The following is a 55,116-nucleotide window of genomic DNA, read 5'->3' as shown; positions in this document are numbered from 1 at the left end:
CGTCGAGCGCGAAGGCGGCGAGCATCGCGACGCCGTGGGGCATCGCGTCCTCGTCGAAGAGCACGCGGTTGGAGTGGTTCGCCGCCGCTTCCGCGGGGTCGACGCCGGGCGGGCACGCGCCGAGGAACGCGTACGCGCCGGGGACGCGTTGCAGGACGTAGGAAAAGTCCTCGGCGCCCATCAGCGGGTCGGCGAGCAGCTCGACGTTGCCCGGACCCAGCACGGCCGCGCCGAGCTCCAGGACCTCGGCGGCGATCCGGTCGTCGTTCACCGTCACCGGGTAGCCCGGTTCGACGTCGGCGACCACGCGGCAGCCGTAAGCCGCGCCGACCTGCTCGCACACCTTGGGCAGCTCGGCGCGGACGAGCGCGCGCGTCTGCTCGGACAGCGTGCGGATCGTGCCTTCGAGCTCGGCGGTCTCGGGGATGATGTTCGTCGTCGTGCCGGCCTGGAGCCGGGTCACCGAGAGCACCGCGGGGTCGAACACGCTGACCCGGCGCGTGATCATCGTGTGCAGCGCCCCGACCATGGCCGCGGCGGCCGGCACCGGGTCGATCGTGTGCTGCGGCGCGGAGCCGTGGCCGCCCTTGCCCGTGACGCGCACGTGGAACGAGTCCGCCGACGCCATCAGCGGGCCGGGCCGCAGCTGCAGGAGTCCGCTGGGCGCGTTGGCGAGGATGTGCACGCCGAACGCGCGCTCGACCCGCGTGCCGGCCGCGTCGAGCACGCCCTCGTGGATCATGAACCGGGCGCCGTGGTGACCCTCCTCACCCGGCTGGAACATGAACACGACCGACCCGGCCAGCTGGTCCCGGCGCTCCGCGAGCAGCCGCGCCGCCGACGCCAGCATCGCGACGTGCGTGTCGTGCCCGCACGCGTGCATCGACTCCGGGTCCTCCGACGCGAAGTCGAGGCCGGTCTCCTCGGTGAGCGGCAGCGCGTCCATGTCGCCGCGCAGCAGCACCGCCGGACCGGGCCGCGCACCGCGCAGGACGGCTGTCAGCGACGTCGTGGCCTTGCCTTCGGTGATCTCGAGCGGCAGGCCGTCGAGGGCCTCCCGGATCGCCGCCTGGGTGCGCGGCAGGTGGAGGCCCTGTTCCGGGTGGCGGTGCACGGCCCGGCGGAGGGCGATCGTGCGGTCCTGCAGCGCCCGCGCGTCGTCGAGGAGCCCGGCGAACGGCGTGCCGGGCAAGGTGGGCAGGTCAGTGGGGCCGGTCATGGTCCCGATAGTGCCGCATCCGGCGCTTCGGGCGCACCGTGCGTGCGCCGGATCGACCGGCGGAATACGGTGTGCGCATGGCGGTGGAAGAGCCGGTCACGGGCTTCGCGGTGGCTGTGGTCCGGGAAGAGGGTCGGTGGCGGTGCAGTGCGCTCGACCCTGGGGCGTTGACCGAGCTGGACGCAGCGATCACTGAACTGGGCAAACTACGTTCCACCGGCGCGAGCTTCGGGCTGCTGGCGGTCGACGACGAGTTCTTCGTGATCGTCCGGCCGAGCCCGCGGGGGCCGTCGTTGCTGCTCTCGGACGCGGCGGCGGCGCTGGACTACGACATCGCGGCGGACGTCCTCGACGTCCTGCGCGTCGATCCGCCGGACGAGGAGGACGACTCCGTCTGGCCCGAGGGCGACCTGGAGATCCTGACCGATCTCGGGCTGCCCGGGCCGGAGCTGGAGGTCATCGTCGGCGAGGTCGACCTCTACCCGGACGAGCAGCTGCAGATGGTCGCCCAGCGCTGCGGGTTCGGCAGCGAGTTCGCCAAGCTCCTGGACGAGCTCTGAGACGCCCGTCCGACACCGAGGCCGTGGAGGCCGCGCTGGAAGCGGCGCGGGCCCCCGGCGCGGACGTGCCGATCGGGGCGGTCGTGTTCGGCCCCGACGGCATCCCGCTGGCCGCGGCCCGCAACGCGCGCATCGAGCTGGGCGACCCCACGGCGCACGCGGAGATCCTGGCGCTGCGCGCGGCGGCGGCCGTGGTCGGCGACGGCTGGCGCCTGGAGGGCTGCACCCTGGCGGTGACGCTGGAGCCGTGCACGATGTGCGCGGGCGCGCTGGTGCTGGCCCGCATCGCTCGGCTGGTGTTCGGGGCGTGGGAGCCCAAGACGGGCGCGGTGGGGTCGCTGTGGGACGTCGTGCGTGACCGGCGTCTCAACCACCGGCCTGAAGTGCACGGCGGCGTCCTGGTGGACGAGTGCGCCGGGCTCCTGGAGACGTACTTCACGATGCGCCGCTGAGATTTGGGTACTCCACCGATATGACGATGAAGCACCGGATCCAGCAGGCAGTGGGCAGCGCTCGCGAGAAGGCCGGCGAAGTGACCGGCAACCGCCGTCTGAAGGCGTCGGGCCGGGCCCAGCGGCGCACGGCCCAGCTGCGTTCAACGGCGTCGGACGTCGGCCGCCGAGCCCGCCGCGTAGCGCGCGAGGCGCAGGTCAGGCTGCGCGGAGAGCGGCCGGTCGACCCCAGGTGAGCAGGCCCTCGGGCCTCGGGTATTGTTCTTCGCGGTGGCGTGTCCGAGCGGCCGAAGGAGCACGACTCGAAATCGTGTGACGGCTAATCCCCGTCCGTGGGTTCAAATCCCACCGCCACCGCTCGCAACAGCGAAAACGCCGGGACTCCCTTCGTGGGAGGTCCGGCGTTTTCGCTGAGGGTCTCAGTTGACCCCCGCTCAGGCAGGCACGAGAGCGCCCTCCGGGCCGTCGTCGTCCTCGTCTTCGTCGTCCGGATCGGCCCACATGTGGGCGCCCACCTGCTCCGCCACCGACGTCACCAGCTCGGTGTTGACGTGCATGTACCGCTTCGCCACGGCCGCGTGGGACCAGCCCATCAGCTCCATCACCGCGGGCAGCGGCACCTTGAGCTCAAGCAGCACCGTGGCAGCCGTGTGCCGCGCGTCGTGGAGCCGCGCGTTGCGCACGCCTGCCAAGCGCAGCAACGCCTTCCACGCCCGGTTGTCCGGCGTCGGGTGCGTCGGCCGGCCGATCGGCGTGGCGAACACCCACTCCCCTCCCTCCCACAGGTCCGCCGCCGCCTCGCGCTCCTCCGCCTGCTGGACGCGGTGCGCCTTCGCCAATCTTGCGCCAGACCTGATACTGAAAGTCGTATGGCAAGAAGGCGACAAATATAGGGTGCTTGCCATGATTCTTCAGTTTGACGTTGGGCGCCAATGTGGCGCGCGGAGTGTTTGAGTACCGGATGAGCCGGTAGTTGGCGAGTCCGTGCCGACGCCGTTTCGCTCGTTCCACGGTGCTGATCGTGTGCTGGTCGAAGTGCTCGTCCAGCACCGACGGCGCCGCCCGCGTGAACGCTTCCGCCGCGCAAACCCAATACTTGCTGTGACTATGACGCGGCAATCAACTCCGGCAAGCGGTGATGATCGGCCTGACCTGCGCCGCGGTGATCTCGAGGAGACTTTCCGGCGTCTGTTCGACGAGCACGCTGCGGTCCTACACCGCTATCTGGTCGGGAGGATCGGTGTCGACATTGCCGGTGACCTGCTCAGCGAGACGTTCCTGATCGCATTGCAGCAGCGCGACCGCTACGACGCTGAGCGAGGAAGCGCCCGGTCCTGGCTGTTCGGTATCGCCACGAACCTACTGCGCACGGAGGTCCGCAACGAGGTCGCTGCCCAACGCAGGCAGTTGCGCCTGGCCGCGCACGAGCACAGCAGGCGGGTTGTGCACGGGCATGCCGATCGGGTAGCCGAACGGATCGACGCGCAGACCCGCGTGCAGCACCTGGCCGGGGCGTTGGCGAAACTCTCGCCGAACGATCTGGACGTGCTGCTGCTGACCAGTTGGGCGGAACTGGCGCCGACCGAGATCGGCGAGGCGCTCGGTGTTCCCGCCGGCACCGTGCGCTCCCGCTTGCACCGGATCCGGCGCTTGCTGAAGGCGTCCGCGGCATCCAGCTCCGCGCGCGACGAGGAAGGAGTACAGGCCGATGACTGAGGACAACGTCCACCGCTTGTGGACCGACGAAGAGCTGGACGAAGGGCTGATCTTGATGCTCCCCGGCGAACTCGCCAACCGGCAGCCCCTGGCCGAGGCACGAAACACACTGTTGAACGCAGTGCGCTCACTCGAAGGAAGGGACACCCTGGTGGCCGACACCGACCCAGTGACCGAGCCGACACGAAAGCCAGGGCTCCCCGCCGGACGGCGCTGGTGGCTCAGCGCGGCCGCCGCCGCGGTAGTGGTCGTTGCCGTCGGCACCACCGTGGCGATCACCGGCGGAGACCACGGTGACCCCTCGGCCCAGTCGACGTCGTCGGTGCCGGCGGTGAAATTCGCGTCGGTGCAGCAGGCCCTGGACAAAGCGGCCGACATGATCCATGTCACGGGCGAGGCGCCCATTCCCGCAGGGAAATTCCGGTACACCGAGACCCGCGGCTGGTACCTGGTCGCCAGCAAAGAGCGCCAGTTCGCTTTCCTCGCCGAAGAACTGAGGCAGACCTGGCAGCCGAGCGACTTCGACAGTGAATGGCTGCTCAAGATCAGGCAGACGGGGAACAAGCAGTGGCTGGTGGGCAACGAGCAAACCCCCACCACCGAGGGCCAGAACAAAAACGAAATCCGTCAGTCCGGTGAGTGGCGCGCGCGGGGTGGCCAGTTCCCCGAGAAAGCGTTGATCTTCGCCGGCCGGGGCGCCGGCAAATGGAGCGCACCCACCAAACAGCAGTTGGCCGACTTGCCCCGCGACCCGCAACAGCTCTACGACCTCATGCTCAAAGATCCCTATCTGGCGAACAAGCCCCGCGGCGGAGGTGTGCTGGCAGTCGCGGCCACTCTGCTGAAGACCGGTGTCGTACCCGCCGATCTCAAGGAAGCGGTGTACCGCGCGGTGGCCAAGATCCCCGGGCTGAAGATCACCGCGCAGGTGGCGAACCTCGACGGCCGCAAGGGCGTCGCCCTGGGTGTCACACCCCCGGACGGTACCTATCTCTACGAGATCATCGTCGATTGCGACACCGGCGAGTTCATCGGGGAACGGACGACCCAGTTCACGCCAGGAGGCGACGCGGGGATCGAAGGCATCAAAGCCGACACCGTGACCTCCTACAGTTCGGTCCGCACCGCCATCACCGACCAGGCGGGGACCGTTCCAGCGGGAAACTGACCGGCCCAGGAGGCCGGCCAGAGTGGGCTCGGCACTCGCTCGGGGCGGGTGCCGAGCCCACTTTCCGCTCGGTTGCGAACCGGCATCTGCGAGCCCGCACCTCCGATTAAACAGTCAAAGCTGTCGCAGTTGTCGGCGTACTGAGTTGTTGGCTCAGTCGTGTACGGATGAACGTGCTTGGCGTCCTCGTTCGAACATCGCTTGCGGGACGCCCGGTGAGCCGGACGTGGCGCCGAGCGCAGCGCCCGAGGACACACCGGACGAGGACTACCTCAAACCCGGGGCGCCGAACCTCGTCTTCATCGTCCGGATCGGCCCACATGTGCGCACCGACCTGCTCCGCCACGACGTCACCAGCTCGGTGTTGACGTGCATGTACCGCTTGGCCACGGCCGCGTTGGACCAGCCCATCACCGCGGGCAGCGGCACCCGCACTGCTGGCGGCGCGCCAGTGCGACGGGGACGACCGCCTGCGTGCACACGGGTTGCCGGCCTTGAGTTACCAGGCCGCGGCGTCGGTGCTGACGAAGATCGGCGAGGCTGACCTCGCTTGGATGGCGGCCCGACCTTCTACCTTGCGCATGGCGAAGCCGGTTCTGGCAGAGGGGTGAACCTGCTCGGTCGCCGACCACCGGCCGCCGTCACCGAGCGATACCCGTGCCCCGGCGGGGCCCAACCCAAGGATGCGACGGGGGCGGGAGCTGTGGCGCAAACTCGCTGGTCAGCCGCCCGAAGAGGTGCCCAGGCGAACCGTCATCTGGTTCGGTCTGCGGCCTGTGGATGTCTGTGCGCGGCGGTCCTGCATGAACACGGCGGCGTCCACCCTCGACGCCAGGACCACGGCAAGGCCTGGCGCATCTTCCAGTTGGAATCTACTGTCTATCTGGAAAGTTGTTGCGAACTGGGAGGTACAGGTGACGGAGCCTGAGCGGGCATTGGATCAGGTGGCGCGTCAGCGTCAGGCGATGGCAGCACGGGTCAGGCTGCCGTGGTGGCACCCGATACTGGTGGCTGCATGCTGGGCAACGCTGCTTGTGAGCCCGTTCCCGGAGCGGGACTACCAGCGACTGGAAGTGCCCGTGTTGCCGTACGGCATCATTGCCGGCATCGGTCTCGTCGCCCTTACGGTCATGTGGCACTCCCGGTCCGCTCTGAACCAGGGCCCGGGGTTGCCCACCTATCCGGGGTTGAAGCGGCGCACTCCCTTATTCTTGACCCTGGGCCTCGCCAGCATCGCCATCGAGATCGGACTGTTTCTCCTCGACCATACCTGGGGTGCGGCGCTGTGGCTGGCGTTGGCTGCAGCGGTCACATCGGGCGGTTTGATCGCCGCTTTGATGTATCTGATCAATTCTGAAATTCGTCAAAATATCACGGATGGAACAGTCGGCGATGACTGACGTCGCGGCTAAGCTGGATTCCATTATTCACCCGTTGCCCAGGCTATCTATCTGCGCAACCCTTGCTGCGGGTCCGCAGTGGGTAGATTTCAAAACCGTTGCCACGGCGACCGGATTGAGCGACTCGTCGCTGTCCAAGCACTCCCGGGCTCTTGAGGTTGCTGGCTACATCGAGGTACTCAAAGGTGCCGTGGCGAGGCGTCCGCGTACCTGGTTCCGTCTGACCCCACTGGGTCGAACGCGCTATCACGGACACGTTCGTTCGCTTCAGCAACTCGTTGGCGCATCAGCTGAACATTCATTTGATGAATCAATGGAGGGGGAGGCGTGAACTGGCTGCGCCTACCAAGAGGCGCGAGTGTTCTGCAGCTCCTCGCCTATCAGGGAGTGCAGAACACTCGCACCTTCAATTGGAAAATGATCCCAGTGAGGCCTAAATTATCGAAGACGGTTGTCGCCTATCGGCCCTGCTGCGCAATCACGCACCATAGCACGTGAGAATAGCGTTTGCGTACCAGACTGCAACTCCGACGGCGCATGCAACCGCAATGCCGGCAATTCCGCACACCGCGCTGATCGCAGCCGACACCCAGGCCGGCACGCCAGCGTCGTCGAGGCACTGCACGAAGTCGTCCCACCGGCTCATCGGCTGCATCGCGCCGGTGGGAGTCGCCGCCGACACCGGGGTGGTCGCCGTGGTCACCGAGCCGCTGCTGGTAACGGCGACATGCTGACCGAGGGCGCCGTCCAGCCATGTCGTGACCACACCAGAGGTCGGCCCCGTTTCGGCGAACTGCATTTCGCTGGCGTGAAACACGTCGTCATTGCCAATCTGCGCCACCAGGGCACTCGGGACAACCAAACCCGCACCTTCGATGGGGATCGTCAACGTCGTACCCTGCGGCCCGACAAGAGCCTTCGCTTCGCCAGCCGCCAAACGTGCACCGGTCGGCAGGTGCGTCAGCAGCTGATTGCCGGCAATCCGGTCCTTGACCAGTGTCAGCGCACCACTCTTTGCACTGTCGGACGCGGGCGAGTAGTCCTTGAGGACCTGCCGCGCATTGCCTACGACCTTCAGAAGTTGCTCAGGCTTGGCTGTCGATGTGGCCGAGGCCGCATCGGCGGGAGCAGTCTGAGCGTTGGCCACGGCACCACCCTGAAGACAGACCAGAACCGCTGCGGTCGTCACGGCAATGGTCGAAGCTGCGCGCACAAGCTGATTATTACGCATAGTCGATTACCCTTTCGCAATGAAGCAACATGAATGATCGCCGAAATGCAGATCAGGAATTCGGCGCGCAGAAAGTACCCTTCACGTCGTGCTTGACGCGAACATAAAGATGTCACCCGCAATCTGCCCCCTAAAGCCCTCCCCGCGCAAATAACCTTAATCGGGATGGTCAACGAAGCAAAGCGGCCATCTGCCAAAAAGGTGACGCGGATCACAACGCTAAATCTAGGTCAACCCTTCGCGAACTCTGTGCCGGCTCCGAAATTCGCCGACCGTCGCGGCCGGGGCGATCAAGTTCGCATCGGCTCGGTAGGTCAACCGTGGCATCAGAAAGCGAGATCTATTCATGATTCCGCACGGAAGTCGATTTGATCACTCGAACAGGTTGCCTTCGTGAGGGGCCGAGTTGAGCGTCCCCTTGACTTGAAGGGCTCTTGAAGTGTGACCGTGGTCGGCACCAGCTGATCACCAGGAGCACACCATGAACGTTCTCGTCACCGGGGCCACCGGCCACACCGGACGGCACGTCGTCGCCGGCCTCAAGGCCGCGGGCGTCGACACCAGGGTCCTCGTCCGGGACCCGGCCAACGCCCCGGAAGGCGTCGACGTCGTCCAGGGCGACATCGCCGATCCGGCCAAAGCCGCCGAAGGTGTCGATGCCGTTTACCTCCTCTGGCCCTTCTTCTCCGCCGAGGGCATCGAGAAGGCCGTGGAGCCGTTCAGGGGCAAGAAAATCGTCTACCTCTCCGCCATGTCCGCCGAAGACGGGGGCGTGTGGGGCGACGTCGAAGCCGCCGTCGGGAAGGTCACCGATGACTGGACCTTCCTTCGCGTCACCGGGCTCGCCACCAACGCGCTCGCCTGGGCGCAGCAGGCCGGCACCGGCGTGGTGCGGGCGGCTTACGGGCAGGCGAGACGGTCAGTCGTCCACGAACGCGACGTCGCCGACATGGCCGTCAAGGCCCTCACCGACGACCACGCGAAGCAGATCTACCTCGTCACCGGCCCGGAAGCCGTCGCGCAGGCCGAACAGGTCCGGCTCATCGGCGAAGCGCTCGGAAAGCCCGTCACGTGGGAAGAACAGCCGCCCGAAGAGGCGATAACACAGCTGAGTTCCCACCTGGGTGCGGAATTCGCGGCGAGCGCGGTGAACCACTGGGCGTCACTCGTCGACGACCCGGAACCCGTCTCGCTGGACGTCGCCCGCGTCACCGGGCATCCCGCGCGGCCCTTCGCCGAGTGGGCCCGCGAGCACTTCAGCTGAGTTCGACGACCGGGGCCGTCAACGGCTCCAGCTCGGCCGCCAGCGCGGTCAGCGCCGCGATCTTCTCCTGCACGGCCCGGACCACCGCCGTGCACGTGGTGCTGACCTCGCTCACCACCTCGGCCGAGCGGTCGCCGGCCAGCACCGCCGACACCGAGGCCGTTGCGGCGGAAGCGAGCGCGCACACCTCCGCGGACGCGGCCACCGCCAGCTCGTCCAGCCGGTCGGCGATGCGGACGCCCAGTGCCGCCGTCGAAGCGGCTGCCCGCGCGGCCGCCGCGTACTGACCGTCCACTGTGTCCGCCCACGTGCCGAAAGTCTCGGTGCTGCCCCCGTTTTCGGCGTGCTCGATGCCGGCGCGGAACTCCGCCTGCGCCGAGGTCACCCCGAGCGCGCCGGTGTCGAGCGCCGAGGCGGACGTGCGGATCGAGGCCGGTGCGCAGTCGAGGTGCCGCAGCGCCGCCACCGGGTCCGCGACGCCGAGCCGGCCGGCCGCCGCGCGCAACGCGGACAGCTGCGACGCCGCCGACGCCAGGGCCGGGTGTTCGAAGACCTCAGCGGTCACGGTGCCACCGCTGACCGCCCCCGGAACCCGGTGCGCCGGTTGCTCACTGCGGCCATGCGCAGCCGGCCCGCCAGGTCCGACGTCGCGTCGCCGAGGACACGCGCGTCCGCCTCACGTGCCGCCAGGGCCGTCGCCCAGCGCGCCGCCAGTTCACGGGCCTGCGGCGAGATGCCGAACGGCGTCGAATCGACGCGGGCTTCGGCGAACCTCCCCGCTGCCTTGTCGTCGGCGGCCGCGGCCTGGTCGAGCAGGTCGGCGGCGGCACGCAGCCGGTCCGGCTTCTGCGGGGGGTTCCGGGTCGCAAAGCCGCCGGCCCCGGGGCGAAGCCCCGGGTGGTCACCGATCCGCGAGCCTCTGCCTTCCGGCATGGGGACCTCCGTCATCAAGGGCGCTCACCCGATCGTGGAAGATCTTGCCTCATGCTCCCGAGCCGCCTGCACCGCGGTGACCTGCGGCGTTGAACAGTGTTCCACCAAGTGGACGTCTTGACCGCGCGTCGGGAAGAAAGCGACCATGAACACATGCCCGCCACCTCGGAAACTACGCCGATCCGGGCCTTCGCGCGGTCGATCGGGGAAGGCGTCGCGGCCCTGCTGCTGCGCCGCGGCCGCCTGGGTTCGCCGCCCGCCTGACGCGAACCCGGCGTCCGGATTCCCCGAAAACCCTTGGAGCACAACATGTCCGTAGATCTGCCTGCCCGGATTCAGCTGCGCGGGGCCGTCACGCCCGCGGATGGCATCGTCGAAGGCCCCCGGATTCTCCGGGAACCGCAGCGGAAGCCGTACGAGCTGTTCACCCTCCGCCCGCTCGGCCGGGTGATCGGTGCCGAGGTCGACGGCGTCGACCTCGGCGCGCCGGTGAGCGCTGACCTGCGCGAAGAGCTCAACCACGCCTTGCTCGAGTGGAAGGTGCTCTTCTTCCGCGACCAGCGGATCACCTCGGCGCAGCAGCGCGCGTTCGCCGCGAACTGGGGCGAGCTGGAGACCAACCCGTTCATCCCGCAGGGTGACGACGACGCCGTCACGCGCTTCGAGCGCACGGCGGCCATGCCCGGTTACGAGAACATCTGGCACACCGACGTCACCTGGCGGCCCGCCCCGGCGCTCGGCTCGGTGCTGCGGCTGATCGAGGTGCCGCCGGTCGGCGGCGACACGATGTGGGCCGACATGGCCGCGGCCTACGACAACCTGCCCGGAGACGTCCGCGCCCGCATCGACGGGCTCACCGCGGTGCACGACTACCTCCCCGGCTTCGACCGGTTCTCCGATCCCGCGCTGCTGGCGCGGTGGCAGGACCGCTTCCCGCCGGTGGAACACCCGGTGGTCCGGACGCACCCGGAGACCGGGCGGCGCACCCTGTTCGTCAACCAGGCGTTCACCACGCACATCGTGGGCCTCGACCGGGCCGAGAGCGACCGGCTGCTGCGGTACCTGTTCCTGCAGGCTCACACGCCCGAATTCCAGGTCCGGTTCAGCTGGCGGCCGAACTCGGTCGCGTTCTGGGACAACCGCGCCACGCAGCACTACGCGGTCAACGACTACCACCCGCACGTCCGGATCGCGGAGCGCGTCGCCATCGCGGGCGACCGGCCGTTCTGAGCCTTAGCCTGGGGGCATGACCGATGAACCCCAGGCCGTGGTGACCGGTTTCCTCAAGGCTCTCGAAGACCTCGACATCGACCGGGCGCTGACGTTCGCGGCGAGCGACATCGTGTACCAGAACGTGCCGTTGCCGCCCGCCCGCGGCGTCGCGGCGGTCGAAAAGCAGCTCAGGCTGCTGGCCCGGTTCGGCTCCGGGTTCGAGGCGCGCACGCACCACATCGCCGCGGACGGCAACGTCGTGCTCACCGAACGCACGGACGTCCTGCGCCGCGGCGCGTGGGAAGCGGAGTTCTGGGTGTGCGGCACGTTCGAGGTCGAGGCGGGCCGGATCGTGCTCTGGCGCGACTACTTCGACTGGACGACGGTGCTGGCCGCGAGCGCGAAGGGCGCCGGGCGGGTCGCGCTGGCCGGCGCGCGCACGCTCCTCGAGCGGTACAAGGGGAGGCAGGCGGTGCGCTAGGCGTGTTTCAAAGCGGCGGAGCCGTTTGCTGCGGTGGGCCGTCAGCCGGTTCCGCCACGCGCACCAAGCCACACCTGTCTTTGGCCGGGCGCTGCGCGGACGGTGAGAATCAACCGCCCGCGCCCCTCATCGTTCCGGGTCACTCGGGAGTGCCGGGCATCGCCGACGCGTCGAACGAGAGCAGTTCCCAGCTGTGGCCATCCGGGTCGTCCACAGCACGGTTGTACAGCCAGCCCATGTCCTGAGCAGGGCGCGGCTCGGACCCGCCCGCCTTCACCGCGGCGTCGGCCAGCCGGTCGACGTCCTCCTTCGACTCGGCGGGCAGCGCCAGGATCGACCCGATCGCACCACCGGAGGCGATCGGCCGCGAGGTGAACTGGCCGAACTGCTCGTGCGTCATCACCTGCACGGTCACCACCTCACCGAGGGCGACCTGCGCGGACGTCTCGTCGGTGAACTGCGGGTTGAGCACACCACCCAGCGCCAGGTAGAACGACGTGCTCGCGTCCAGGTCGGTGACCGGCAGGTTGACATAGATCTGCGTGAAAGCCACTGGTGCTCCTCGGTTCTCGTAGCCGGCCCTTCCGGCTGACTTCGAACCTACGGCCGTACCTCGACCTCGGTCTTGTACAGCAGCGACACCATCTCGCCGGGGGTGGGCCGCCGCAGCTGGGTCGCCGTCCGGCCGACGAACCGGGTCAGCGACCGCGCCAGATGTGGCTGGTCGTGATACCCGACCAGATGCACGACCTCGGTCGCGGCCACGCCCTGCCGCAGCAGCATCGTGGCCTGCCGCGCCCGCTCGATCTGGCGGATCACGCCCTGCGTCAGGCCCGTGGCCGCGGCGACCCGGCGCTGCACCGAGCGCGGTGTGACCAGCACAGGCCGCTCCCCGGCGACGACGTCGGTCACCAACGGGTCCCGCACCAGCAACCCCGCCCGGACCAGGCGCTCCACAAACGTCTCCGCGTTCTCGTAGGTAGGGATCTCCCACTCGCTGCCCTGCAGCACGAAGGAGCGCGGCGTCGTGTACGGGCTCGACACGCTGCCGTCCACGAGCCCGCCCACGGGCAGGTTTCGCAGGAAGGCACCGTGCCGGAAGATCACGCCGAAGGTGCTGCCCAGCCCGCCACCCAACGGGACCACGGTGGGCCGGGTCTCGGGACCGCGGACCGACACGGTGGTGACGCCGTCCGACGCCCACACCAGCAGTTCCCAGTTCGAGTTCACGACTGACACCATGCGCTGCGGCGCGAAACTGCCATGCCTGCCATTCGGCGCCACGCGATATACGCCCTCGACATAGGGCGAGTCCGACAATCGGTACTCCAGCCCTGAAATGCCCTCAAACCGGTCGAGCGCCACGTCCGGCATCGTAGCGGGGAGCGACTAGACCCGGTGCTCGCCGCGGTCGTGGTCCCGAAGGTCCACGACCGCGGCTATCCCCAGCACCAGCACGAACACGCAGCTGAGAACAATCAGCCCCCACATGATCGTTCTCCCTCCCCCCGTGTCGTGCCGATCGAGAGCTGTCGGGGAGTGGTCTGTGCCACTTTTCCGGCCGCCCACGCAGACCGTACCGCCGCTTCACGCAGGTTGTTCCGGCCCTTGACCTTCATTTAAGGCAGATGCGCCGGATGGGTGACAGGCCGACGCCCGGTTGTCACAGAACGCGCGCAATTCGTTACGCACCAACAGGTACCGAAGCGATTCCGCCCTGGACGGTCACCGTCGTGGAGCGCAGCGCGGAGACTTCCGCGACGTACCGCAGCACCTTGTCCGCTTCGTCCCCGGCGAGCGGCTCGCATTCGTTGTCCGCGTTCCGCCGCACCGGGATGAGCTCGAGCCGCGGTTCGTCGCCGAACAGGCACCCGGCCAGGAGGCCGTCCGGCCAGCCGGAGACGAGGTTGCCGAGGCTGTAGAGGATGGGACGGCGGCGGTACACCTCGACGGCCTGGATGGTGTGCGGCCCGTGCCCGGCGACCAGGTCGGCGCCGGCGTCGAGCGCGGCGTGCCCGTAGGCGACCTGGTACTCGGCCAGGTCGGGGCCCGGGAGCCCCCAGTGCATCGAGACGACGACGTGGTCGTTGCCGGCCTTCGCGCGCTTCACGTCGGCGACCAGCCGTTCGAGGTGCTCGGGGACCGGTGTCGTCCGGACGAGCGGCGGTCGGCCCGGGATCTCCCCGACGCGGGGATCGGGCTGGTAGGCCGTCGTCGCAAACGCTTGCGCGACGCCCGGCGAGTCCGCTTGCGCGGCTTGGCCGTGGGCGCGAATCGAGGTGTAGGCGAGAAACGCGACCTTTTTGCCGGACCGTTCGAGCACCGCGGGTGCGTGTGCGCTGTCGAGGTTCGCGCCCGCGCCGCAGTGGGCGATCCCGGCCCGGTCGAGCGCGCCGAGGCTCGCCAGCGCGGCGGCCGGCGGCTGGGGGGCGTCGTTGGCGACCGAGACGACGTCGATGCCGGTCGACTTCAGCGCTTCGGCCGTCGCCGCGTCGACGGGTCCTTCGACGTTCACGAACCGGAGGTCGGCCCCTTCGAGCAGCGGGTTCAGCCGGCCGAGTGCGGCCGAGGGGGTGGTGCGGGGGTGGAGGATGACGTCTCCGCCGAGGACGAGCGTGATCACGAAGCCTGCTCTGCCGAATGAGTGACGACGAAAGTAGTTGTTACGAATCGTTGCACCGTTGTCTTCCTCCTCCTCACTTGTTCGGGGGACTATGCCACGACTGTTCAAGCACAAAGGGGACTCAGGGTGACCAAGACCCACAGATCCAAGGCTGCCTTCACGGTGGCCGTCGCGTCGGGCCTGGTGCTCGGCGGCGTGGCCGCACCGGCCGCGCTCGCCGCACCGAGCGCCGACGCGGTCATCGCCGAGGTCTACGGCGGTGGTGGCAACGCCGGCGCGACGCTCACCAGCGACTTCGTCGAGCTCGCCAACCGCGGCGCGGCCGCCGCGAGCCTGGCCGGCTTCAGCGTCCAGTACCTGCCCGGCTCGGCGAGCCCGTCGAGCACGTGGCAGGTGACGCCGCTGGCCGGCAGCGTCGCGCCGGGTGGGCGTTACCTCGTGGCCGAGGGCAAGGGCTCCGGCGGCACCGTCGAGCTGCCCACGCCGGACGCGACCGGCGCGATCGCGATGTCGGCCACCGCCGGCACGGTCGCCCTCGTCTCCGGCACCACCGCGCTGACCTGCAAGACCGCGGCCGACTGCGCCGCCGACGCGCGGATCAAGGACCTCACCGGGTTCGGCGCGGCGACCGTGCGCGAGGGCAACCCGGCCGCGGCGCCGTCGAACACGACGTCCGCCGCGCGCGGCACGGCGCTCGCCGACACCGACGACAACGCCGCCGACTTCACCGTCGGCGCGCCGAGCCCGACCAACACCGCGGGCGAGTCGACCGGCGGGGACCCCGGCCCGGCGCCGGCCCCGGCGAAGATCCACGACATCCAGGGCACCACGCGCATTTCGCCCTTCAAGGACAAGAAGGTCTCCGGCGTCACCGGCGTCGTCACCGCGACCCGGACGTTCGGATCGTCGCGTGGTTTCTGGGTCACCGATCCCCAGCCGGACACCGACCCGCGCACCAGCGAGGGCCTGTTCGTCTTCACCGGCTCGGCGAACCCGGCCGTCGCGGTCGGCGACGCGGTGACCGCGACCGGCACGGTCCGCGAGTTCTACCCGGACGCGCCCGCCACGTCGAACTACCAGTCGCTCACCGAGCTGAGCAGTGCACAGTGGACGGTCGACTCGCACGGGAACGCCCTCCCGGCGCCGACCGTGCTGAACCCGGACACCGTGCCGACGGCCTACGCGCCGGCGCCCGGCGGCAACGTCGAGCCGCTCGCCCTGGAGCCGTCGAAGTACGCGCTGGACTTCTGGGAGGCGCACGAGAGCGAGATCGTCAGCGTCACCGACGCCCGCGTCGTCGGCCCGACGAACACGTTCAACGAGCTGTACGTGACGTCGAAGCCGGACCAGCACAAGTCGGTCCGCGGCGGCAGCGTGTACCTCGGCTACGACCAGCTCAACAGCGGCGTCATGAAGGTTTCGTCGCTGATCCCGTTCGCCGAGCGGCCGTTCCCGAAGCTCAACGTCGGTGACGTGCTGGCCGGCACCACGTCCGGGCCGGTCGAGTACAGCAACTTCGGTGGCTACACGCTGTTCGCCAGCGTGCTGGGGACCGAAAAGGACAACGGGCTCCAGGGCGAGACCACGCGCAAGCAGCGGACCGGCGAGCTCGCCGTCGCGACCTACAACGTCGAGAACCTGGCGCCGGGCGACCCGCAGACGAAGTACGACCGCCTCGGCGAGGCGGTCGTCACGCACCTGGCGACGCCGGACATCGTGAACCTGGAAGAGATCCAGGACAACACGGGGGCGACCGACGACGGCACCGTCGCCGCCGACCAGACGCTGCAGAAGTTCACCGACGCGATCGTGGCCAAGGGCGGTCCGCGCTACCAGTGGCGCGAGATCGACCCGGTGAACGACGCCGACGGCGGCCAGCCGGGCGGCAACATCCGCGTGGCGTTCCTGTTCAACCCGGCTCGCGTATCCTTTGTGGACCGTCCGGGTGGGACCCCGACGACGGCCGTCGGCGTGGTGCGCGAGCACGGCAAGGCGCACCTGACGGCGTCGCCGGGCCGCGTCGACCCCGCGAACGAGGCGTGGACGACCAGCCGCAAGCCCCTGGCGGGCGAGTTCGTCTTCAAGGGCCGCACGGTGTTCGTCATCGCCAACCACTTCAACTCCAAGGGCGGCGACCAGCCGACGCACGGCCGGTTCCAGCCGCCGGCGCGCAGTTCCGAGGTGCAGCGCGCGAAGCAGGCGACGGTGCTGCGCGGGTTCGTCGATTCCTTGCTGGCGGCCGACCGCAACGCGAACATCGTCGTGGCGGGCGACCTGAACGACTACCCGTTCTCGCCGGCGGTCCAGACGCTCACCGCGGGTGGCGTGCTGAAGGACCTGATCGCGTCCGTGCCCGAAGCCGAGCGGTACAGCTACGTGTTCGAGGGTCAGTCCCAGGTGCTGGACCACATCCTGGCGTCGAGGGCGCCGCGCGGGGTGGACTACGACGTCGTCCACATCAACGCGGAGTTCGCCGACCAGGCCAGCGACCACGACCCGCAGGTGATCCGGTTCCGGCCGGGTGCGGGCAACCCGCTCGAGGACGCGCTCTACGACTTCCTCGACTGGCTGGAGCAGGTCTTCGGCAAGTAGTTCCGATGCGGTGAGGCCACCCCCGGGCGCATCGCCCGGGGGTGGCTTCGTTTCGTGGTTGACACCTTTGGGTGACGACGAAACCGCGGAGCGTTGACGGCCGTCCTACGGTGGGTTGGGACCACAAGGGGAGGGTGGCGTGGACGGACGCGGGTATGCGGTCAAGGTCGACGAGCTGGGCAAGCTCATCGACGACCTCGGCACGGCGGCGGACCGGATGGCCGGCGCGAACAGGAAGCTCGGCGGTGGCGGCGCGTTCGGCTCGCTCGGCACGGCGGAGCTGGGCACGCCCGGGGTCGAGTTCGAGGAGGCCTGGGGCTTCGGGATCGGCCGCTTGGGCGAGGCGGCTTCGAGCGTGACGGAGCGGCTGAGGGCGGCGAAGCAGAAGTACGAGCAGATCGAGGCCCAGTTCGGCGGCGAGCTGGGGAAGTTCGGCTCGGCGGTGCTGGGTGGGCCCCCGGACGGCGGCCACCCGGGCGGCGCGCGGGGGCACTATCCCGTGGCCGGGCAGCCGGGCGGCGGTCCGGCCGGAAGCGGCCACACCGGCGGGGAGGGGCCGGTGGGTGGTGGGTACACCGGTGGCGTGCCGGGCATCGGCGGCTTGGCTGAGCTGGCCGATCCGGACGTGGGCGAAGGGCCGGTGGGTGGTGGGTACACCGGTGGGGTGCCGGGCATCGGCCGGCCGGCCGGGCCCGAGGGGACCGAACCCGGGAACGACCGGCCCGTCGGCGGCGGCGCGACCGGCGGCATCACCGACCTCCTGAACGGCCTCGACCGGTGAGCGCCCGCGACTTCCCGGCCCTGGGCTTCGACCCGGCTCCCGGCGACCTCGACGGCGTCACCGACCTGGCCGGCAAGTACCGCGCCGTGGGCGACGACCTGACCGAGGCCGACGATTCGCTCCGCCGGATCGTCCGGAAGCAGGGCACCTGGCAGGGCGAGGCCAGCGAAGCCTTCGCCCGCCGCCTCGGTCCGTTGCCGGACTACCTCGACGATGCGGCCAAGTCGATGAATCGAGCCGCCGACGCGCTCGAAGGCTGGGCGCAGACCCTCGGTGACCTGCAGAAACGCGCCGCCGACCTGGAGGCCCGCGCGGAAGCGGCGGCCCGGGCGGCCGAGCAGGCGCGGGCGAACCCGGATCTCGCGCTCGCCAACCGGACGTTCCCGGACCAGCAGTCCCTGCAGATCGCCCAGCGTCTGCTGGACAACGCCGGCCAGCAGCTCCAGACGGCCATCGACGGCTGCCAGAACGTCCAAGACGCGGCGAAGCAGCTCCAGCAGGAGCACACGGACGCCGCGTCCCGGGTCGCCGGACAGCTGCGGCAGGCGAAGGAACTGGCCCCGGACGAGCCGGACGTGCTCGACAAGCTCGGCGACGCGGTCGGCGGGGCACTTGCCGACTTGTCGAACACCCTCGCCGACGGGGTCGACGAGGCGTGGAACTTCGTGCAGGACCACGCGGAACTGCTGGCCAAGGCCTCGGACGTGATGGGCGACATCGGCAATGCCCTGGGGCTGGCCGGCGAGTTCCTCCCCGATCCGTTCAAGGAAGTCGCCGGAGTTGTGGCGACCACCTTCGGGGTGGCGGCGCTGGCCGGCCACGGCACGGCCAAGCTGGCCGGCGCCGATGTCGCCGGCGAAACTTTGATCTTCGACGGAATCGGGGCGGGAACTTCGTTCATCGGCGGCTTCTTGCCGCTGGGAGGCGCGGCGGTGGCGAAGGCCCTCGGCTACGGGGCCGTCGGCGCCCAGCTCCAGGCCGACGTCGGCGCCCGGATGATCGGCGTGGATTTCGAGGGGCCGATCGGCGACTTGCTCAACTACTGGGTCCCGAAGGACGTGGGCCAGTTGGCGGTCACCAGCTCAGCGCTCGTCGCCGGGCCTGCGCCGTTGGTGATCGTCGCGGCGGAAAACGCGGCCGATGCCGGAGAACAAGCCGACAACGCGCCGGAGCGCCGACGTCAGCGGGCGGAAGACGAGGTGTGGAACTGATGCCTCTGGAAATCGACCTCCCGCCCGGGTTCTCGGGTATGCCCGTGGGCACTGACGACAAGATGAACCGCGGCCACGCCTGGATGGTCGCCGAAAACGTGGCGCCCGCGACCAGCGTCGAACAGTTCGGCAGCTACCTGATGGCGCTGGTCCCGACCATGCAGGCCAACGGCATCCGCGTGTTCGGCAAGTTCGCCGTCGGCCCGCGGAAGGGTGACGTGGCCACCCTGACGCTCGGCGTGGCGCTCTGGCCGGAAACCGCGCCCGGCAGCCGGGACGCCCTCGTCGCCGCGATGGCCGAGGAGTACCGCGGCCGTCACAAACGTGCGGTGGTGCAGCCCGTGCGCCTCCCGATCGGCCCGGCCATCGTGGCGATCAGCGGCGGCGAGTTCCACCTGCCCGAACGGGACGTCCGGACGCAGATCAAGGCCGAGTACCAGATCCCCCTGCCGGGCGGCCGGTCCGTGGTGATCCTCTCGGTCATCGCGGAGTCCGAAGACGCCTGGCCGGCGGTCGCCGAAGCGACGGCGAAGGTGGCCTGGAGCCTCCGCAGCGGCGAGGCAGCGCGATGACGGACCTGGCCGCACGCAGCGACAACGCTTTCTTACCGCTGATCATCCTGATGTTTTTGGTGGTGCTCGGTGGTCTGCTCGCAGTTTCCACGACGGTGAGGATCATCCGGATCGCGCGGGGCCGGGAACCGCGTGAACGGCAGCTGACCCGCCTGGCCGCACAGCTCGACGGCCGGGACCGGGTCTGCATCCGGACAGTGGAACTCGGCTTGGCCGAAGCAGAGCTCCGCTGGTTCGCGCACAGCCGGGGCTACGGCCTGATCGAGCACCCCTTCAGCAGGTACTACGAGTTCGTCCGCATACCGCACCAGGTGCCGCCCGGGTACCCGGGACCGTGGCAGGGGAGACCATGAGCAACGCGCGGCTGATCGAGGAAATGCGCTGGCAGCTCAAGCAGATCGAGGACCGCAAGGCCGAAAACCAGCGCCTCCTGGCCGGCATCGCCGGCAGCGGGCACACGACCGTCGTCTCGCCGGATCGGAGCGTCACCGTGCTCGCCGCGCCCGACGGGGTCGTCAGCGAGGTGCGGCTCGCGCCCGAGGCCATGCGCTTCGACGCGGTCACGCTCAGCCGGACCATCACCGCCGCCGTCCGGGAAGCCGTGGCCGCCGGGGCCAAGCCGGGCGCTCAGCCGCCCCGGCAGACAGCTCCACCGCCGCAGGCAGTGCCGTCGCCGCCGCCGCGAAGGGCGGCTCCGGCGGACGACGACGATCCCTACGACACCGTGTTCGACGTCTAGGCCGGCGGTGGCTGCTCCGCCCGCTTCGCGGCCGCCCGCTTGGCCCGCCACCCCAGGGCCAGCACCGCCTGGACCAGCTCCTGGTAGCTCGGCTTGACCTCCTCGAGGTACCGCTCCAGGTAGGCCGCGCGTGCCGTGGGGACCGGGCGCGGGTTGTCGCCCGGGTCGAGCCACGGCAGGCCCTGGATGTTGTGCAGCGCCATCTTCCACCAGCGCGTCGCGCGCTCGGCCGCCCTCGCCTCGCGCTCGGCCGCCACTTCGATCGCGGCCGAAGCCGCCTCGATCTCCGCGTCCAGCGCCTTCGCCCGCGCCAGCTCCCACTCGCGCAGGTTCTCCGCCGATCCCCGGGAGAGGGCGATGATTTCCTTGTACCGCATGGCCGCGGTGGCGTCGTCGGTCATCGGTCGTTCTCCGGACGCTGGAACGGGATGATCACTTCGGGTGCGCCGTGGGTGGTGCGGTCGAAGAACAACGCGCGGCCCGGCCGCGGCGACCAGTGCACGACCTGGCCCGCCGCGAACGGTGACAGCTCGTTGCCCTGGACGTCGAGCGCCGCCCACGTGCCGATGTCGTCGGTGCCGCCGAAGCCCAGCGTGTCCTTGAGCCGGGCGATGCTGCGCCACCAGCCGATCGTGTGGATGCCGTGGCCCGGCCCCTGCTTGAGCAGCACCCGCAGGTGGTCGAGACCGCTCTTCAGCTGGCCGATCGCCTTCGCCTCCAACGCGGGCAGAGCCGCGTCGACGCCGTACAGCAGCAGCACCTTCGCGCCGCCGGACATCGAGCCGGTCATCGACTCCAGGACGCCGGTCAGGTCGTCCACCAGCGACGCCGCGTGGTCGTCCTCGCGCAGCCGCTCGGCCAGCTCCAGCGCGGCCGGGGCGCACGCCTCGATCGGGCAGCTCAAGATGAACTCGACTTCGCCCGGTTCGTACTGCCGGGACAGCGACCGCGCCGACGAGTCCATGATGGACAGTGCTTCGGCGGTCGCCGAGCCGAGCACCGCGACGTTGCGGCCCGGCGCGCGCGGCAGGTCGACGCCGCACGCCGTCTCGGTGACGTCGATCGACTGGCCGAGCAGCGCCCGCGGCTTCGAGTTCGGCTTGAGGTCCAGGTACGCCGGGAACTGCTCCAGGACCGGCTGGTGCGCGCCGTCGAACAGCCGCGGTCGCGGGAAGCGGCCGGCGTACTCCTCCCACAGCCGGTGCTGCAGCCGGACGAACACGTTCTTGCTGCTCGCGTCCGGGATGTGGGCCAGCTGGTTGCCGTGCGCGACACCGGAGTCGTGGTTGATCACCGCGTGCCACTTCGGCGCCGACACCGCCGCGTTGTTCGTCTCGGCCAGCACGCGCCGCGCCTTCGGCATCGCGATCCGCAGCGTGCACTGCTCGAACACCGCGGGCTTGCCCCAGAACGCTTCGATGCCGGCGACGTCCTGGCTGGCCAGCACCAGGTGGATGCCCTGTGACCGGCCACGCCGCGCGATGTCCTCCAGCAGCTGCGTCGCCGTCGCGGTCACCTGGTCGCGGCCCGCGAACAGGTACTGGAACTCGTCGATCACCGCGACGATCCGCGGCCAGTGCCCGCCCGGATCGGCTTCGCGGAGGTCGGCGAGGTTCGTGACCTCGTGTTCCTTCGCGGCCGCGGACCGGCGCCGCAGCTCGTCGGCCAGGAACCGCAGCAGCGCCAGGCCGAACTCGCGGTCGGTGTTGACGTTGACGCCGACGAGCCGCGCGTGCGGCAGCCAGCTCGCGTCCTTGCGGCCCGGCGCCAGGCCGGCGAACGAGACGCCTTCCTTGAAGTCCAGCAGGTACAGCGCCAGCTCTTCCGGGGTGTAGCGCGCGGCGAGGCTGCCGAGCAGCGCGTACAGGAAGTTCGTCTTGCCCGAACCGGACGGGCCGCCGATCAGGGCGTGCGGGCTCGCGTCGCCGATCACGACCTCGACCGGCTCGCCTTCGAAGAACCCGACCGGTGCTCGCAGTTCCCGCGCCGAGTTCTCCTGGCCCAGCTCCGTCGGCAGGAGGTCGTCGAACGACCGCGGGCCGCCCTGCTTGGCGATCAGCGCCTTGGCGATCGTGTCGATGGCCCGGATGACCTGCGCGGACGGCATCGCGGGATCGAGGTCGACGACCAGGTCGGTGCCGGACATGCTGCTGATCGCGTGCCGGTCGTCGAGCAGGCTCAGCGTCTCGACCGGCGCGCTCACCGCGGTCGGCACGTCGATCATGATCAGGCAGATGCCGGCAGCCAGTGCGCCGCTCGCGACGCGCTTGAGGTCGCGGGCGCGTTCGGGCTCGAGCGTCTCGCCGTTGCCGTAGAGCACGACGATGCGGTAGGGCTCGCCCCGCTGCTCGTTCTTCTTCCGCATTTCCCGCAGCGACGTGAACCCGGCGGACATGCAGCTGGCGTGGATGCGGCGGATGTGCCCGGCCAGCTCGTCGAGCAGGTCCTCCAGCCGGCCCGGGTCGTACAGCGAGAGCGCGCTGGTGTGGCTGAGCGGGTAGAGGTCCGGCAGGATCGCGGTCAGCTGCCCGATGTCCCACAGGTGCACGCGCACCGCGCCCGGCTCGAACGTCGAGAGCACGCGGACCAGCAGGTTCTGCACGATGCCGTCGATCACGGGCCGGGTCTTCGGCGCCGACGTGATCGCCAGGTGCGACTCGTCGAGCAACGGGACGGCGACGTCGAACGTGCGGGTCGCGTCGCCACCGGCGGCGGTCGCCAAGCCGACGCGCCACAGCCCGGGCGAGGTCAGGCCGGGGTTGTGCCCGACCGTGCCGAGCCAGTCGCCCGGCGGCAGCCCGGCCGCGCCGGGTGCGTTCTGCGCGACCAGTTCCCGCAGCGTGGCGGGACCTTGGCTCCAGTCGGTGTAGAAAGCGCTTCGCACGCTGCCGAGCGCGCTGAACACCTCGTGCGCGGCGGGGTGGCGGGACCACTCGTTCTGCTGCTCGGCACTGGCGTGGTTCATCCCGACCTTGACGATGTCCTGCTCCAGCCGGAGCTTGGACAGGTCGGCTTCCGCGGCTTGGCGCGCACCAGCCGCCGCGCCCAGCACCAGTCCGATCTGATGGCGGACCCGGTCGAGTGCGGTTTCGACGCGGTTGCGTTGCTCGGCTGACTTGTTGGCCATCGGCGTCCCCAAGAAAAGGTGTCCCCTACAAGGATTACAGGCGCGACCGGTATCCGCTCACCAGATCCTCGGCGGCGTGCAGGCGGACGAGGAGCTGGTCCAGCCCCTCGCCGGCCTGTGCGTACTGAGAAGGAAGCCAGGGATCGACCTTGGCCTGGGCATCCACGAGAGCTTGCCGGGCTTCCCCGAGCAGGCTTGTGGCCCGTTCGGAGTGGGCGCGCGCGTCGGCGAGCCCGGTCACGGCAGCGGTGAGCAGCTGGTGGAGTTCGGCGAGCGTCATCCGGCTAGAGACGCGCCGAGTAGGAGTCGGCGGAGGAAATGCTTGCTTGGACGGTGCTCTGCAAGCCGTTGATGCCTTGCAGGGCCTCCGCCAGGAGTCCGTGCGCCTGGCTCACTTCGTGCTGGCTGCTCCCTTGCGTCGCCTGTGCGAGCGACTGCTGGGCTTCTTCGAGAGACTGCGCTGCCTGCTGCAGGGCGGCGATGCTCGCGGACGCCTTCTCGTTGGCGAGCGCGATGCCAGCGCGGATCTCTTCGACTCCGGCCATCGGGCCTCTACTCCTCGAATTCTGGTGGTCGTACGGGGACGGATTCCATTGAAACAGATCCAGCGACTCAGCGTGATCATCAGACTTTGCCGAGTGATCGCGGGCCCGGAATCAGCAAGGCCCCGGACGTGGGAACGTCCGGGGCCGGGCCGATCACGGTCTGTGCGGGGGTCGTCCCGCCACCAGTGCCGCAGACTGAAGTCGCTGGCCAGCACTACCCCAGGTCAGAGCGGTTTTCGTGCCACTGCTGGCCTTTCTCGACAGGGGCGGGCGAGGTGCTGGTGAGACTAGCGCGACCGGAGTAACGGCTTGCGGTCAGCCCTGTTCGTAACTCCTCGTACAGGCGCAGAATTCCGCAGCACCGAAGGCATTTCACGTTCGGGTGGGCCAAAAGCACCGTGCAATCGTGTCCGGGTCATACGGACGGTGGGTCGCGCGAGCGGTAGCGGGCCCAGCGGAGGAAGGGGAGCAAGACGACAAAACGCCGGGCGGCCCGTGAAGGCTGCCCGGCGTTCGCCTGGTTACTGCGGCGGAGGATACAGGATTCGAACCTGCGAGGGCGTGAACCCAACACGCTTTCCAAGCGTGCGCCTTAGGCCGCTCGGCCAATCCTCCGCAGAAGACGATACCGGATGGCCTCGGTCACCTCTGAAGGTGGGTCAGGGCGTGACGTCGGCGACCACGCACGTGATGTTGTCCGGGCCGCCGCCCTCGTTGGCCAGGCGGATCAGTTCCGGGATCACTTCGGCCGGCTCCGCGCCGGCCGCCAGGACGTCGCGGAGGGTCGCTTCGGAGACCGGGCCGCTCAGGCCGTCCGAACAGAGCAGGTAGCGGTCGCCCGGCTTCGCCTTGAACGTCCAGATGTCGGGGTCGCCGGAGCCCGCCGTCTGCAACGCCTTCATCAGCAGGGAACGCCGGGGGTGCGACTCGGCGTCCTCCGCGGCGACGCGGCCGTCTTCGACCAGCGCCTGCACGAGCGTGTGGTCGCGGGTCAGCCGGCGCAGGCCGCCGTCGCGCAGGAGGTAGCCGCGGGAGTCGCCGATGTGGGCCGCCGCGAACTCGACACCGTCGAACAGCAGGGCCGTCAGCGTGGTGCCCATGCCTTCGGTCGTCGGCTCCTGCGAGACCACTTCGTGCAGCCGCGCGTCGATCGACTTGACCACCCCGGCCAGCGTCGCGGCCATGTCCACGTTCGTCAGATCGAGCCGTCGCAGGTCGACTTCGAGCTCGCGCAGCACGTCGACCGCCGTCGCGCTGGCGACCTCGCCGTGCGGCTGGCCGCCGATGCCGTCGGCGACGGCGAGCAGGCGGGAACTCGCGTACATCGCGTCCTCGTTGACCCGGCGACGCTTGCCGACGTCCGACCCCGCGGCGTACCGCAGGACGTACCGATCGTGTGTCATGCCTCCCATGAAAGCATTGGTTGACTGAGTTCACAAGCGTCTCGGCTGAATGGAGCATCCTCCGATAGAGTCCTCGCCATGGACGACGATGCCACGGTCAGCGCGGCCGACATCGCGCGGCTCGCCGGGGTCGGGCGGGCCGCGGTCAGCAACTGGCGCCGCCGCTACCCGGACTTCCCGCCGCCGGTCGGCGGCACGGCGTCGAGCCCGTTGTTCGGCCTCTCCGCCGTGGCCGGCTGGTTCCGCGCCCGCGGCAAGAAGTTCGAGCTGAGCGCCGGCGAACGCGCGTGGCAGCGGCTGCGTGCCCTCGGCGACGACCTCGACCTGGCCGAGCGCGTCAGCCGCGCGGGCGGCTTCTTCGCCTTCCAGGCCGGCATCTTCGACACCTTCGACAGCGAGCTCGACGATCCGGAGCTGCTCACCCTGCTCAGCGAGCTGACGCACCAGGCAGGGCCGGTGGAAGCCTTCGAACTGTTGTGCCGCCGGTACTTCGAGGCGCATTCACGGCGGTTGTCGGCCACTCCGGAACCGATCGCCGAGCTGATGGCCCGGCTCGCCGGCCCGGTGTCGACGATCCTCGACCCCGCGTGCGGCTTCGGCGCGCTCGCGCTGGCGAGCGGCGCGAAAACCGTGCTGGGACAGGACAGCGACCCGATGACGGCGTCGATCGCGGCGGTGCGGTTGCGGTTGCGCGGCATCGAGGCCGAGGTTCACGCGGTCGACGCGCTGCGCGAAGACGCCTTCGCCGGCCGCACCGCCGAAGCGGTGCTGTGCGACCCGCCGTTCAACGAACGGGCTTGGGGGCACGACGAACTGGTCGGTGACGCGCGCTGGGAATACGGCCTGCCCCCGCGCGGCGAACCCGAGCTCGCGTGGGTGCAGCACTGCCTCGCGCACGTCGAACCCGGTGGCACCGTGGTGATCCTGATGCCGGGCGCGGCGGCCGGGCGGCGCAGTGGCAAGCGCATCCGCGGCAACCTGCTGCGGGCGGGCGCGGTCCGTGCCGTCGTCACGCTGACGCCGACGGGCCCCGACCTCTGGCTGCTGCGGCGGCCGGCCCCCGGTGAGCGGGCGCCGTCCACCGTGCTGCTCGGCGAAGCGGGCGACGATCTGTCCACAGTGGAAGAAAGCTGGCGGGAATTCGGCGCGCACCCGGAATCCGGCGTCCGGATCATCGACCTGCTCGACGACGACGTCGACCTGACGCCGGCCCGCCGCCGCACCAGGGACGAGGATCCGGGCCAGGCCTTCCAGGCCGTGCGCGCCCGGTTCGCCGGGCTGGTGCCCCAGTTGCCACCCCTGGAGGCGGCGGACGCCGAGCCGGCGTTCACGACCATCGGCGAGCTGGTCAAGGCCGGCGTCGTCGACGTCCGGTACGCGCCGGTGCGCGCGGATGCCGAACACCCGCTGGCCGAGGCGGGTGACGTCGTCGCGTCGGTGACCGGCATCGCGTACGTCCACAGTGGACCGCCGGAGCCGGTGGGCGCCGGGCTCACCGTGTACCGCGTCGACTCCGACCGGCTGGACGCGGACTTCCTCGCCGGCTGCCTGCGCGCGGCCGACCTGCCCGCCGCGTCGGCGTCGACCCGGATCGACGGCAGGCGCGTGCGGATCCCGCGGGTCCCGCTCGCCGTCCAGCGCGAGTACGGCGAGGTCTTCCGGCGGCTGGCGGAGTTCGACGCGGTTCTGCGCGAGACGGCCGAAACCGGCCGCGAGCTGGTCCGGCTAGGCTTCGCTGGACTTGTCGGAGGACGGCTCAGGCCGGGCCAATAGGGGAACGGATGCTGATCGCCGACCGCTACGAGCTCGACGAGCTGCCGCTCGGCCGCGGCGGGATGGGCGCGGTGCACGGCGGGTACGACCGCCGGCTGGGCCGCCGAGTGGCGATCAAGCTGCTCAGGCTGCCGGGCCGCGACGAAGAGCTGGAAGCCCGCTTCGCCCGCGAGGCCCGCATCCTGGCGACGCTCGATCACCCCGGTGTCCCGACGCTGTACGACTACGGCACCCACGACGACCGGTTGTTCCAGGTCATGCAGTTCGTCGACGGCGTCACGGTGGCCGACCTGCTCGCCGAGCACGGCCCGCTGCCGGTGCCGTGGGCCGCGGCGATCGCGGCGCAGGCGTGCGCGGTGCTGACCGCCGCGCACGCACTCGCGGTCTGCCACCGCGACCTCAAGCCGTCCAACCTGATGCTCGGGCCCGACGGCGGCGTGAAGGTGATGGACTTCGGGCTGGCCGTGCTCCGCGAAGCCGACGCGGCGCAGTTCACCCGGGCCGGGCAGCTGCTGGGGACGCCGTCGTACATGGCTCCCGAACAGATCCAGCGGGGCGGCGCCGAACCGCGCAGCGACCTCTACGCGCTGGGCTGCGTGCTGCACGAGATGCTCACCGGACGGCGGCTCTTCGACGGGCCCACCGCGTACGCGGTGTTCGAGCGGCAGGTCAAGGAGCTGCCGCCGCCGGTGCCGGGCCTGCCGAAACCGTTGAACAGGCTGCTGGCCGAGATGCTGGCGAAGGATCCGGAAGCCCGGCCGGCCGGCGCCGCCGTGCTGTACGAGCGGCTCGGGGCGTTCGTCGGCGAGCTGCCGCCGCTGCCGGGGTTCCTGCTGCCGCCGTCGGTGCCCAGCCCGGGCCGGATGTACGCCCGGGTGCTGGGCCGCATCAGCGGCTGACCGCCGGGCGCCGGTCGGTGAGCGGCAGGCCGCGGCGCTGGATGCGCCGGTAGGTCGTGGCGTTCTGCACCGCGATGCTCACGCCGAGGCTGAACGCGATCGACGCCGAGGTCAGCGGACCCGTGACGCCGAGCGCGGTACCCAGCGCGATCACGCCGATCCGGACCGCGACCGTCAGCACCCACAGCCCGACCGTGCCGGCCGAACCCTTCTGGAACGTCGTGCCGTCGCGTTCGGTGAGGGTGGTGCTGGTGCTGCGCAGCACGCCGAGCCCGGCGAGCACCAGCAGGTCGGCGGCGAGCAGGCCCAGCTCGGCCGCGGACGCGCCGGGCAGCGCTTTCAGCGCCAGGTACCCGCCGACCACCGTGACCAGCAGGGGCATGGTCACCAGCGTCCTGCGGTTGAGCAACGTGCCGCGGACCTGCTGATAGACGACCTTGTACAGGACGAGGCCGGCGATGGCGGCGTAGAGCAGGACGTTCGCGGCGCTGGGCATGTCGGGGCTCCCCTGGGTTCGAAGGTCGCTCCCAGCTTCGGCGACCGGCGTCCCGGCGGCGTCGGCCCGCGGATCTGTCCCGGGTGGATCCCGGTGTCAACCCCCGGGTTGAGCCCGGCTACCCAAATCGTGACCTTTCCCGACGAACCTCGACCGGGTGAACGCCGTCTTTACCGATGTCCAAACGCGATGATCGAAACAGCTGGGGGTAACGGATCGTGAAAAGGCTTCTGGCGGGAGCGGCCGCGCTGGCCACCGCGTTCGTGCTGGCCGCGTGCTCCGGAGGGGGCTCGGCCGGTGGCGCGAACGCGGGCGGCGGGGCCGTCGCCGCGGCGGGGACCGGCGGCGGGACGCCGACGACCTCGAGCGCCACCCCCACGCCGACCGCCACCTTCACGGTGCCGCCGGAGACGCCGACGCCCACCCCGTCGTCCACGAAGCCGACGCCGACGAGCACCTCGGCCAAGCCGAAGCCCAAGCCGACGCCGACCACGAAGCCGACGCCCAAGCCCGCGCCGGACCCCGGCGTCCCGTGCGCGGCGGCGGCCGCGGCTTCGGGCACCGCCGCCTGCGTCGACCTCTCGGCGCACAAGGCGTGGCTGCTGGAGGGCGGCAAGGTCGTCTACGGCCCGGTGCCGATGCTGCCGGGCCGCAAGGGCAACGAGACCCCGACCGGCGCGTTCCACGTGCTGTCGAAGGAGAAGATGCACCTGTCGAAGGAATTCGACAACGCGGAGATGCCGAACTCGGTCTTCTTCTACCCCGGTGACGCCTTCCACACGGGCAGCCTCTCGGTGTACTCCCACGGCTGCATCCACCTGTCGGCGGGCGCGTCCCTGAAGTTCTTCAACACGCTGAACATCGGCGACGTCGTGCAGGTCGTCCCGTAAATCGCTACGTTCCGTCACGTGGCGTAGGTCACATTCGGGTGAAGTAATCCGGATTGCTGCAACTGGCCCCCTTGATCTTGCGACAAAAAGATCAATTGGGAAGGGGGCCACATGGCCGTGCGGAAGCTTCGCCTGCTCTTGGTGGCGGCCCTGACCGGGGCGTTGCTGCCCGCCGTGTCCACGGGAGTGGCGACGGCGGCGACGCTTCCGCCGGGGTTCGTGCTCCAGGACACCGACTCCGGGCTGGGGGCATACCGGCTCACGGACTTCGGGTACCTGCCGGACAACTCCGTCCTCGCCACCGGCAAGGACGGAGTTGTCCGCTGGCTGCCGGTCACCGGCGCCGGCCGGACGATCGCGGCGCTGCCGGTCCACGCCGAGGGGGACCTCGGTCTCGTCGGGCTGGCCGTGGCGCCGGACTACCCGACGTCGCGGGCCATCTACCTCACGCGGTCGATCGACACCGCCGCCGGTTTCGCCATGCGGCTGTCGCGGTTCACCGTGACCGCCGACGCGGCGGGCGCGCCGGCCGGCCTGACCGGTGAGCAGCCACTCTTCGACGCGCCGGGCGCCTACAACGTCCACGGCATCGACACGGTCGTCGCGGCCGCGGACGGGACGCTGTGGCTGTCGGTCGGCGACGACAGCGACTACCGGATGGTGGACCCGGGCGCGCTGCGGGCCCAGGACCTCGACCAGCCCTACGGCAAGATCCTGCACCTGACCGCCGGCGGCCAGGGCGTGCCGGGGAACCCGTACTACGACGCGGCGAACCCGGGCTCGACCGCGAGCAAGGTGTTCGCGCGCGGGTTCCGCAACCCGTTCCGCTTCGGCATCGACCCGAGCCTCGGCCTGCCGGTGGCCGGCGACGTCGGCTGGAACAGCTGGGAAGAGGTCGACGTCGTCCAGCGCGGCGCCAACCAGGGCTGGCCGTGCTGGGAGGGCAACCACCAGACGCCGGGTTACAGCGCCCTCGCGGGCTGCGCCGGCGTGCCGAACCAGCCGCCCCTGTTCGAGCTGCCGCACGGCGCCGGGGTCATGACGGCCAACAGCGTCACGGGCGGCATTGTCTACAACGGATCCAGCTACCCGGCGGCCTACCGCGGCTCCTACTTCTTCGGCGACTACGTGGCGAACAAGATCTGGTCGCTGCGCTACGACGACCGGGGCCGGCTCACGCAGGCCCCGGAGAACCCGCCGGTCTTCACCGATGCCGGCGGCCCGGTGAAGTTCGCGGCGGCGCCGAACGGCGACATCGTCTACGCGGACATCCTCTCCGGTGATCTGCGCCGCCTCAGCTACTCCGCCGGCAACACCGCGCCGGTGGCCAAAGCGACGACGTCGACGAACCCGGACACGCGCACGGTGTCGTTCGACGGCTCGGCATCGGTGGACTACGACAGCGACGCGCTCGGCTACGACTGGGACTTCGGCGACGGAACGACCGCGGCCGACGCCGGTCCGAAGGTGTCGCACGCCTACGCGGCGGGCACCGCGTCGTTCACCGCGAAGCTGCGGGTCCGGGACCCGCTCGGGCTCACCGGCGAGGTCGCCATCGCGGTCGCGCCGGGCAACCACACCCCGGTGCTCACGCTGACCTCGCCCCGGACCACGACGTTCGCCGTGAACCAGCAGGTCGCCGTGAGCGCCACCGCGACCGACGCCGAGGACGGCGCCCTGCCGATCACGTGGACCACGGCGGTGCGGCACTGCCCGAGCGAAGCGACGTGTCATGCGCACCCGGGCATCGGCGGGACCGGGGCGGGCTTCGCGCAGCCGTTCACCGCGCACCCGGACTCCCGGATGGAGTTCACCGCGACGGTGACCGACAGCGCGGGCGTCTCCACTTCCCGGACGTACACGGCGATGCCGCGGCAGCACCGGATCACCCTGCGCGGTACGCAACCCGCTTCGCTGAGCATCCCGGTGGAGGGTGGCGTCAGCTCGGCCATGGTGACCGAAGGCGCTTCCTTCGACGTCGAGGCCGCGCCGCTGGCCATCGACGGCGCCTCCCGGTTCTCCGGCTGGCAGGGCGGTCCGGCGGAGCCGACCTGGATCGTCACCGTCGGCACCGGCGACCTGACGCTGACGGCGAACTACACAACCCCGATCGAGCAGCGCTACAACGCCGACGCGGCGGTGCGGGCGGTGCTCGGCGCACCGGTGGCGGCCGAGATCACCGACGGCCCGGTCCACTACCGGGTCCACGAGAACGGCCGGCTGTACTGGAGCGCCGAGACCGGCACCCGGTACGTCACCGGCCCGGTGCTGGACAAGTACCTCGCCTGGGGCGGCCACGCCGTGCTCGGGCCGCCGTCGTCCGACACGTCGACGACCCCGGACGGAATGGCCCAGTACAACCATTTCCTCACCAACGGCACCGTGGGATCGATCTACTCCACCGCCGCGACGGGTGCGCACCTGATCTTCGGGGAGATCCGGAAGAAGTGGGCGGAGCTGGATTACGAGCGTGGCTTGGGCTACCCGACCACGGACGAGCTGGGGACGCCGGACGGCGTCGCTCGCTACAACCATTTCGTCAAGGATGGCTGGGTCGGGTCGATCTACTACACGACGGCGACGGGCGCGCACGCGATCTCCGGGGAGATCCGCAAGAAGTGGGCGGAGCTGGATTACGAGCGTGGCTTGGGCTACCCGACCACGGACGAGCTGGGGACGCCGGACGGGGTCGGCCGCTACAACCATTTCGTCAAGGGTGGCTGGATCGGGTCGATCTACTACACCACCGCGACGGGCGCGCACGCCATTTACGGGGAGATCCGGAAGAAGTGGGCGGCGCTCGACTACGAGCGCGGTCTCGGCTACCCGGCGACCGACGAACTCGGCACACCGGACGGCCGCGGCCGCTACAACCACTTCACCGGCGGCGGCTCGATCTACTACACGTGGACCACCGGCGCCCACATGGTGAAGGGCGAGATCCGGAAGCGCTGGGCCGCGCTCGGCTGGGAGTACTCCTACCTCCACTACCCGAAGTCGGACGAGTACGTGACGAACGGGGCCTATCGCAGCGACTTCGAGGGCGGCTACCTCACCTACACCTCCGCCACCGGGGCCCGGGACCACCGCTGGTGATCCGCCACGAAGATTTTTCCCATCCGCTCAACCTCGGGCCACCACCGCACGTCTTGGGTGGCAGAAAGCAGGAATCACGACTTCTGGGGGAACACATGCGCGTGCGGCGCGTTCTGGCTGCTCTGTCCACTTTGGCCGTCGGGGCGGTGCTGACCGCGTGTTCGGCGAGTGGGACGGCGGACGTCCGGCTGGCGGCGGACACGCCCTCGTCCACTCCTTCGGCCACGCAGGCGCCCGCGGCGGCTCCGGCGACGACTCCGACTTCGGCTCCGGCCAAGGCGAAGCCGGTGATGGCGGCCGGGGTTCCGTGCACGATCACGGCGAAGGCGTGTGTGTCCCTTTCGGGCAAGCAGGCTTGGCTGCTCGACGAAGGCAAGATCGTGTACGGCCCGGTGAAGATGTTGCCCGGCAAGCAGGATGGCCCGACCCCGGTGGGCAAGTGGCAGGTGGAGTACAAGGAAAAGCTGCACCGCAGCAACGAGTTCAACGGTGCACCGATGCCGAACTCGGTGTTCTTCGCCCCCGGCGGCATCGCGTTCCACGAGGGCAGCCTCAGCAGGTACTCGGCCGGCTGCGTGCACCTCTCGAGCGCGGCGTCGCTGAAGTTCTTCAACACCCTCGAGAAGGGCGATGAAGTCCAGGTCGTCCGGTAAGTCCTATCAGGACGTCCGCAGGCCGGCCGGGGTCGTCCCGGCCGCTGTCAGCGGCAGGCCGAGGGCGACGCGCTCGACCAGCCACGGGCTCGGCCGGTAGCGGGGGTCGCCGGTGGCCGTGGAGAGCCCGCGCAGGATGCGCAGCACCACGTCGCCGCCGACGAGGTCGCCCCAGGCCAGCGGGCCGCGGGGGTAGCCGAGACCGAGGCGGACCGCCGTGTCGATGTCCGCCGGTGTGGCCAGGTGCTGGCCCGCGATGAAGCACGCCGTGTTGACGATCGACGCCAGCAGGCGCTGCGCGATCGGGGCGGGGCCGTCGCGGACGACCGTCACGGGGTGGCCGGTCGCGGCCAGCGCGCCCCACGCGGCGCGGCCGGCGGCCGGGTCGAGCCCGGGGTGCACCGACATCGTCAGCCGGCGTTCGTAACCGCCCAGCGGATCGACGCCGGCGACGCGGTCCGCCGGCAGCCCGGCGCGGGTCGCGGCGTCCACTGTGGATTCCCCGTAGAGCGGTACGAGCAGGACCGCGTCCGGGTACGCGTCCGAAACCACCTGCACGCCCGCGGACGACAGCGCGCGGGCAAGGTGCTCGTCCGCGGTGAACACCGGGCTCGCCGGCTTCGGCGGGGCGGCGGGCTCGTCGGCGACCCGCTGCTTGCCGTCGGCGTAGGCGTAGAAACCTTCGCCGTTCTTCCGGCCGAACAGGCCGGCGGCCACGCGCGGCCGGGTCAGCCACGACGGCCGCAGCCGCGGGTCGCCGTGGAAGCCGCTCCAGATGCTTTCGAGGACGGCGTGCGAGACGTCGAGGCCGGTGAGGTCGAGCAGCTCGAACGGGCCGAGCTTCAGGCCGAGCACGTCACGGGCGATGCGGTCGACGTCGGCGGGCTCGGCCAGCGCCTCGGCGAGGATCTGCAGCGCCTCGGTGTTGAGGCCGCGGCCGGCGTGGTTGACCAGGAAGCCGGGCGCGTCCTTCGCGAGCACCGGCTCGTGGCCCCAGTTCTTGACCAGTTCGAGTGCCTCGCCCGGCAGCCAGCCGTGCGTGCGCGCGCCGGGAACCACCTCGACCAGGCGCATCAGCGGCACCGGGTTGAAGAAGTGCAGGCCGACGAGCCGGCCGGGGTCGGCCAGCTCGGCGGCGATCTCGGTGACCGACAGCGAACTCGTGTTCGTCGCGAACACCGTCTCCTGTGGACAGATCCGCTCGAGGCTCGCGAACAGGGCGCGTTTCGTCGCGAGGTCCTCCCGGACGGCTTCGACGACGAGGTCGACACCGTCCGCGGGTGCGTCGGGCGCGGCCACCGCGACCAGCCGGTCCTTGACGGCTTGAGCGTCCTCGCTCAGCTTGCCCTTGGCAGCGAGCTTGTCCACCATCCCGCCGACGTACTCGATCGCCTCGGCGACGGCCTCGCGCCGGACGTCGGCCAGCTCGACAGTCACCCCCGCGGTCGCGGCCAGCTGGACGATCCCGCGGCCCATCACCCCGGTGCCGATCACCCGGATCCTGCCGACCTTCCCGGCCCACCCCGTCACGTCGTGCCGCCTTCCGCCGTTGGACTCCCGCCCCAGCCTAGAGGCCGACGAACTCCGCCATCCGCTTCGCCGAGTGGGCGAAGAACGCGTCGGCCGGGTCGACGCTGCCGACGTACTGGCCGAACAGGTCGAAGCTGATCGCGCCGAACAGCTGCGTCCACGCCATCAGCAGCCGGGCGACGGTTTCGGGCCCGGCGATGATCCCGAGAACCTTCGTGAGCGCCTCGGCCTGGGCGCGCAGCTCGGGCGGGACCTCACCGTCGACCGCGCGCAGTTCGGTGTGCGTGAGCACCTTGACCAGGGCGAGTGCGACGCGGGCCGCCGGTACGACGGTGTCCTGCGGCGCCGCGTAGCCGGGGATCGGGGAGCCGTAGATCAGGGCGTACTCGTGGGGGTGGGCGCGGGCCCAGTCGCGCGTGCCCTGCCAGATCGCCAGCCACCGTTCGCGGAGGTCGCCGGTGCCCGGGTCCGCCTTCTCGGCCGCTTCGCCGATCGCGTTGTAGGCGTCGACGATCAGGTCGGTCAGCAGCCGGTCGCGGCTGGGGAAGTACCGGTAGATCGCGGACGACACCATGCCCAGCTCCCGGGCCACCGCGCGCAGCGAAAGCCCGTGCGCGCCGACCTCGGCGAGCTGGCGGCGGGCCTCGTCCTTGATCTCCTGGGTCAGTTCGGCGCGGGCACGTTCACGTGCGGTGCGGGTGGCGGTCATGGTGATCAGTGTGCCACGACGAGAGCCCTGCACAAAACAGAGAGCACTGCTCTTGACAGGGTGCAGCGCTCTGGTGTTCACTGCTCTTAACCGAGAGCACTGCTCTCCCGAAACTTCGGAGGACACCATGACCGAGTCCCGCTACATCAAGCCGAAGAAGTCCACCAACGCCTTCAACGAGGCCGTCGCGAAGCTGACCAAGCTGGGCGTGAGCGTCTGGGGCAGCCGGGTGCTGACCGTCGTCGGCCGCAAGAGCGGCGAACCGCGCTCGGTGCCGGTCAACCTGCTGACCGTCGACGGCGTCCGCTACCTCGTCGCCCCGCGTGGCGAGACGCAGTGGGTGCGCAACCTGCGGGCGGCCGGCCAGGGCACGCTGCGCGTGGGGCGCCGCGTCGAGACGTTCACCTTCCGCGAGCTGGCCCACGACGAAAAGCCGGGCATCCTGCGCGCGTACCTCAAGCGCTGGAAGTTCGAGGTCGGCGTGTTCTTCGACGGCGTCGACGCCAAGGCCTCGGACGAGAAGCTGCGCGAGATCGCGCCGGGCTACCCGATCTTCGAGATCTTCACGAAGTAGGTTTGCGCCGCGTGAAATTGGCGGCGATCAGGACCACGCCGACCAGGAACGCGGCGAGCCCGATGAGGAACCACAGCTTCTGGCCGGTCATGAAGCTGCCGGTGATGACGCCGATGCCCTGCAGCACCCAGACGGCGCCGACGAGCACGAGCACGACTCCGACCGCGAAGGTGATCCAGCGCTTCATCCACCCAGTCTAAGCAGGCCGGTCGTCCGGGACGAGCTTGTGGCGGTAGGCGTAGACGACGGCGTGCACGCGATCCGGCAGCCCGAGCTTGCTCAGCACCCGGGACACGTGCGTCTTGACCGTTTCCTCGCCGACGTGCAGCTTCCGCGCGATCTCGGCGTTGCTGCAGGCCCCGGCGAGCAGCAGCAGCACCTCGCGTTCGCGGGAGGTCAGCCGGGCCAGCTCCGGGGGCTCGGCGGCCGCCGGTTCGAGGACCGTGGCGAACTTCGCGACCAGCCGCCGCGTCACCGACGGGTCGATCAGCGCGTCGCCGCGCGCGGCCACCCGCATCGCCGCGACGAGCTCCTCCGGCGCCAGGCTCTTCAGCAGGAACCCGCTCGCGCCGGCCCGCAGCGCGCGGTAGACGTACTCGTCGGCGTCGTAGGTCGTGAGCACGAGGACGCGCGTGTCGTTGCCCGGCGCGGCCAGGATCGCCTCGGTCGCGGCGAGGCCGTCGAGGCGGGGCATCCGGACGTCGAGGACGGCGACGTCCGGGCGCAGGCGCGCGGTCTCGGCGACGGCTTCGCGGCCGTCGGACGCCTCGCCGACGCAGGTGAAGTCGGGCTGGGTGTCGAGCAGCGCGCGCATCCCGGAGCGGAACATCGCGTGGTCGTCGGCCAGCAGGACGCGGATCATGTGCTCTCCACCGGGAAGGTCGTGCGCAGCTGCCAGAGCCCGCCGGCCTCGCCGTAGGAGACTTGGCCGCCGAACAGGGTGACGCGCTGGCGGATGCCCGCCAGGCCGCGGTGGGCGTGCTCGCCCTCGGCCGTCCGGTCCGCGCGCAGGCCGTTGGTCACCGTGAGCACGACCTCGGTGCGGCCGTGGTTCAGCTCGACCTCGACCGGGCCCTGGCCGTGGCGCAGGGCGTTGGTCAGGGCTTCCTGGGCGATCCGGTAGAGCGCGACGTCGAGCGAGCCGGGCAGTTCGCGGGGCTCCCCGCGCAGCGTCAGCCGGGTCGGCAGGCCGGCTGCGCGGACGGTTTCGACCAGCTCGTCGAGGTTGTCCAGGCCGGGCTGTTCGACGTCGGTCTCGGCGTGCAGGAGGTCGAGCAGCCGGCGCAGGTCGGCCATCGCCGAGCGGCTCGCCGACTCGACGGCGCCGAGCGACTTCCGCGCCGGTTCGGCACCCTCGGGGAGGCCGAGCCGGGCGGCGCCGGCGTGCACCCCGATGGCGCTGACGTGGTGGGAGATGACGTCGTGCAGGTCGCGCGCGATGGTGGTGCGTTCCTCGAGGACGGCCCGTTTGATGGCTTCTTCTTCGTGCTGACGGCGTTCGTCGGCTTCGCGTTCGAGATCGGCGATGTAGGCGCGCCGGGCGGTCGTGTACCGGCCGACCAGCCACGGCAGCAGCGCGGAGACGCTGACGTTGATGGCGATGAGCCGCCAGTCGCCGGCGGTGCGCCCACCGCCGGCGATGCAGCCGGCGGTGACCCCGGCGAGCAGTGCGCCGAGCGCGAGCACGGCGGGCCGTGGCCGCAGCCAGGCCCCGGCCCGGTAGCCCGCGATGAGGATCCCGGCGTTGTTGCCGCTGACGTACCCCTGACAGGTGCAGAGCAGCAGCGGCGCACCGACGAAGAGCACGGCGTGGGCGAGGGCGACCCACCCGGAGTACCGCGCGGCGCCGGCGAGGGCGGCGTTGACGGCGACGCCGCTGAGCAGCACGGCCCAGGCCCGCCACCCGGCCTCCCCGAGCGGGCCGCGAAGGGTGAAGAGGGCGGCGTCGCAGACCACGCAGACGAGCGCCACCAGCAGCGACTGCCGTCTCAGCGACCCCCGGATGTCCTGCACACCCGCAACTGTGCCCTAACCGGCGAACGCGAGGAACGGAAACGCCCCGATGCGGCGTGGAGGGGTCCGCGGCACCGGGGCGTTCCCTGGCCGGAGGGGGGCGCCGGGGTCAGCTCGTCGGGCGGGCCGGGTAGCTGCCGCCGCGGCGCTGGCCCGGCTGGCGCTGGCCCGGCTCGAAGCCCTTGCCCAGGGTGGTCGCCGTCGCCGTCTGGCCCTCCACCTTGGCCACCACCGTCACGTTCGTGTCGCCCGTCTTCACGTCGCCCGTCTTCTGGGTCGACGAGTCGAGCGTGTACGTCTGCTTGTAGCCGTCCTTGCTGGTCAGCGTCACCGAGGTGGCGGTCAGCTCCGTGACGTCGCCCGTCTGCAGGCGCTCGGTCGTGTACCCGCCGCTGCCGTTCGACACCACGAAGTCGCCGTGCAGGGCGTCGCGCACCGCTGCCATTCCGCCGCCGAAACCACCTCCCGGCATGCCCTGGCCGCGGAACTGGCCGCCACCCGGGCCGCCCGGGCCGCCGAAGCCGCCGGGGCCCTGTGCCGTGTTGTCGGCGCTGCTGGTGCCCGCCCAGATCGCCGCGCCGCCGCCCGCCGCGATCACCACGGCGATGCCAGCCGCGATCGCCGTCTTCTTGCCGGACCAGCCCTTCTTCGGCGCCGCCGGGGCCGGGTCGCCCCAGTTGCTGCCCTCGGGCTGGGTGTTCGGCATCGGCTCGGTCGTCATCGTGTCCCTCCGGTGGTGCCCACACTGGTCCCGCTCAGGTTCGCCGCCCCGGCTGTGTTTGAGCTGTGCGGAGCGTCAGCGGGCGCTGTGCCTCTTCGAAGCCGCCCCGAACGCGCGAACCTTCACAGCAAACGCACAGCGACCGCACAGCGAACACCGACGCCAGACCGGGAAGGTGGCACTATGACCGCTATGAACGCCACGTCACCCGGCCCTGGCAAGGCCGACCTCCGCCGCGCCGACGGGAGCCCGGTGCGGGTCCTCGTCGTCGACGACGAGGCGACGCTGGCCGAGCTCGTCTCGATGGCCCTGCGGATGGAGGGCTGGGAGGTGCGCAGCGCGGGCGACGGCACCGAGGCCGTCCGGATCGCGCGCGAATTCCGCCCCGACGCCGTCGTCCTCGACGTCATGCTCCCCGACTTCAGCGGCCTCGAGGTGCTGCGCCGGATGCGGTCCGAGGCGGCCCACCTGCCGGTGCTGTTCCTGACGGCGAAGGACGCGGTCGAAGACCGCATCGCCGGGCTCACCGCGGGCGGCGACGACTACGTCACCAAGCCGTTCAGCCTCGAGGAGGTCGCGCTGCGGCTGCGCGCGCTGCTGCGCCGGGCGGGCGGGGTGACCGGGGCGAGCGGGTCGACGCTCGTCGTCGGCGACCTCACCCTGGACGAGGACAGCCGCGAGGTGCACCGCGGCGGCGACCTGGTGCCGCTCACCGCGACCGAGTTCGAGCTGCTGCGCTACCTCATGCGCAACCCGAAGCGGGTGCTGTCGAAGGCCCAGATCCTGGACCGCGTGTGGAGCTACGACTTCGGCGGCCAGGCCAACATCGTCGAGCTCTACATCTCCTACCTGCGCAAGAAGATCGACGCCGACCGCGAGCCGATGATCCACACCATGCGGGGCGCCGGGTATGTCCTCAAGCCCGCAGGCTGAACCGGCGCGCGTCCGCCGGCCGTGGTCGCTGCGGCGGCGGCTGATCGTCCAGCTCGCCGCGCTGCTCGCCCTGGTGTGCCTGGTCGTCGGCGTGGTCACCGAGTTCGCGCTGAGCGAGTTCCTCGTCGGCCAGCAGGACAAGCGGCTGGCCGCGGCGAGCGACCGCGCCGCGCACGCCGGGGAACGCCCGCCGCCGTGGACCTACGGTGAAGCGCCACCACCGGACCCGCTGCGCGCGCTCGGCCAGGGCGACGGCACGCTCGCCGCGGTCCAGCGTGGCGTGCTCGCCAGGGGCAGCGTGCTGGACTCCACCGTCGGCGCGCCGTCGAAGCGCAAAGCGCCGTTCCGCGATCTCCCGAAGGCGCAGGTGCTGATCCTGCTCGCGGTGCCGTCCGACGGGAAGCAGCACAGCGTCGACCTCGGGGGCAGCCTCGGCGAGTACCGCGTCGTTTCGACGGTGGAGCCGAACGGCGACAAGACGGTCATCGGCCTGCCGCTGCGGGACGTCAACGAGACGCTCTGGCAGCTCGGGTTCATCCTCGGCGGGGTCGCGCTCGCCGGGATCCTGGTGGCGGGCGCGGTCGGCGCGGCGACGATCCGCCGCACGATGCAACCGCTCGACCGGCTGGCCGCGACCGCGACCCGCGTCTCCGAACTGCCGCTGGACCGCGGCGAAGTGGCGCTGTCCGAGCGCGTCCCGGAGGCCGACACCGACCCGAACACCGAGGTCGGCAAGGTCGGCTCGGCGCTGAACCGGATGCTGCAGCACGTCGCGAACGCGCTGACCGCGCGGCACGCGAGCGAGAACCGCGTCCGCCAGTTCGTCGCGGACGCGAGCCACGAGCTGCGCACCCCGCTGGCGGCGATCCGCGGGTACGCCGAGCTGACCCGCCGCGGCGGCGAGCAGGTGCCCCCGGACGTCGCGTTCGCGATGAGCCGCGTCGAGTCCGAGTCGCGCCGGATGACGACGCTGGTGGAGGACCTGCTGCTGCTCGCCCGGCTGGATTCCGGCCGCCCGGTGGTGCACGAGTGGGTGGACCTGTGCCGCCTGGTGGCCGACGCGGTCGCGGACGCGCACGTCGCGGGCCCGGACCACAAGTGGCTGATGGACGTCCCCGGCGAACCGATCGGCGTCCGCGGCGACGCGGGCCAGCTGCACCAGGTGGTGATCAACGTCCTGGCCAACGCGCGCACGCACACGCCACCGGGCACGACGGTGACGACCACACTGTCCACAGCGGACGGAATCGTCCGGCTCCGGGTGGCCGACGACGGCCCGGGCATCCCCCCGGAAATCCTCCCGGACATCTTCGAGCGCTTCGCCCGCGGCGACAATTCACGGTCCCGGGCGGCCGGGAGCACCGGGCTCGGGCTGGCGATCGTGGCCGCGGTGGTGGCGGCGCACGGCGGGCGCGTCGGGGTGCAGAGCCGGCCGGGGCGGACGGAGTTCGAGATCACGTTCCCGGAGGCACTGGCCCCCTGAGCGCAAGCGGTCGGGCGGATGCACAGCTGACGCACAGCTTCGCCACAAGTTCACCACATCCGGCACCGACACGGTGAACGCCATGACGACCACGCTGTCGGCGCCCGAACACGCCCAGCCCGCTCCCGAAGCCGTCCGGAAACCGCGGTGGGTCAAGCCTTCCGTGGCCGCGCTGCTGGCCGGCACCGCACTGCTCTACCTGTGGGACCTGGCGAAAACCGGCTGGGCCAACGACTTCTACGCGATGGCCGTGCAGGCCGGCACGTGGAGCTGGAAGGCGCTGTTCTTCGGTTCGCTCGATCCGGGCAACGTCGTCACCGTCGACAAACCGCCCTTCTCGCTGTGGGTCATGGGGCTGTCGGGGCGGCTCTTCGGTTTCTCCAGCTGGAGCCTGCTGGTGCCGGACGCGCTCGCCGGCGTCGCGTCCGTCGGGTTGCTCTACCTCGCCGTTCGGCGGCTCTCGGGTCCCGGTGCCGGGCTGCTGGCCGGGGCCGGCCTCGCGCTGACGCCGGTCGCCGCGCTCATGTTTCGCTACGACAACCCCGACGCCTTCCTCGTTCTGCTGCTCGTCGCCGGCGCCTACTGCGTGGTGCGGGCGCTGGAACACGCGAGCACGAAGTGGCTGCTGCTCGCCGGGGTCGCGATCGGCTTCGGTTTCCTCGACAAGATGCTGCAGGCGTTCCTCGTGCTGCCCGCGTTCGTGCTGGTCTACGCCGTCGCGGCGCCGACGTCGCCCGGCCGCCGGCTCGGCCAGCTGGTCGCCGCGGCGGGCGCGGTGGTCGTCTCGGCCGGCTGGTGGATCGCGGCCGTCGCGCTCTGGCCAGTCGCGGACCGGCCCTACATCAGCGGCTCGACCGACAACACGGTGCTGGAACTGGCGTTCGGCTACAACGGCCTCGGCCGGATCTTCGGCGAAGGGCGCGGTGGGCGGGCGGGCACGCCGCCCGCCGGGCTGGAGCTGCCCACCGGTGCCCGGGGAGGTTTCGGTGGCGGCTTCGGCGGCCAAGCCGGCCTGACGCGGCTGTTCGGCGGCGAGTTCGGCGGTGAGGCGTCGTGGCTGCTGCCGGCCGCGGTCATCGGGCTGGTCGCCGGCCTGTGGTTCACCCGCCGCGCGCCGCGCACCGACCGCACGCGGGCGGCGCTGCTGCTGTGGGGTGGCTGGCTGGTGGTCACCGCGCTGGTGTTCAGCTACATGAGCGGCATCATCCACCCCTACTACACGGTCGCCCTGGCCCCCGGGATCGCCGCCACCCTGGCGATTTCCGCGCGCGAGCTCTGGCGCGGCCGGGCGAACTTCGCGGCTCGCGCGGTGCTCGCCGTCATGCTCGCGGTGACGGCGGTCTGGGCGTTCCTCCTCCTCGCGCGGACGCCGGACTGGCAGCCGTGGGTCCGCTACGCGCTCCTCGTCGCCGGGGCTGCCGCCGTCGCGGGCCTGCTGTTCGGCGTCGACCGCTTCCGGCGGCTCGGCCCGGTCGTGGCCGTGCTCGGCCTGTGCGGTGCGCTGCTCGGGACCACGTCCTTCACGCTGGCGACGGCCGCGACCGCGCACTCCGGCGGGACGCCGTCGTCCGGGCCGTCCGTCGCGAGTGGACGCGGCTTCGGCGGCCCGCGCGGCTTCGGGGCGGGGGAGACCGACACCGCGGTGATCGACCTGCTGAGGAGCACGACGACGAAGTGGGCCGCGGCGCAGAGCGGCGCGATGCAGTCGGCGGGCCTGGCGCTGGCGAGCGGACGGCCGGTGCTCGCGATCGGCGGCTTCAGCGGCAGCGACCCGGCGCCGACGCTGACGCAGTTCCGGCAGTACGTCGCCGACGGCGACCTCCACTACTACGTCGCCGGTGGTCGCGGCGGCTTCGGCGGCGGCCGCGGGACCGCCGGGGAGATCCAGGCCTGGGTCGAGCAGAACTTCGCGCCGCTCACGGTGGGCGGCACGACGGTTTACGACCTGACTAAATCTGTCAGCTGATCGAAATTGCGCAGCCGGGTGGAATTGTTTCAAGCGTGTTAACAGTTCGGGAATCATTCGGCGTATTCCAGACCGCTGCGGTATCGGCGGATGCGGACAGGTGTTCGAATTTCCGGAGCGTGGCCGGCTCATTCCGAACGACCATTCGGATCCATCGATGCGCTCTGGGTGATGATCTCGGTACTCTTGGTCGCCACCGTAACGACCAGGAGTCTCGAGGCGTGCACTTGCACGCGCTCCGTGCACGCGCACGTCAGATTCTTGGCCGGTCGGCCGACAGAAACCGCGTTCAAAACGATCTCGAACGCGTCGATCCCGCTGGTTAGCCCAGGTGGCGGTCACTCGTTCGGATGCAATGAGCGGACGTTGTGGGGATCTTGTGCTACTCGCTAGGCTCTCCGCCGGGAGAGGGACAGGGGTGGCTGATCCGGCACGCTGAGTGCTGGGATTCACTGGGGGTAGGCGCCTCCTGTCCGCGTTCTCTCGCGATGACCCGATCAGGTGCGGCCGGAAGAGAGCAGCGATGACCGTGCGCGGTGGCGCAGCTCGAACCGATCGACCTTCTCGTCGTCACCACCCGTAGCCCCGAGCGCGCAATTCCCCCTTTGGTACGGCCCCACTCCACTTCCCCCGCAACCTGGAGTTTCGTTGTGATTTCCCGTCCTCGCCCCCGTCTGCTGACGGTGCTCCTGACTTTGCTGGCCCTCGCCGGGGTCACCGCGCTTTCCGGGTGCAGCGACAGCTCCGCTTCCGGCAGCGGCAGCAAGATCACCATCGGGTTCAGCGCCTGGCCGGGCTGGTTCCCCTGGCAGGTGGCGCAGGAGCAGGGCCTGTTCGCCAAGAACGGTGTCAACGTCGACCTCAAGTACTTCGACAACTACACCGACAGCATCAACGCGCTCTCCAGCGGCGCCATCGACGCCAACAGCCAGACCCTCAACGACACCCTGTCGTCGGTCTCCGGCGGCGCCAAGCTGTCGATCGTGCTGGTGAACGACAACTCCACCGGCAACGACAAGATCATCGCCCGTGACGGGATCACCAGCATCGCCGACCTCAAGGGCAAGAAGGTCGCCGTCGAGCAGGGCGCGGTCGACCACTACCTGCTGCTGCTCGCGCTGCAGTCGGCGAACCTGACCGAAAAGGACATCCAGCTCGTCAACCTCCCGACCGACGCCGCCGCGGCCGCGTTCAAGAGCGGCCAGGTCGACGCGGTCGCCGCGTTCGCGCCGTTCACCTCGACGGCGCTGGAGCGCGCGGGCAGCCGCGCGATCTCGACGTCGGCCGAATTCCCCGGCGCCATCCCCGACCACCTCGTGACGTCGCAGAAGCTGGTCAAGGACCGCCCGAAGGACGTGCAGGCGCTGGTCAACACCTGGTTCGAGACGCTGACCTGGATCAAGAACAACAAGGACGCGGCCGTCAAGGTGATGGCCAAGCGCGGCGGCGTCTCCGAGGAGGACTACAAGTCCTACGACGCCGGCACCACGATCTTCACGCGGCAGCAGAACATCGACGCGTTCACCCCGGGCGTCACCCCGAAGAACCTCGACTTCCAGGCGAACAAGATCATCGACTTCATCGTCGGCACCGGGCTCGCCCAGCAGCGGCCCTCGCTCGACGGCCTGTTCGACGACCAGTTCGTGAAGGCCGCCCCCCAGTGACCGGTCCGACCCAGCGCACCACTCCGGCGAACACGGCCGAGGCGCGGGCCGCCGAGGCGCAGGAAGCGGAACAGCGGCTCGCCGAGCAGCAGGAGGCCGACCGGGTGGGCGGTGGAGGGCCGGACTGGTCGCCGCTGCCCCGCCGGGCCGGGCTGAAGCCGTCCGCTTCGCCGCTTTTCTCCTTGCGCACGCCCATTTCCGCGACGTCCCGCTGGACACTCGCGGCGCTGTCGTTCGCCATCCCGTTCCTGGCGTGGGTGGTGCTGAGCGTCAGCGGGGCCGTCGATTCGACGTTCCTGCCGTCCCCGGCCGCGGTGCTCAAGGCCGGGGTGGACATGGCGAGCACCGGTGAGCTCTTCGAGGACCTCTGGACGACCACCCAGCGGGTGCTCGAAGGCTTCGGCCTCGCCGTGCTCGTCTCCGTGCCGCTCGGCATCCTGATGGGCTCCTTCACCGCCGGGCAGGCGTTCTTCGAGCCGCTGATCGGGCTGCTGCGCTACCTGCCGGCGAGCGCGTTCATCCCGCTGCTGATCATCTGGCTCGGCCTCGGCGAGCCGTCGAAGATCGCCATCCTCTTCATCGGGACGGTCTTCTTCAACACGCTGATGACCGCCGACGTCGTCCGCGGCGTGCCGGACTCGCTCATCGACGTCTCCTACACCCTCGGCGCGCGCCGGGGCGAGGTGCTGCGCAAGATCGTCGTGCCGCACTCGCTGCCCGGCATGATCGACGCGATCCGGGTCAACGCCGCCGCGGCGTGGAACTTCGTGGTCGTCGCCGAGCTGATCAACTCCTCGGCGGGCCTCGGCTACCGGATCGTGCGCGCGCAGCGGTTCCTGCAGACCGACAAGATCTTCGCGGTGCTCGTGGTCATCGGGATCGCCGGGCTCGGAATCGACGTCCTGCTGCGCCTGCTGCGCACGCGGGTCGGGAAGTGGGCGGCATGACGCTGGAGCTGCGGAACGTCGCCAAGGACTACACCGTCCGCGGCAAGACCACGCGCGCCCTCGACGGCGTCGACCTCGAGGTGCTGCGCGGCGAGTTCGTCTGCGTCGTCGGCGCGAGCGGCTCGGGCAAGTCGACGCTGCTGTCGCTGGTGGCCGGGCTCAGCCGGCCGACCGAGGGCGAGATCCTGCTCGACGGCGTGCCGGTGACCGCGCCGGGGCCGGACCGCGGGCTCGTCTTCCAGGCCGGCGCGCTCTACCCGTGGCGCAGCGTCGAGAAGAACGTCGCGTTCGGACTCGAGCTGCTCTCGATCGACGCCGCCGAGCGCGCCAAGCGCGTTGACTGGTACCTGGCCGAGACCGGTCTCGACGGCGTGCGCAAGTCGCTGCCGAAGCAGCTCTCCGGCGGCCAGAAGCAGCGCGTCGCGATCGCGCGCGCACTGGCGGGCGAACCGGAAGTTCTGCTGCTGGACGAACCCTTCGGCGCCCTGGACGTCCAGACCAAAGAGGACATGCAGGTGCTGATCCGCCAGGTGTGGGCCGACACCGGCACCACGGTGCTGATGGTCACCCACGACGTCGAGGAAGCGGTGTTCCTGGGCGGCCGGGTGGTGGTGCTCGCCTCCGACCCGGGCCGGATCGCCGCCGACGTCGAGGTGGCGCTGCCCGCCGAGCGGGACCTGGCGGTGAAGCGCGAACCGCGGTTCCTCGCGCTGCGCGCCCGGATCGAGGACCTGGTCCGGGAGCAGCACCGGGGCCACGTGAGCCGGGTGGCCGCGGTCGAGTGAGAACGGAAGACGGGAAGGTGGCGGGATGAGACACGGCAGGTCGGCCGCGGAACGGGCCGGCGGCGGGGGTTTTCTCACCCGGCTCGGTATTCGCGGCAAGCTGAACCTGCTGCTCCTGCCCCCGCTGGTCGCGGTGGTGCTGGTGTCGGTGCCGTTCGTGCTGACGCAGGCGAACAGCGCCGGCGCGGCGGCGCAGTCGGCCGCCGTGGCGCGGCACGCCCAGCAGCTCGGCGGGCTGATGTGGCAGCTGCAGCGCGAGCGGCTGCTGACGGCCGCGTTCGTGGCGACGCCTTCGGCGAGCCCCGATCAGATGGTGCAGCAGCAGAAAACGGTCGACAGGACGGTCGCCGAGGTCCGCGCTTCGCTGGGTGACGATGCTCCCGACGAGCTTTCCGCGGCCTTGACCCGGATCGGCTCGCTCGGCGAGCTGCGGCAGAACGCGGCCCGCCGCGGCGTCGCGCTCGACAGCGTCGCCCGCACCTACAACGCGGTGGTCGACGCGGTGATCGACTCCCTGCGCCTGGTCCCGCAGCTCACCAGTGACGCCGAGGGCACGCGGGAGCTGACCGCCCTGGACGCGCTGCTGCGGGCGAACGAGGAGAACTCGCTGCGCGCGATGGCCCTCATCGTGACCGCGGTGTCGCCGGCGGCCGGCCGGTCCATCCTGGACGACGCGACCCAGCAGGCGCCGATCTTCATCGACCGGTTCGTCAAGCAGGGCGACGACGGCGACGACAGCGAGCGGGCCGCCCTCGTCGTCCGGGTCGAGCAGAGCGACGCCGGCCGGCGCGTCGACGACCTCGCCGCCCAGGTCGGCAACCCGCGTGACGCGGCGGGCACCACGCGGTACGTCTCGGACGTCCTCTCCGCGGCGGACACCCACGCGGGACAGCGGAAGCTCGTGCAGGAACGGGCGATCAGCGAGATCACCGACTCCGCGACCGAGCGGGCCGACAGCGCGACCCGGCTGGCCTGGACGGTCGGCCTCGGCGCGGGCGGGCTGTTCCTGCTGGTCGCCTTCCTCGCCGTCGCGGTGTCCCGTTCGATCGCCGGGCCGCTGCGCCAGCTGACCACCGCGGCGACGTCGGTCGCCGACCTCGCCGGCACCGAGCTCGTCCGCGTGACCGACACCGAGGAGGCCGAGGAGCAGATCCCGCGCCTGGCCACCATCGACGTCGTCTCCGACGACGAGCTCGGGAAGCTGGCCGCCGCGTTCAACCGGGTCCAGACCACTGCGGCCGAGCTGGTCGAACGCCAGGCGCTCACCCGGCGCAACACCAGCTTGATGTTCGCGAACGTCGCGAAGCGGACGCAGAACCTCGTCGGCCGCCAGCTCGCGCTCATCGACGAGGTCGAGCGCAACGAGCAGGACACCCGGCTGCTGGCCAGCCTCTACCGGCTCGACCACCTCTCCACCCGCCTGCGCCGGAACGCCGACAACCTGCTCGTGGTGTCCGGCACCCGCGACGAAACGCGGATCGCCGGCCCGATCGAGCTGTCCACGGCGCTGCGCTCGGCGCTCGCCGAGATCGAGGACTACCAGCGCGTCAAGCTCGGTGTCGTCGCCGAAATCCTGCTGTCGTCGGCCCTCGGCGCCGACCTCGTGCTCGTGTTCGCCGAGCTGCTGGAAAACGCGACGTCGTTCTCGCCGCCGGGCTCGATGGTCGAAGTGGACACCATGCTGCTGGCCGACGGCGCCTGCCTGGTGAGCATCGTCGACCACGGCATCGGCATGACCGCGGAGAAGCTGGGCGAGGAGAACCGGCGGCTCGTCGAACGCGAACGCCTGGAGCTCGCGCCGACCAGTGTGCTCGGCCTGTTCGTGGTCGGCCGCCTGGCGCGGCGCCACGAGCTGGGTGTCGAGCTGCTCGCGACGCCGACCACCGGCGGCGTGACCGCGCGGCTGACCATCCCGGCGTCGCTGTTCAGCCACCGCACCCAGCTGCGGTCGAAAACCGAGCAGCCACCCGTGATCCCGGCGCAGGCCGCGCCGCCGAGCGCGTCGTCGCCGCGGCACGCCGCACCGGCCGTCCCGATCGCGCCGGCTGCTCTGTTCTCTTCTGACGACTTCCGGCCGCCGGCGCCCGAACGCGACCGGCCCGCCGAACTGCCGGCGCCGGCGATCCCGGCGCTGCTCGGCCACGGCAACGGCTTCCGCTGGTTCCGCGAACTGGAACCGGTGTGGCCGGACGCCGAACCCGACGCCGAGTCCGCCGAAGCGCCCGAACCGGCGGTGGCGGCCGCGACGGCGACGACGTCGGCGACGGCGGTGTCTTCGGTGTCTTCGGTGTCTTCATCGGAGTCGCGGGGTGGCCTGCGCCGCCGGGTCCGCGGCGCCCAGCTGCCCAGCCCGGGCACGTCCGAGCCGGTGACCGACGCCAAGCCGCGGCACGACCCGGAAGCGACCAAGGCCGCGATGGACGGCTTCGCGAGCGCCTTCGCGAAGGCCGCCGAGGTCAGCGTCCCGCCCACCAGCACCTTCGCCAAGGCCGCCGAGGTCAGCGCGCTGACGGCCGACCCGCCGCCCGCCGCCGTGACCGAACCCGGGTCACCGCTCCCGGCCCGCGCTCCCGCGGACGCGCAGCCGGTGGCCACGGCCCCCTTCTCGGCCGCCGCGCAGTCGCGCGACGGCCTGATCCGCCGCGTCCCCGGCGCCCAGCTCGCCCCGGGCCTGCGTCAGCAGACCGCGGGGCGGCCGCTCGCCCGCGCCGTCGTCAACCGCAGCAAGCGGGACCCGGCGGCCGAACGAGCGGCGTTCGACGCGTTCGCCGCCGGCCTCGCGAAGGCGGAGGACGTTACGGCAGACAGCCCGCCCCGAGGCGTGGTCGCCGGTCGTGTGATGGAACGAGGAGAAGAGAGCAGGAAATGAGCATCCCCGCAGCTGGCGTCAGTGTCGAAGCCCAGAACTTCAACTGGCTGGTGAGCCGCTTCGCGCAGCACACCGCGGGCGCGATAGCCGCCATCGCGGTCTCGGCCGACGGCCTGCTGATCGCGATGTCGACGGAGCTCGAGCGCTCCAACGCCGACCGCCTGGCCGCCATCTCCTCCGCCATGCTCGGCCTCGCCCACGGCGTCTCCGAAAGCCACCCGCTCGGCTCGCCCGACAAGGTGATCATCGAACTCGAGCACGGGTACCTGCTCGTCTGCACGATCAGCATCGGCTGTTCGCTGGGTGTGCTGGCCAACAAGCAGGCCAGCCTGGGCACCATCGCCTACGAGATGGCGATGTTCGCCAACCGCGCCACCGAGGTGCTCACGCCGGGCCTGATCGAGGAGCTCAAGAACACCGTGGGGTCGTGATGCCCGAGGAACCGGACATCTCGCTGCTGCGGCCGTACCTGATGACCTCGGGGCGCGCCCAGCCGGTCGACCAGAGCCTCGAAATCGAGGCGCAGGTCATGACGTCCCGCCTCGGCGCGGCGTCGCACCCCAAGCTCACGTTCGAACGCCAGGAAATCGTTTCCCTCTGCCGGAACACGATGTCGGTCGCCGAGGTGGCCGCCATGCTCGGCCTGCACATCGGCGTGGCCAGGGTGCTGGTGGCCGACCTCGCCGAACTGGGCTACGTCGTCGTCCGGCGGCCGGGCAACCACAACTCGCACGACCTCGGCATGATCGAAAGGGTCATTCGTGGACTCGAAGCCATTCACTGAACCGGCCACCCGGCCGCCGGCCCCGGTCAAGATCGTCATCGCGGGCGGCTTCGGCGTCGGCAAGACGACGGCGGTGTCGTCCATCTCGGAGATCAAGCCCCTCACCACCGAGGCGGCGATCACCTCCGTGGCCGCGGCCGTGGACAGCACCGGCCACGTCCCGGCCAAGACCACGACGACGGTGGCCCTCGACTTCGGCTGCATCACGATCGACGAAGAGGTCAAGCTCTACCTGTTCGGCACGCCGGGCCAGGACCGCTTCGGCTTCATGTGGCAGGACCTGGTCCACGGCGCACTGGGCGCACTGGTCATCGTGGACACCCGCCGCATGGACGACTGCTACCCGGCGGTCGACTACTTCGAGAACGCGGGCCTGCCGTTCGTGGTCGCGGTGAACATGTTCGACGGCTCGCTGGGCCACAACTTGGAGGACGTGCGCTGGGCACTCGCGGTCAGTGACGACGTCCCGCTGATCACGTTCGACGCCCGGCAGAAGCTTTCGGTGCGAGACGCGCTGCTGGCGGTGCTGCACAACACGTTCAAACGGGCACGAGCCCAGGCTGGTGCGGGGACCTGAGTGGCTTTCGGCAGGGTCTCCGGCGGCATCGGAGACCTTCCGACTACACTGATCCACGGACCCCGCGCGGCGTCCACCCTGTGAACCTCCCCAGGGCCGGAAGGCAGCAAGGATAAGCAGGCTCTGGCGGGTGCGCGGGGTCCCCTTCTTTTCGGCTCCGGCTTCGGGGCTTCGCCCCTCTGCCGGGCCTTCACTTCGTTCTTCTGCCCGGGGGCCGAGCCCCCGGACCCCCACGGTGCCTCGTGCTCGGCCTGCCAGCCCTGCCGCGCCCCCCGGCGACCTGCGGTGGTGTGCCTGCCGCAGCTCCCGCGGCCTGTCGTGGTGTGCGCTGCCGCGGCTCCCGCGGCCTACGGTGGTGTGCGCTGCCGCGGCTCTTGTGACCTGCCGTGCCTGCGGCGGCTCCCCCGCGGTCTGTCGTGGGTGTGGCTGCGGTGGTCCGGTGGGGGTCAGAACAGGCCCAGTACGTCGTCCGGGGGTTTGGGGGGCGGTGGGGCGTCTGTGTCCGTTATGGGGGCCGCTCGGCCCGCCAGCTTTTGCAGCTCCGGGCCGTATACGCACCTTGCCGGGAAGGCCGCCGAGGCCGCTTGCCTGGCCAGCTCTGCCGTGGGGAGCTCGGTTGCCGAGGCCGCCAGCACCAGATTGCCGAAGCGGCGGCCGCGCAGGACTCCCGGGTCCGCCAGCAGCAGCACCTCCGGGAAGACCTCGAGCAGCGTTGCCAGGAAGCGGCGGGCGAACGGCAAGCCCGCACCGTCCGTGATGTTCACCAGGTAGCTGCCCGGGGCGCGGAGGATGCCCGCGATCGCCCGAGTCGCCTCCAGCGTTGCCAGGCCGCCGGCCAGCGTTGCCCGCTCGAACGCGTCGACCACCACCAGGTCCGCCGAATCCTCCCGGCGCGTCGCCAGCCCCTCGCGGCCGTCCGTCACCCGGACGCGCACACCCGGCACCCGCAACCCCAGCTGCGCGCGGACCAGCTCCACCAGCTCGCCGTCGGCGTCGAACACCAGCTGGCGGGATCCCGGCCGCGCTGCCGCGACGTACCGCGGCAGCGTGCACGCCGCCCCGCCGACGTGGAGCGCGTCCAGGGGGCCCGGTGGCAGCCGGTCCACCACCTCCGCGAACCGGCGGACGTAGTCGAACTCCAGGTGAGCGGGGTCGTCGAGGTCGACGTACGACTGCGCGACGCCGTCCACCGACACCAGCCAGGCGTTGCCGCGGCCGGTGTCGCGGACCAGCTCCGCCGTGCCGAACCGCACCGGGTACCGCCCGGGCACCGGCTCGGGCTTCCGCGTGCGGCTCACGGGATCCGAGGTTATCGGAAACATTCCGACCGCTCCGGCGATAAGGGAACGGACGATCATCGATCGAGGGGGTTTCACCTTGCGTGCAAACGCAATAATCGTTGCCGCGGCACTCGCGGCCGGGGTCTTCGCAACGCCGGCGGCCGCGGATGTGCTGCCCGACCGGGCGCAGGCCGTTTCCCTGCTGGAGACCGGCGGCCCCGGCGTGGCGCGAGCCGCCGAAGCGGCGTTGCTCGGCTCGCCCGCCGACCTGCAGGCCTTCCTGGCCACCGGCCGCCAGCAGGCGCAGAACGACGACGAGCGGGTCCTCGTCAGCCAGGCGCTCTCCTCCGGCGGCCCGATCACCAAGCGCACCGCCCAGCGGGCGCTCAGCGGCACCCAGGACGACATCCGCGAGTACCTGGCGAACGGCCTGCCGCTGGCCCGCAGCGCCGACGACCGGATCGCCGTCAGCCAGGCCATGGACACCGGCGGCCCGACCGTGAACGAGCAGGGCATGGAGGTACTCGACAACGGCACCCCCGCCGACGTGCGGGCCTTCCTGGAGACCGGCCTGCAGCAGGCGAAGGAGGTCGACGAGCGCATCGCGGCCGACCAGGCCCTGGCCGCCGGCGGCCCGGAGGTCGTGGCCGCCGCGCAGACCGCGCTCGACGGCACGCCCGACGACGTCCGTTACTTCCTGTCGCTGTGGCGGCAGGTCGCCGCGAACTACGACGCCGAAGTCACCGCGGTCCAGGAGCAGCTCGACGCGGCCAAGGCCGCCGCGGCCGGCAACCGGCCCCAGGACGTGAAGCTCGCCGCGGAAAAGGCCGCGCAGCTCGCCGCGGACGCGCGGAAGGCGAACGCCGACCGGCTCGCCACCCAGCAGGGCCAAAACCAGGAGGCCGGCCGGGCCGCCGCGGCCGCCGAGGCGGCCGCGCAGCAGCAAGCCAAAGAGGCCGCGGATCGCGCCGCGCAGGCGAAGAAGGACAACGACAAGCTGCTGGCCGACGCGGCCGACCCGGCGCTGACCGTGCCGAACGGCCGCAAGGCGTCCGTCTACCTGCTGCGGCACGGCAGTGCCGCCGTCAAGAACGCCGCCCGTGCCGCGCTGAGCGGCTCGGACGACGACGTCGTCACGCTCGTGCGCAGCGGTCTCGCCGTCGCGCAGGAGTCCGACGACCGCGCCGCCGTCTCGGCGATCGCGGCGGACCCGAACGCCCGCCCGGGCCTGCGCCAGGCGGCTCGTGACGCGCTCGCCGGCCCGTACGCCGGTGTCGCCGCGCTGCTGCGCACCGGTGACTACCCGGGCCGGGACACCGACGACCGCATCGAGGTCAACCAGCTCCTGGCGGCCGGTGGCCCGGCGACGAAGTCGTGGGCGCAGAACGCGCTGGACGGCACCGTCGCGGACATCCGCGAGTTCCTGGCCCACGGCCGGTACACGGCGCACCTGATCGACCTGGACGTCTACGTCACCCGGACCTTGGGGGAGGGCCCGGAGGTGAGGGCGGTCGCGCAGGGCGTGCTCGACGGGCCTGACTCGGGCGCGCAGCACTACCTGGACGTCGAGCTGCCGAAGGCGCGGGCGCGTGACGCGTTCACGGCGGCGCACGTCACCAAGGTGAACGCTCTGGTCGCCGAAGCGGCGGCCCTGGTCTCCTGACCGCACGGCGAAGGTTGTCGGTGGTGCCCGGTACTCTCGCGGCGTGGCTCTAGCGCTGTACCGCAAGTACCGTCCGGCAACCTTCGCCGAGGTCGTCGGGCAGGAGCATGTGACCGAACCCCTCCGCACGGCGCTGGCCGCCGGGCGGATCAACCACGCCTACCTCTTCTCCGGTCCACGCGGCTGCGGCAAGACGTCGAGCGCGCGGATCATGGCCCGCTCGCTGAACTGCGTCAAGGGGCCGACGCCGGACCCGTGCGGCGAGTGCCACTCGTGCAAGGCGCTCGCGCCGGAGGGCTCGGGCAGCATCGACGTCACGGAGCTCGACGCGGCCAGCCACGGTGGTGTCGACGACGCCCGCGAGCTGCGTGACAAGGCGTTCTACGCGCCGGCCGAGTCGCGCTACCGCGTGTTCATCATCGACGAGGCGCACATGGTCACCACGCAGGGCTTCAACGCCCTGCTGAAGATCGTGGAAGAGCCGCCCGAGCACGTCATCTTCATCTTCGCGACGACCGAGCCGGACAAGGTGCTGACCACCATCCGCTCGCGCACGCACCACTACCCGTTCCGGCTGATCCCGCCGAGCTCGATGCGCAACCTCCTGGAGCGCAACATCGCGGCCGAGGGCGTCGAGGTCGAGCCGGCGGTGTACCCGCTGGTCATCCGCGCGGGCGGCGGCTCGGCGCGTGACACGCAGTCGGTGCTCGACCAGCTGCTCGCCGGCGCCGGGCCGGAGGGCGTTTCGTATTCGCGGGCGGTCGCGCTGCTGGGCGTCACCGACGTCGCGCTGATCGACGACATGGTCGACGCGCTCTCGACCGAGGACGCGGCCACGGTGTTCGGCACGGTCGAGAAGCTCACCGAGGCCGGCCACGACCCGCGCCGGTTCGCGACCGACCTGCTCGACCGGCTGCGCGACCTGGTGCTGCTGCGCGCGGTGCCGGAGTCCGCGGGCGGGCTGGTGTCCGCGCCGGAGGAGGAACTGTCGCGGATGGTCGCGCAGGCCGAGCGGCTCGGCCTCGGCACCCTCTCCCGCTACGCCGACATCGTCCACAATGGACTTCTGGAGATGCGCGGCGCGACCTCGCCCCGGCTCGTGCTCGAGCTGCTGTGCGCGCGGATGCTGCTGCCGTCGGTGACCGATGCGGAGAAGGCCCTGCTGGCCCGGATCGAGCGCCTGGAGCGCCGCGCGACGCTCGCCGGCGGCGGAGGCGCGCCGGCCGAGGGCGGCGTGGAGCCGCCGGTGCGCGCGGCTCCGGAACGCGAGTTTTCGAGGCCTTCGCAGCGCCCGGCTTCGGCGGCTCCGGCACCGGTGCCGGAGCCGGTCAAGCCGCCCGGGCGCCCGGCCGCTGCCGACCCGGCAGACGGCGGGAGTGCCGCCCGTGCGTCGGCTCCGGCGCAGCCGAACGAAGGCAGGAGTGCCGCGCCTACGCCGGACGGTGGCACGCCCGCACCCGCCGCAGCGGCACCGGCGGCTTCGGCGGCCGGGACCCCGGCGGGCGATGGCGGCTGGGGCGCGGTGCGCACGCCCGGCGGTGGCACGCCCGCTCCGGCGAGCGCCCCCGCTTCTTCCGAAGGC

Annotated in this window: 55 protein-coding genes, 2 tRNA genes and 1 other RNA gene (1 of these 58 only partly in view); 36 read left to right on the top strand and 22 right to left on the bottom strand. The window is 70.9% G+C overall.

Annotated features, from left to right (window positions below; all coding sequences use genetic code 11):
• Positions 1-1,219, bottom strand: the 5' portion of a protein-coding gene (locus ACFVYA_RS16705) for a M20 family metallopeptidase (protein WP_387045841.1). 11 nt of this gene lie to the left of the window's left edge; only the first 1,219 of its 1,230 coding nucleotides appear in the window; the start codon lies at positions 1,217-1,219; the stop codon falls past the left edge of the window.
• A 77-nt stretch (positions 1,220-1,296) separates the two neighbouring features.
• Here ACFVYA_RS16705 and ACFVYA_RS16700 point away from each other — a divergent pair, with 77 nt between their 5' ends.
• The 4 genes from ACFVYA_RS16700 (at position 1,297) to ACFVYA_RS16685 (ending at position 2,588) form a co-directional block, all read left to right on the top strand.
• Positions 1,297-1,779: a tRNA adenosine deaminase-associated protein gene (locus ACFVYA_RS16700; RefSeq protein WP_387045839.1), complete on the top strand. Its 483-nt coding sequence runs from the start codon at positions 1,297-1,299 to the stop codon at positions 1,777-1,779.
• A 23-nt stretch (positions 1,780-1,802) separates the two neighbouring features.
• A complete protein-coding gene (locus ACFVYA_RS16695) occupies positions 1,803-2,231 on the top strand; it encodes a nucleoside deaminase (RefSeq protein WP_387045838.1) in 429 nt (142 codons plus the stop codon).
• A 20-nt stretch (positions 2,232-2,251) separates the two neighbouring features.
• On the top strand, positions 2,252-2,467 hold the full coding sequence (locus ACFVYA_RS16690) for a CsbD family protein (RefSeq protein WP_387045836.1): 216 nt from the start codon (positions 2,252-2,254) through the stop codon (positions 2,465-2,467).
• Between the two features lie 33 nt (positions 2,468-2,500).
• Positions 2,501-2,588 (top strand) — tRNA-Ser (locus tag ACFVYA_RS16685).
• Positions 2,589-2,665: 77 nt separating this feature from the next.
• Here the strand turns inward: ACFVYA_RS16685 and ACFVYA_RS16680 are convergent.
• The gene (locus ACFVYA_RS16680) at positions 2,666-3,070 is read right to left on the bottom strand and encodes a tyrosine-type recombinase/integrase (RefSeq protein ID WP_387045834.1); all 405 of its coding nucleotides are present in this window, start codon (positions 3,068-3,070) and stop codon (positions 2,666-2,668) included.
• A 268-nt stretch (positions 3,071-3,338) separates the two neighbouring features.
• On the opposite strand from ACFVYA_RS16680, the gene ACFVYA_RS16675 reads away from it, so the two are divergent.
• The 4 genes from ACFVYA_RS16675 to ACFVYA_RS16660 all read left to right on the top strand — a co-directional run bounded on the left by ACFVYA_RS16675 (position 3,339) and on the right by ACFVYA_RS16660 (position 6,846).
• Positions 3,339-3,947 carry an RNA polymerase sigma factor gene (locus tag ACFVYA_RS16675; RefSeq protein ID WP_387045897.1) on the top strand — a complete coding sequence of 203 codons (609 nt, stop codon included), beginning with the start codon at positions 3,339-3,341 and terminating at the stop codon, positions 3,945-3,947.
• The gene (locus ACFVYA_RS16670) at positions 3,940-5,115 is read left to right on the top strand and encodes a CU044_5270 family protein (RefSeq protein ID WP_387045832.1); all 1,176 of its coding nucleotides are present in this window, start codon (positions 3,940-3,942) and stop codon (positions 5,113-5,115) included. The genes ACFVYA_RS16675 and ACFVYA_RS16670 overlap by 8 nt, the downstream gene beginning before the upstream one ends.
• Positions 5,116-6,029: 914 nt before the next feature.
• Positions 6,030-6,515 carry a hypothetical protein gene (locus ACFVYA_RS16665; protein ID WP_387045831.1) on the top strand — a complete coding sequence of 162 codons (486 nt, stop codon included), beginning with the start codon at positions 6,030-6,032 and terminating at the stop codon, positions 6,513-6,515.
• Positions 6,493-6,846 (top strand): transcriptional regulator, encoded by a 354-nt coding sequence (locus ACFVYA_RS16660; protein WP_387045829.1) that lies wholly within the window; start codon positions 6,493-6,495, stop codon positions 6,844-6,846. Before ACFVYA_RS16665 ends, ACFVYA_RS16660 begins: the two co-directional genes overlap by 23 nt.
• A gap of 147 nt (positions 6,847-6,993) precedes the next feature.
• Here the strand turns inward: ACFVYA_RS16660 and ACFVYA_RS16655 are convergent, their stop codons facing one another.
• A complete protein-coding gene (locus ACFVYA_RS16655) occupies positions 6,994-7,662 on the bottom strand; it encodes a hypothetical protein (RefSeq protein ID WP_387045827.1) in 669 nt (222 codons plus the stop codon).
• A gap of 565 nt (positions 7,663-8,227) precedes the next feature.
• Between ACFVYA_RS16655 and ACFVYA_RS16650 the strand changes: the two genes are divergently transcribed.
• Positions 8,228-9,010, top strand: coding sequence for an SDR family oxidoreductase (locus ACFVYA_RS16650; protein WP_387045825.1), 783 nt, complete (start codon positions 8,228-8,230; stop codon positions 9,008-9,010).
• Here the strand turns inward: ACFVYA_RS16650 and ACFVYA_RS16645 are convergent.
• Together ACFVYA_RS16645 and ACFVYA_RS16640 are read right to left on the bottom strand one after the other, a co-directional pair.
• Positions 9,003-9,575, bottom strand: a complete 573-nt coding sequence (locus ACFVYA_RS16645) for a hypothetical protein (RefSeq protein WP_285987146.1) — start codon at positions 9,573-9,575, stop codon at positions 9,003-9,005. The two genes, ACFVYA_RS16650 and ACFVYA_RS16645, sit on opposite strands and share 8 nt — an antisense overlap.
• Entirely contained in the window at positions 9,572-9,943 is a 372-nt protein-coding gene (locus ACFVYA_RS16640) for a hypothetical protein (RefSeq protein ID WP_387045822.1), read from the bottom strand. The genes ACFVYA_RS16645 and ACFVYA_RS16640 overlap by 4 nt, the downstream gene beginning before the upstream one ends.
• A 309-nt stretch (positions 9,944-10,252) precedes the next feature.
• On the opposite strand from ACFVYA_RS16640, the gene ACFVYA_RS16635 reads away from it, so the two are divergent.
• Positions 10,253-11,173 (top strand): TauD/TfdA dioxygenase family protein, encoded by a 921-nt coding sequence (locus ACFVYA_RS16635; RefSeq protein WP_387045820.1) that lies wholly within the window; start codon positions 10,253-10,255, stop codon positions 11,171-11,173.
• Positions 11,174-11,189: 16 nt separating this feature from the next.
• Positions 11,190-11,636, top strand: a complete 447-nt coding sequence (locus ACFVYA_RS16630; RefSeq protein ID WP_285987143.1) for a limonene-1,2-epoxide hydrolase family protein — start codon at positions 11,190-11,192, stop codon at positions 11,634-11,636.
• A 139-nt stretch (positions 11,637-11,775) separates the two neighbouring features.
• Here the strand turns inward: ACFVYA_RS16630 and ACFVYA_RS16625 are convergent, their stop codons facing one another.
• From ACFVYA_RS16625 to ACFVYA_RS16615, 3 genes are all read right to left on the bottom strand, one after another.
• A complete protein-coding gene (locus tag ACFVYA_RS16625; protein WP_387045818.1) occupies positions 11,776-12,189 on the bottom strand; it encodes a VOC family protein in 414 nt (137 codons plus the stop codon).
• 47 nt (positions 12,190-12,236) lie between these two features.
• A complete protein-coding gene (locus ACFVYA_RS16620; RefSeq protein WP_387045817.1) occupies positions 12,237-12,866 on the bottom strand; it encodes a helix-turn-helix domain-containing protein in 630 nt (209 codons plus the stop codon).
• Between the two features lie 454 nt (positions 12,867-13,320).
• Positions 13,321-14,259 carry a CapA family protein gene (locus ACFVYA_RS16615; protein ID WP_387045816.1) on the bottom strand — a complete coding sequence of 313 codons (939 nt, stop codon included), beginning with the start codon at positions 14,257-14,259 and terminating at the stop codon, positions 13,321-13,323.
• A gap of 126 nt (positions 14,260-14,385) precedes the next feature.
• Between ACFVYA_RS16615 and ACFVYA_RS16610 the strand changes: the two genes are divergently transcribed.
• From ACFVYA_RS16610 to ACFVYA_RS16585, 6 genes are all read left to right on the top strand, one after another.
• The gene (locus ACFVYA_RS16610) at positions 14,386-16,851 is read left to right on the top strand and encodes an endonuclease/exonuclease/phosphatase family protein (protein WP_387045814.1); all 2,466 of its coding nucleotides are present in this window, start codon (positions 14,386-14,388) and stop codon (positions 16,849-16,851) included.
• Between the two features lie 139 nt (positions 16,852-16,990).
• Positions 16,991-17,632: a hypothetical protein gene (locus ACFVYA_RS16605; protein ID WP_387045812.1), complete on the top strand. Its 642-nt coding sequence runs from the start codon at positions 16,991-16,993 to the stop codon at positions 17,630-17,632.
• Positions 17,629-18,843 carry a putative T7SS-secreted protein gene (locus ACFVYA_RS16600; protein ID WP_387045810.1) on the top strand — a complete coding sequence of 405 codons (1,215 nt, stop codon included), beginning with the start codon at positions 17,629-17,631 and terminating at the stop codon, positions 18,841-18,843. The genes ACFVYA_RS16605 and ACFVYA_RS16600 overlap by 4 nt, the downstream gene beginning before the upstream one ends.
• Entirely contained in the window at positions 18,843-19,415 is a 573-nt protein-coding gene (locus ACFVYA_RS16595) for a hypothetical protein (protein WP_387045808.1), read from the top strand. The genes ACFVYA_RS16600 and ACFVYA_RS16595 overlap by 1 nt, the downstream gene beginning before the upstream one ends.
• The gene (locus ACFVYA_RS16590) at positions 19,412-19,768 is read left to right on the top strand and encodes a hypothetical protein (protein ID WP_387045806.1); all 357 of its coding nucleotides are present in this window, start codon (positions 19,412-19,414) and stop codon (positions 19,766-19,768) included. The genes ACFVYA_RS16595 and ACFVYA_RS16590 overlap by 4 nt, the downstream gene beginning before the upstream one ends.
• Positions 19,765-20,154: a YbaB/EbfC family DNA-binding protein gene (locus tag ACFVYA_RS16585; protein WP_387045804.1), complete on the top strand. Its 390-nt coding sequence runs from the start codon at positions 19,765-19,767 to the stop codon at positions 20,152-20,154. The genes ACFVYA_RS16590 and ACFVYA_RS16585 overlap by 4 nt, the downstream gene beginning before the upstream one ends.
• Here the strand turns inward: ACFVYA_RS16585 and ACFVYA_RS16580 are convergent.
• The 6 genes from ACFVYA_RS16580 to ACFVYA_RS16555 form a co-directional block, all read right to left on the bottom strand.
• Complete coding sequence (locus tag ACFVYA_RS16580) at positions 20,151-20,555, bottom strand: hypothetical protein (RefSeq protein WP_387045802.1); 405 nt, start codon at positions 20,553-20,555, stop codon at positions 20,151-20,153. The genes ACFVYA_RS16585 and ACFVYA_RS16580 overlap by 4 nt on opposite strands.
• The gene (locus ACFVYA_RS16575; protein ID WP_387045800.1) at positions 20,552-23,281 is read right to left on the bottom strand and encodes an FtsK/SpoIIIE domain-containing protein; all 2,730 of its coding nucleotides are present in this window, start codon (positions 23,279-23,281) and stop codon (positions 20,552-20,554) included. Before ACFVYA_RS16575 ends, ACFVYA_RS16580 begins: the two co-directional genes overlap by 4 nt.
• A gap of 34 nt (positions 23,282-23,315) precedes the next feature.
• Positions 23,316-23,561, bottom strand: coding sequence for a hypothetical protein (locus ACFVYA_RS16570; protein WP_387045799.1), 246 nt, complete (start codon positions 23,559-23,561; stop codon positions 23,316-23,318).
• A 4-nt stretch (positions 23,562-23,565) separates the two neighbouring features.
• The gene (locus ACFVYA_RS16565) at positions 23,566-23,826 is read right to left on the bottom strand and encodes a hypothetical protein (RefSeq protein ID WP_003056176.1); all 261 of its coding nucleotides are present in this window, start codon (positions 23,824-23,826) and stop codon (positions 23,566-23,568) included.
• Positions 23,827-24,356: 530 nt separating this feature from the next.
• Positions 24,357-24,441, bottom strand: a tRNA-Ser gene (locus tag ACFVYA_RS16560).
• Between the two features lie 44 nt (positions 24,442-24,485).
• A complete protein-coding gene (locus ACFVYA_RS16555; RefSeq protein WP_285987132.1) occupies positions 24,486-25,229 on the bottom strand; it encodes a PP2C family serine/threonine-protein phosphatase in 744 nt (247 codons plus the stop codon).
• Positions 25,230-25,307: 78 nt separating this feature from the next.
• Between ACFVYA_RS16555 and ACFVYA_RS16550 the strand changes: the two genes are divergently transcribed.
• Together ACFVYA_RS16550 and ACFVYA_RS16545 are read left to right on the top strand one after the other, a co-directional pair.
• Positions 25,308-27,002: a class I SAM-dependent DNA methyltransferase gene (locus tag ACFVYA_RS16550; protein ID WP_387045797.1), complete on the top strand. Its 1,695-nt coding sequence runs from the start codon at positions 25,308-25,310 to the stop codon at positions 27,000-27,002.
• Between the two features lie 8 nt (positions 27,003-27,010).
• The gene (locus ACFVYA_RS16545) at positions 27,011-27,901 is read left to right on the top strand and encodes a serine/threonine-protein kinase (protein WP_387045795.1); all 891 of its coding nucleotides are present in this window, start codon (positions 27,011-27,013) and stop codon (positions 27,899-27,901) included.
• Here ACFVYA_RS16545 and ACFVYA_RS16540 read toward each other — a convergent pair.
• Complete coding sequence (locus ACFVYA_RS16540; RefSeq protein ID WP_387045794.1) at positions 27,891-28,397, bottom strand: hypothetical protein; 507 nt, start codon at positions 28,395-28,397, stop codon at positions 27,891-27,893. The two genes, ACFVYA_RS16545 and ACFVYA_RS16540, sit on opposite strands and share 11 nt — an antisense overlap.
• Positions 28,398-28,615: 218 nt before the next feature.
• On the opposite strand from ACFVYA_RS16540, the gene ACFVYA_RS16535 reads away from it, so the two are divergent.
• From ACFVYA_RS16535 to ACFVYA_RS16525, 3 genes are all read left to right on the top strand, one after another.
• The gene (locus ACFVYA_RS16535) at positions 28,616-29,287 is read left to right on the top strand and encodes a L,D-transpeptidase (RefSeq protein WP_285987128.1); all 672 of its coding nucleotides are present in this window, start codon (positions 28,616-28,618) and stop codon (positions 29,285-29,287) included.
• Positions 29,288-29,398: 111 nt separating this feature from the next.
• Complete coding sequence (locus ACFVYA_RS16530) at positions 29,399-32,383, top strand: PQQ-dependent sugar dehydrogenase (RefSeq protein WP_387045792.1); 2,985 nt, start codon at positions 29,399-29,401, stop codon at positions 32,381-32,383.
• A 95-nt stretch (positions 32,384-32,478) separates the two neighbouring features.
• Entirely contained in the window at positions 32,479-33,036 is a 558-nt protein-coding gene (locus ACFVYA_RS16525; protein ID WP_387045791.1) for a L,D-transpeptidase, read from the top strand.
• Between the two features lie 6 nt (positions 33,037-33,042).
• Here ACFVYA_RS16525 and ACFVYA_RS16520 read toward each other — a convergent pair whose 3' ends face one another.
• Both ACFVYA_RS16520 and ACFVYA_RS16515 read right to left on the bottom strand, forming a co-directional pair.
• The gene (locus ACFVYA_RS16520) at positions 33,043-34,566 is read right to left on the bottom strand and encodes a 3-hydroxyacyl-CoA dehydrogenase (protein ID WP_387045789.1); all 1,524 of its coding nucleotides are present in this window, start codon (positions 34,564-34,566) and stop codon (positions 33,043-33,045) included.
• A 37-nt stretch (positions 34,567-34,603) separates the two neighbouring features.
• Positions 34,604-35,275 (bottom strand): TetR/AcrR family transcriptional regulator, encoded by a 672-nt coding sequence (locus ACFVYA_RS16515; protein WP_285987124.1) that lies wholly within the window; start codon positions 35,273-35,275, stop codon positions 34,604-34,606.
• Positions 35,276-35,402: 127 nt separating this feature from the next.
• On the opposite strand from ACFVYA_RS16515, the gene ACFVYA_RS16510 reads away from it, so the two are divergent.
• On the top strand, positions 35,403-35,849 hold the full coding sequence (locus ACFVYA_RS16510) for a nitroreductase family deazaflavin-dependent oxidoreductase (RefSeq protein ID WP_387045787.1): 447 nt from the start codon (positions 35,403-35,405) through the stop codon (positions 35,847-35,849).
• Here the strand turns inward: ACFVYA_RS16510 and ACFVYA_RS16505 are convergent.
• The 4 genes from ACFVYA_RS16505 to ACFVYA_RS16490 form a co-directional block, all read right to left on the bottom strand.
• Positions 35,839-36,036, bottom strand: coding sequence for a hypothetical protein (locus tag ACFVYA_RS16505; RefSeq protein ID WP_285987122.1), 198 nt, complete (start codon positions 36,034-36,036; stop codon positions 35,839-35,841). The genes ACFVYA_RS16510 and ACFVYA_RS16505 overlap by 11 nt on opposite strands.
• A gap of 9 nt (positions 36,037-36,045) precedes the next feature.
• Positions 36,046-36,711, bottom strand: coding sequence for a response regulator transcription factor (locus ACFVYA_RS16500; protein ID WP_285987121.1), 666 nt, complete (start codon positions 36,709-36,711; stop codon positions 36,046-36,048).
• Positions 36,708-37,862 carry a sensor histidine kinase gene (locus ACFVYA_RS16495; protein WP_387045785.1) on the bottom strand — a complete coding sequence of 385 codons (1,155 nt, stop codon included), beginning with the start codon at positions 37,860-37,862 and terminating at the stop codon, positions 36,708-36,710. The genes ACFVYA_RS16500 and ACFVYA_RS16495 overlap by 4 nt, the downstream gene beginning before the upstream one ends.
• Before the next feature lie 109 nt (positions 37,863-37,971).
• Positions 37,972-38,583: a hypothetical protein gene (locus ACFVYA_RS16490; RefSeq protein ID WP_387045784.1), complete on the bottom strand. Its 612-nt coding sequence runs from the start codon at positions 38,581-38,583 to the stop codon at positions 37,972-37,974.
• Positions 38,584-38,766: 183 nt separating this feature from the next.
• On the opposite strand from ACFVYA_RS16490, the gene ACFVYA_RS16485 reads away from it, so the two are divergent.
• The 11 genes from ACFVYA_RS16485 (at position 38,767) to ffs (ending at position 50,740) form a co-directional block, all read left to right on the top strand.
• On the top strand, positions 38,767-39,516 hold the full coding sequence (locus ACFVYA_RS16485) for a response regulator transcription factor (protein WP_387045782.1): 750 nt from the start codon (positions 38,767-38,769) through the stop codon (positions 39,514-39,516).
• Complete coding sequence (locus ACFVYA_RS16480; protein ID WP_285987117.1) at positions 39,494-40,999, top strand: cell wall metabolism sensor histidine kinase WalK; 1,506 nt, start codon at positions 39,494-39,496, stop codon at positions 40,997-40,999. Before ACFVYA_RS16485 ends, ACFVYA_RS16480 begins: the two co-directional genes overlap by 23 nt.
• Before the next feature lie 82 nt (positions 41,000-41,081).
• Complete coding sequence (locus ACFVYA_RS16475) at positions 41,082-42,965, top strand: glycosyltransferase family 39 protein (RefSeq protein WP_387045780.1); 1,884 nt, start codon at positions 41,082-41,084, stop codon at positions 42,963-42,965.
• A 650-nt stretch (positions 42,966-43,615) separates the two neighbouring features.
• Positions 43,616-44,629, top strand: coding sequence for an ABC transporter substrate-binding protein (locus ACFVYA_RS16470; RefSeq protein ID WP_387045779.1), 1,014 nt, complete (start codon positions 43,616-43,618; stop codon positions 44,627-44,629).
• Positions 44,626-45,576: an ABC transporter permease gene (locus ACFVYA_RS16465; RefSeq protein WP_387045777.1), complete on the top strand. Its 951-nt coding sequence runs from the start codon at positions 44,626-44,628 to the stop codon at positions 45,574-45,576. The genes ACFVYA_RS16470 and ACFVYA_RS16465 overlap by 4 nt, the downstream gene beginning before the upstream one ends.
• On the top strand, positions 45,573-46,361 hold the full coding sequence (locus ACFVYA_RS16460) for an ABC transporter ATP-binding protein (protein WP_387045775.1): 789 nt from the start codon (positions 45,573-45,575) through the stop codon (positions 46,359-46,361). The genes ACFVYA_RS16465 and ACFVYA_RS16460 overlap by 4 nt, the downstream gene beginning before the upstream one ends.
• Before the next feature lie 25 nt (positions 46,362-46,386).
• Complete coding sequence (locus tag ACFVYA_RS16455) at positions 46,387-49,230, top strand: nitrate- and nitrite sensing domain-containing protein (RefSeq protein WP_387045773.1); 2,844 nt, start codon at positions 46,387-46,389, stop codon at positions 49,228-49,230.
• Positions 49,227-49,661 (top strand): roadblock/LC7 domain-containing protein, encoded by a 435-nt coding sequence (locus ACFVYA_RS16450; RefSeq protein ID WP_285987111.1) that lies wholly within the window; start codon positions 49,227-49,229, stop codon positions 49,659-49,661. Before ACFVYA_RS16455 ends, ACFVYA_RS16450 begins: the two co-directional genes overlap by 4 nt.
• Entirely contained in the window at positions 49,661-50,014 is a 354-nt protein-coding gene (locus ACFVYA_RS16445) for a DUF742 domain-containing protein (protein ID WP_285987110.1), read from the top strand. The genes ACFVYA_RS16450 and ACFVYA_RS16445 overlap by 1 nt, the downstream gene beginning before the upstream one ends.
• A complete protein-coding gene (locus ACFVYA_RS16440) occupies positions 49,992-50,591 on the top strand; it encodes an ATP/GTP-binding protein (protein WP_387045772.1) in 600 nt (199 codons plus the stop codon). The genes ACFVYA_RS16445 and ACFVYA_RS16440 overlap by 23 nt, the downstream gene beginning before the upstream one ends.
• Positions 50,592-50,645: 54 nt before the next feature.
• An RNA gene (gene ffs / locus ACFVYA_RS16435) (signal recognition particle sRNA small type) lies at positions 50,646-50,740 on the top strand.
• A gap of 297 nt (positions 50,741-51,037) precedes the next feature.
• On the opposite strand, the gene ACFVYA_RS16430 is transcribed toward ffs, so the two are convergent.
• Complete coding sequence (locus ACFVYA_RS16430) at positions 51,038-51,913, bottom strand: spermidine synthase (protein WP_387045770.1); 876 nt, start codon at positions 51,911-51,913, stop codon at positions 51,038-51,040.
• A gap of 55 nt (positions 51,914-51,968) precedes the next feature.
• On the opposite strand from ACFVYA_RS16430, the gene ACFVYA_RS16425 reads away from it, so the two are divergent.
• Complete coding sequence (locus ACFVYA_RS16425) at positions 51,969-53,534, top strand: ALF repeat-containing protein (RefSeq protein WP_387045768.1); 1,566 nt, start codon at positions 51,969-51,971, stop codon at positions 53,532-53,534.
• 43 nt (positions 53,535-53,577) lie between these two features.
• On the top strand, positions 53,578-55,116 hold a 1,539-nt coding region (locus tag ACFVYA_RS16420), incomplete at its 3' end, for a DNA polymerase III subunit gamma and tau (RefSeq protein ID WP_387045766.1).

Origin of the sequence: Amycolatopsis sp. NPDC058278, from assembly GCF_042881395.1 — a bacterium.
Classification (GTDB): domain Bacteria; phylum Actinomycetota; class Actinomycetes; order Mycobacteriales; family Pseudonocardiaceae; genus Amycolatopsis.
This window is presented reverse-complemented; position numbering and strand designations above follow the sequence as displayed.

Bases quoted from the DNA above. Each gene is read 5' to 3' on its own strand.
- ACFVYA_RS16700 (WP_387045839.1), top strand. From the start codon at position 1,297: ATGGCGGTGGAAGAGCCGGTCACGGGCTTCGCGGTGGCTGTGGTCCGG.
- ACFVYA_RS16690 (WP_387045836.1), top strand. From the start codon at position 2,252: ATGACGATGAAGCACCGGATCCAGCAGGCAGTGGGCAGCGCTCGCGAG.
- ACFVYA_RS16675 (WP_387045897.1), top strand. From the start codon at position 3,339: ATGACGCGGCAATCAACTCCGGCAAGCGGTGATGATCGGCCTGACCTG.
- ACFVYA_RS16670 (WP_387045832.1), top strand. From the start codon at position 3,940: ATGACTGAGGACAACGTCCACCGCTTGTGGACCGACGAAGAGCTGGAC.
- ACFVYA_RS16660 (WP_387045829.1), top strand. From the start codon at position 6,493: ATGGAACAGTCGGCGATGACTGACGTCGCGGCTAAGCTGGATTCCATT.
- ACFVYA_RS16650 (WP_387045825.1), top strand. From the start codon at position 8,228: ATGAACGTTCTCGTCACCGGGGCCACCGGCCACACCGGACGGCACGTC.
- ACFVYA_RS16640 (WP_387045822.1), bottom strand. From the start codon at position 9,943: ATGCCGGAAGGCAGAGGCTCGCGGATCGGTGACCACCCGGGGCTTCGC.
- ACFVYA_RS16635 (WP_387045820.1), top strand. From the start codon at position 10,253: ATGTCCGTAGATCTGCCTGCCCGGATTCAGCTGCGCGGGGCCGTCACG.
- ACFVYA_RS16630 (WP_285987143.1), top strand. From the start codon at position 11,190: ATGACCGATGAACCCCAGGCCGTGGTGACCGGTTTCCTCAAGGCTCTC.
- ACFVYA_RS16595 (WP_387045808.1), top strand. From the start codon at position 18,843: ATGCCTCTGGAAATCGACCTCCCGCCCGGGTTCTCGGGTATGCCCGTG.
- ACFVYA_RS16590 (WP_387045806.1), top strand. From the start codon at position 19,412: ATGACGGACCTGGCCGCACGCAGCGACAACGCTTTCTTACCGCTGATC.
- ACFVYA_RS16585 (WP_387045804.1), top strand. From the start codon at position 19,765: ATGAGCAACGCGCGGCTGATCGAGGAAATGCGCTGGCAGCTCAAGCAG.
- ACFVYA_RS16580 (WP_387045802.1), bottom strand. From the start codon at position 20,555: ATGACCGACGACGCCACCGCGGCCATGCGGTACAAGGAAATCATCGCC.
- ACFVYA_RS16575 (WP_387045800.1), bottom strand. From the start codon at position 23,281: ATGGCCAACAAGTCAGCCGAGCAACGCAACCGCGTCGAAACCGCACTC.
- ACFVYA_RS16570 (WP_387045799.1), bottom strand. From the start codon at position 23,561: ATGACGCTCGCCGAACTCCACCAGCTGCTCACCGCTGCCGTGACCGGG.
- ACFVYA_RS16565 (WP_003056176.1), bottom strand. From the start codon at position 23,826: ATGGCCGGAGTCGAAGAGATCCGCGCTGGCATCGCGCTCGCCAACGAG.
- ACFVYA_RS16555 (WP_285987132.1), bottom strand. From the start codon at position 25,229: ATGACACACGATCGGTACGTCCTGCGGTACGCCGCGGGGTCGGACGTC.
- ACFVYA_RS16550 (WP_387045797.1), top strand. From the start codon at position 25,308: ATGGACGACGATGCCACGGTCAGCGCGGCCGACATCGCGCGGCTCGCC.
- ACFVYA_RS16545 (WP_387045795.1), top strand. From the start codon at position 27,011: ATGCTGATCGCCGACCGCTACGAGCTCGACGAGCTGCCGCTCGGCCGC.
- ACFVYA_RS16540 (WP_387045794.1), bottom strand. From the start codon at position 28,397: ATGCCCAGCGCCGCGAACGTCCTGCTCTACGCCGCCATCGCCGGCCTC.
- ACFVYA_RS16530 (WP_387045792.1), top strand. From the start codon at position 29,399: ATGGCCGTGCGGAAGCTTCGCCTGCTCTTGGTGGCGGCCCTGACCGGG.
- ACFVYA_RS16525 (WP_387045791.1), top strand. From the start codon at position 32,479: ATGCGCGTGCGGCGCGTTCTGGCTGCTCTGTCCACTTTGGCCGTCGGG.
- ACFVYA_RS16515 (WP_285987124.1), bottom strand. From the start codon at position 35,275: ATGACCGCCACCCGCACCGCACGTGAACGTGCCCGCGCCGAACTGACC.
- ACFVYA_RS16510 (WP_387045787.1), top strand. From the start codon at position 35,403: ATGACCGAGTCCCGCTACATCAAGCCGAAGAAGTCCACCAACGCCTTC.
- ACFVYA_RS16505 (WP_285987122.1), bottom strand. From the start codon at position 36,036: ATGAAGCGCTGGATCACCTTCGCGGTCGGAGTCGTGCTCGTGCTCGTC.
- ACFVYA_RS16500 (WP_285987121.1), bottom strand. From the start codon at position 36,711: ATGATCCGCGTCCTGCTGGCCGACGACCACGCGATGTTCCGCTCCGGG.
- ACFVYA_RS16490 (WP_387045784.1), bottom strand. From the start codon at position 38,583: ATGACGACCGAGCCGATGCCGAACACCCAGCCCGAGGGCAGCAACTGG.
- ACFVYA_RS16485 (WP_387045782.1), top strand. From the start codon at position 38,767: ATGACCGCTATGAACGCCACGTCACCCGGCCCTGGCAAGGCCGACCTC.
- ACFVYA_RS16480 (WP_285987117.1), top strand. From the start codon at position 39,494: ATGTCCTCAAGCCCGCAGGCTGAACCGGCGCGCGTCCGCCGGCCGTGG.
- ACFVYA_RS16475 (WP_387045780.1), top strand. From the start codon at position 41,082: ATGACGACCACGCTGTCGGCGCCCGAACACGCCCAGCCCGCTCCCGAA.
- ACFVYA_RS16460 (WP_387045775.1), top strand. From the start codon at position 45,573: ATGACGCTGGAGCTGCGGAACGTCGCCAAGGACTACACCGTCCGCGGC.
- ACFVYA_RS16455 (WP_387045773.1), top strand. From the start codon at position 46,387: ATGAGACACGGCAGGTCGGCCGCGGAACGGGCCGGCGGCGGGGGTTTT.
- ACFVYA_RS16450 (WP_285987111.1), top strand. From the start codon at position 49,227: ATGAGCATCCCCGCAGCTGGCGTCAGTGTCGAAGCCCAGAACTTCAAC.
- ACFVYA_RS16445 (WP_285987110.1), top strand. From the start codon at position 49,661: ATGCCCGAGGAACCGGACATCTCGCTGCTGCGGCCGTACCTGATGACC.
- ACFVYA_RS16430 (WP_387045770.1), bottom strand. From the start codon at position 51,913: ATGTTTCCGATAACCTCGGATCCCGTGAGCCGCACGCGGAAGCCCGAG.